We start from the raw sequence: 57,352 nt of genomic DNA, 5'->3' as shown, positions 1-57,352 counted from the left end.
ACGACCGGCAGGCCGGTGAGGCGCCGGGCGGCGACGGCGGGCTCGGCGGCGGTGGCCGAGGCCAGCAGGAACACCGGCGACGCGCCGTACCGGGCGCACAGGCGCCGCAACCGGCGCAGCACCTGGGCGACGTGGGAGCCGAAGACGCCCCGGTAGGTGTGGCACTCGTCGATGACGACGTATTTCAGCGATTTCAGGAAGGAGGACCAGCGGGGGTGGGAGGGGAGGATGCCCCGGTGCAGCATGTCGGGGTTGGTCAGCACGTAGTTGCCGTACTGGCGGATCCACTCGCGTTCCTCGAACGGAGTATCGCCGTCGTACACGGCCGCCCGGACGGAGGTGCCGAGCGGTTGTGAAAGTTCCTTCACCGCGCGGCACTGATCCGCCGCCAGGGCCTTCGTGGGAGCCAGGTACAGGGTGGTCGCGCCGCGGCCGTTGGGGGCCTCGGAGCCGTCCAGGAGGGTGGACAGCACGGGCACGAGGTAGGCCAGTGACTTGCCCGAGGCGGTGCCGGTGGCGACCACGACCGAGTCGCCGTCCAGGGCGTGCTCGGCCGCCCGTGCCTGGTGGGCCCAGGGGTGTTCGATGCCCGCCGCCTGCACGGCCGCCACGACCTCCGAGCGGATCCGGTCCGGCCAGACGGCATGCCGACCCTCGCGCGGGGGCAAGTGCTCCGTATGAGTAATGCGCGAAGCCCTGCTCGGACCGGACGCGAGCCGGTCCAGGACCGCGCCCGGCGCGGGCCGGGAGGCGGGGTCCGTCGGGGTTCGATCGGATCGGTGATTCTTGGCCATCGGCACCGAGTGTGTCACTGGCGTGACGGACAATGGAGCCAAGGCGTCGTGCACGCCTGCCGGTAAGTGATTGAATGCCATCGCGGCTGGCGAAGCGTCCAAGGGCTGAAGCCGAGATGCCCCTAGGGCGACCGCTCGATAGCAAGGTGCTGGAGGATCCGTGGACCTGTCCCTGTCGACCGAGACCATGGGCGATCGCACGATCGTCAGGGTCGGTGGCGAAATCGACGTATATACCGCGCCCAAGCTGCGCGAGCAGTTGGTCGAGCTGGTGAACGACGGCAGTTTCCACCTTGTCGTCGACATGGAGGGCGTGGACTTCCTCGACTCCACCGGGCTCGGCGTTCTGGTCGGCGGCCTGAAGCGCGTGCGTGCCCATGAGGGCTCCCTGCGCCTGGTCTGCAACCAGGAGCGCATTCTGAAGATTTTCCGCATCACCGGCCTCACCAAGGTGTTCCCGATTCACACCTCGGTCGAGGAAGCGGTTGCGGCCACCGACTGACACCGGTCCCGGGCCCCGTGCCCGGGCCGGCCGATGTCCGGCGGAAGTCAAGACCGAGGGGGCCCGGCCTTTCGGCGGCCCGGAGCCCCTCGACAGCACGCCCGAAGTCGCGAGGGGGATGCATGGCCACCGTTGAGCTCCGCTTCAGCGCGCTGCCCGAGCACGTCAGGACCGCCCGGCTGGTGGCGGCAGCGGTGGCGCGCAGGGCCGGAGTGGAGGAGGCCGTCCTCGACGAGGTCAGGCTCGCCGTCGGTGAGGCGTGCACCCGGGCCGTCGGACTGCACCAGATCGGCGGGATCTCGGCACCGGTGAAGGTGCTGCTGATCGAGGAGGAGAAGCAGTTCTCCATCGAGGTCGGCGACGAGGCCCCGCACGCGGTACCGGGCGGGCGCGCATCCGGCGCCGGGGACGGCGAGGCCGACGAGGACGAGATGGGTCTGGCCGTCATCAGCGGACTCGTCGACGACGTTCAGGTCAGCGCGGGAGAGCACGGCGGATCCATCAAGATGACCTGGCCGACGACGCCGCCGCCGACGATCCTGGTGTGATCCGACCGCCGCGCACCCGCGGCCACCCTCGCACACCGTTCTTGACGAAGGGCCCCACCCGTGGGGCCCTTCGTCATGTGCGGGTGTCAGTGATCGCCTTTACAGTGGGTCCTGTGCTGGTCGCCGCGTGAATTGATTCACGATCATTTCACGATCTTTTGCGCGCCGGGCGGCACTTCGAGAATGCTTTCAAGGCATTACCTCGCCCGGCGAATTCCGTTTATCGCACACTGTTTTGATCAGGTTCCGGTACCTACAATCCCGTCCACATCTTGAGCTCAGCCCAAGCGTCAAGGAGGACGAATGGCGGGGCTTTCCATCACACCACAGTCGGGCCATCCCACCGACCTCGCAGCCGCCGTACTGACCGACGGCAACCGTGTGCTCGTCGTGGTCATCGCGGCCGTCGCACTGGCGGCCCTGGTGCTCGCGGGAGTTCTGGTGCGCCAGGTGCTCGCGGCCGGCGAGGGCACCGACAGCATGAAAAAGATCGCGGCAGCGGTCCAGGAAGGCGCGAACGCCTATCTCGCGCGGCAGCTGCGCACCCTCGGCGTATTCGCCGTGGTCGTGTTCTTCCTGCTCATGCTGCTTCCCGCGGACGACTGGAGTCAGCGTGCCGGACGTTCGGTGTTCTTTCTGATCGGAGCGGCGTTCTCGGCGGCCACCGGTTATATCGGCATGTGGCTCGCCGTCCGCAGCAATGTGCGCGTCGCCGCCGCGGCGCGTGAGGCGACACCGGCGGAGGGCGAGCCGGAAAAGGACCTGACCACCGTCTCGCACAAAGCGATGAAGATCGCTTTCCGCACGGGTGGCGTGGTCGGCATGTTCACGGTGGGCCTCGGCCTGCTCGGAGCCTCCTGCGTGGTGCTGGTGTACGCCGCCGACGCGCCCAAGGTGCTGGAGGGCTTCGGGCTCGGGGCCGCGCTGATCGCCATGTTCATGCGGGTCGGCGGCGGCATCTTCACCAAGGCCGCCGACGTCGGCGCCGACCTGGTCGGCAAGGTCGAGCAGGGCATTCCGGAGGACGATCCGCGCAATGCCGCGACCATCGCCGACAACGTGGGCGACAACGTCGGCGACTGCGCGGGCATGGCGGCCGACCTCTTCGAGTCATACGCCGTCACCCTGGTCGCCGCGCTGATCCTCGGCTCGGCGGCGTTCGGCGACGCCGGGCTGGGCTTCCCGCTGCTGGTGCCGGCGATCGGTGTGGTCACGGCGATGATCGGCATCTTCGCGGTGGCGCCCCGGCGGGCGGACCGCAGCGGCATGAGCGCCATCAACCGCGGCTTCTTCATCTCCGCGGTGATCTCGCTCGTGCTGGTGGCGGTGGCCGTGTTCGTCTACCTGCCGGGGAAGTACTCCGAGCTCGACGGCGTGACCGACGCCGCCATCCAGGGCAAGGACGGCGACCCGCGGATCCTCGCCCTGGTCGCGGTGGCCATCGGCATCGTGCTGGCCGCGCTGATCCAGCAGCTGACGGGCTACTTCACGGAGACCACCCGCCGGCCCGTCCGCGACATCGGCAAGACCTCGCTGACCGGCCCGGCCACCGTCGTCCTCGCGGGCATCTCCGTCGGTCTGGAATCGGCCGTCTACACCGCCTTGCTGATCGGACTCGGGGTGTACGGGGCGTTCCTGCTCGGCGGTACGTCGATCATGCTGGCGCTGTTCGCGGTGGCGCTGGCCGGCACCGGCCTGCTCACCACGGTCGGTGTGATCGTCGCGATGGACACCTTCGGGCCGGTCTCCGACAACGCCCAGGGCATCGCCGAGATGTCCGGTGACGTCGAGGGCGCCGGCGCGCAGGTGCTCACCAACCTGGACGCGGTGGGCAACACCACCAAGGCGATCACCAAGGGCATCGCGATCGCCACGGCCGTGCTCGCCGCGGCGGCACTGTTCGGGTCGTACCGCGACGCGATCTTCACCGGGGCGCGGGACGTGGGCGAGAAGCTCAGCGGCGAAGGCGCGCCGATGAGCCTGATGATGGACATCTCGCAGCCCAACAACCTCGTGGGCCTGATCGCGGGGGCGGCGGTCGTCTTCCTCTTCTCGGGGCTGGCGATCAACGCCGTGTCGCGGTCGGCGGGTTCCGTGGTCTTCGAGGTGCGGCGGCAGTTCCGCGAGAAGCCCGGGATCATGGACTACAGCGAGAAACCGGAGTACGGCAAGGTCGTCGACATCTGCACCAAGGACGCCCTGCGCGAGCTCGCCACTCCCGGTCTGCTGGCCGTGATGGCGCCCATCTTCATCGGGTTCACGCTGGGCGTCGGCGCGCTCGGCGCGTTCCTCGCGGGTGCGATCGGCGCGGGCACGCTGATGGCGGTGTTCCTCGCCAACTCCGGTGGCGCGTGGGACAACGCCAAGAAGCTCGTCGAGGACGGCCACCACGGCGGCAAGGGCAGTGAGGCGCACGCGGCCACCGTGATCGGCGACACCGTCGGCGATCCGTTCAAGGACACCGCCGGTCCCGCGATCAACCCGCTGCTGAAGGTCATGAACCTGGTGGCCCTGCTCATCGCGCCCGCGGTGATCAAGTTCTCCTACGGCCCGGACAAGAGCATCGGCGTGCGCATCCTCATCGCGGCCCTGGCGTTCGTCGTCATCGCCGGGGCGGTGTACGTGTCGAAGCGGCGCGGGATCGCCATGGGGGACGGCGACAGTGCCGAGCCCAAGCCCCCGAACCCCAAGTCGGTCGATCCGGCGGTGGTTTCGTAGGGGCGTTCCTGGATATCCGGCTCAAGGTGTGGGCGGGCGGCGCGCGTTGACGCGTCGCCCGCCCGCGCTGTGCACGGCCGTTGCGTGAGCCTTCTCTCGCTTGGTGCAAAAGGTTACAAAACGGTCTTATTAGGCGTTCGGCGTGCGGTTGCCGTGCATGCGGCGTGTATGTTCCGGGGCCGAGAGCCATGGAAGGGACCAAACCGGTGAACAAGAAGCTCGCGGCCGCACTGTCCGGCGGTGCGGTACTGGTACTGGCGCTGTCCGGCTGCGGCGGCGACGACGGCAACGACAAGCTCGACTCCTGGGCCAAGCAGGTCTGCGACGCCGTGCAGCCGCAGGCCAAGAAGATCGAGTCGGCGAACGCCGCGATCCAGAAGGAGACCTCGGACAACAGCGCGCCCGAGGACGTCCAGAAGACCGACGCACAGGCCTTCCAGGACATGTCCGACGCCTACAAGGCGATCGGCAGCGCCGTGAACAAGGCCGGGGCGCCGGACGTCGAGAACGGTGAGAAGAAGCAGCAGGACGCGGTCAAGGAGCTCAACTCGATCTCCGCGTCGTACGCCTCGCTGAAGAAGCAGGTGGACGAGCTCGACACCAAGGACCAGGGCAAGTTCGCCGACGGCCTGAAGGACATCGCCGGCGAGCTGGACAAGCTCAGCCAGAGCGGCAACGACGCCCTGAAGAACCTGGAAGAGGGCGAGGTCGGCCAGGCGATGGCCCGTCAGTCCAGCTGCAAGGCGGCCACGGCCTCGGCGGGCGCGACCCAGAGCTGACCGCCGCCCGGGCCGCCGCGGCAGCCCCCCGGGGCCGTCGAGGCAGGAGACGCCCGGGAGTGCGCGGCTGACGCCGCTCCCCTCGGGACGAGGCGACTGCCGTGCCCGGATGGGAGGGCGACCCCCTGCCCGCACGAAACGAGGCCCTATCCCGCAAGCCTGGACGACGCCCATGCGCGCAAAGCGGGGCGACCCCCTGCGCGCAACGCGGGACAACCCCCCTGCCCGTGCGGCTGCGCCCCTGCCCGCAAGCCGGGACGGCGCCCATGCCGGTGCGGTGACCGCCTGCCACCGAGCCGGGCGTCGCCCGCACCCGCGGCGCAGGACGCCCCCGCCCGGGTGTCCGCGGCACGGGCACGTGCGAACCCGTCCGCGGCGGCCACAATGGGGGCGTGAGTAACGCCAGCCAGTCACCCCTGCCCCAGTCGCCCCTCCCCCCGCTGCCCGCCGCCGACCGGCCCGACGTCGCCGCCCGGCTGCGGGCCGCCCTGCTCGCGGCCTCCTTCACCGCCGACGGACTGCTCGACCTGCTCGGTGCCCCCGCGTACGCGGCGCTGGCCCGCAGCGAGACCGTGCCCGCACTGCGGGCGACCCGCGGGGACACGCCGCTGGAACTGCTCGTCCGGCTGTTCCTGCTCCAGCAGCCCGTGCCGCACGCGCGCGTGGCGGAGGTGCTGCCCGTGGACGCGTGCCTGGACAGCGGCTGGCTGGCCCGCGCGGGCGAGGGCGAACTGGCGGCCACGGTGGACGTCCGGCCCTACGGCGGGCCCGGCGGCGAGGACTGGTTCATCGTCTCGGACCTGGGCTGCGCGGTCGGCGGCGCCGGCGGGATCGGACGCCGGGACGAAGGGGTCGTCCTGGGCGTCGGGGGCGCCTCCACGACCCTCGCCGGCATCACCGTGCGCACGCCCGTCGCCGCCGCGCTCGACCTGGGCACCGGCTCCGGCATCCAGGCGCTGCACGCCGCGCAGCACGCCACGCGCGTGACGGCGACCGACCTCAACCCGCGCGCCCTGCACATCACCGCGCTCACGCTGGCGCTGTCCGGCACCGCGGCCGCCGACCTGCGCGAGGGCTCCCTCTTCACCCCCGTCCGCGACGACGAGACGTACGACCTGATCGTCTCCAACCCCCCGTTCGTGATCTCGCCCGGCGCCCGGCTGACCTACCGCGACGGCGGGATGGGCGGGGACGATCTGTGCCGCACGCTCGTTCAGGAGGCGGGGGAGCGGCTGAACGAGGGCGGGTTCGCGCAGTTCCTCGCCAACTGGCAGCACGTGGAGGGGGAGGACTGGCAGGACCGGCTCAGGTCCTGGGTGCCCCGCGGCTGCGACGCGTGGATCGTGCAGCGCGAGGTGCAGGACGTCAATCAGTACGCCGAGCTGTGGCTGCGGGACGCCGGGGACCACCGGGACGACCCGGCGGAGTACCAGGCGCGGTACGACGCGTGGCTCGACGAGTTCGAGGCGCGCAAGGTGAAGGCCGTCGGCTTCGGCTGGATCACCCTGCGCAGGACGGACGCCGCCGTGCCCTCGGTGACGGTGGAGGAGTGGCCGCACCCGGTCGAGCAGCCGCTCGGCGACACCATCCGCCACCACTTCGACCGGCTCGACTTCCTCCGCCGCCACGACGACGCCGCTCTCCTCACGGCTCACTTCCGGCTGACCGCCGAGGTGGTGCAGGAGCAGGTCGGGCTGCCCGGTGCGGAGGACCCCGAGCACGTCGTGCTGCGCCAGAACCGCGGAATGCGCCGGGCCACCCGGGTGGACACCGTCGGCGCGGGCTTCGCGGGGGTGTGCGACGGCTCGATGAGCGCCGGCGTCATCCTGGACGCGATCGCCCAGCTGGTCGGCGAGGACCCGGTGCTGCTGCGCGACCGCACCCCGGCGCAGATCCGGCTGCTGGTCGAGCAGGGCTTCCTGGAGCCGGCCCGCTGAGGCGCCGCCGCGCGGGACGGCCGGGCCGGACGGAGCCGCAGCCGGTCCGTCCGGGCGGCTCGCCAACAAATTCGAGTCGATTTGAACACCTCGTCCGGCGCCGGCCCCGCCGGACGGACCGCCATGATCACGCAGGCCCGCCGCCCCGGCGTTCACCTCCGGTTCGCCTCCTCGCCGCCCACGCGTGACAGCCTCCCGGGGCTGGACACGGGTGGGTGGGAGAAAAGGGGCGCGGCGGGCCATGGAGAGCGAACCGGCGATCTTCGCGGGAGCGGTGTTCTCCCTGTTCGGGGGCGGGCTGCTGGCGTGGACGGTGGCGTGCGTGTGGCAGGAGCGGCCCGTCGCCGAGGGTGTGAGGCCGGTCGCATCGGCGGCCGTGGCGGGCGTCGTCGCGGTGCTCGCGCTGGCGGCCGGAACCTGGTGCTTCACGCGGCTGTGAAGGGTGCTCCGGCGGGACGTCCGCCGGTGATCCGGGGGGTCGCGCTCCGCTCGGAGCGGGGTCCGGGCCCCGCACTCCGGGCGGCAGGAATGGTGGTAGTCGGGTTACCGTTCGAGTGGCCGTTGCGGGCTTTTCCCGTTTGACACGGGGGCGGGATGTACCGTCACACTCCGCAGCGTCACCACGTACCCAGCCCCGGTAAGCGACTCCGGGGAGGCCCCAGCGTCGACCGGAGAGAAGAGCGAAGTTGTCCCCGACCAGCGAGACCGCGAAGGGCGGCCGCCGACTCGTCATCGTCGAGTCGCCTGCCAAGGCGAAGACGATCAAGGGCTATCTCGGCCCCGGCTACATCGTCGAGGCGAGCGTCGGGCACATCCGCGACCTTCCCAACGGCGCCGCCGAGGTGCCCGAGAAGTACACCGGCGAGGTCCGCCGCCTCGGTGTGGACGTCGACCATGACTTCGCGCCGATCTATGTGGTCAACGCCGACAAGAAGGCGCAGGTCAAGAAGCTCAAGGACCTGCTGAAGGAGTCCGACGAGCTCTTCCTCGCCACCGATGAGGACCGTGAGGGCGAGGCCATCGCCTGGCACCTGCAGGAGGTGCTCAAGCCCAAGGTCCCGGTCAAGCGGATGGTATTCCACGAGATCACCAAGGCCGCGATCCAGGCCGCCGTGGCCAACCCGCGCCAGCTCAACCAGAGGCTCGTCGACGCCCAGGAGACCCGCCGCATCCTCGACCGCCTCTACGGCTACGAGGTCTCGCCGGTCCTGTGGAAGAAGGTCATGCCGCGGCTGTCCGCGGGCCGCGTCCAGTCCGTCGCCACCCGCCTCGTGGTGGAGCGGGAACGCGAGCGCATCGCCTTCCGTTCCGCTGAGTACTGGGACCTGACGGGCACCTTCGCGACCGGCCGCGGCGGAGACCCGTCGGACCCGTCGTCGCTGGTCGCGCGCCTGCAGACCGTCGACGGCAGGCGGGTCGCGCAGGGCCGCGACTTCGACTCCCTGGGACAGCTGAAGAGCGCCGGCACCCTCCACCTCGACGAGGCGAACGCCCGCTCCCTGGCCGCCGCCCTGGAGCAGACGCGGTTCGCCGTGCGCTCCGTGGAGTCCAAGCCCTACCGCCGCTCGCCGTACGCCCCGTTCCGTACGACGACGCTGCAGCAGGAGGCGAGCCGCAAGCTCGGCTTCGGCGCGAAGGCCACCATGCAGGTCGCGCAGAAGCTGTACGAGAACGGCTACATCACCTACATGCGTACGGACTCCACGACGCTGAGCGACACGGCGGTCGCCGCCGCCCGCGCCCAGGTCACGCAGCTGTACGGCGCCGACTACCTGCCGCCGCAGCCGCGGACGTACGCCGGGAAGGTCAAGAACGCGCAGGAGGCCCACGAGGCGATCCGCCCCTCGGGTGACCGTTTCCGCACTCCCGCCGAGACCGGACTGACCGGTGACCAGTTCAAGCTCTACGAGCTGATCTGGAAGCGGACCGTCGCCTCCCAGATGAAGGACGCCACCGGCAACAGCGTCACGGTGAAGATCGGCGGCACCGCCTCCGACGGCCGGGACGTCGAGTTCAGCGCGTCCGGCAAGACGATCACCTTCCACGGCTTCCTGAAGGCCTACGTGGAGGGCGCCGACGACCCGAACGCCGAGCTGGACGACCGCGAGCGCCGGCTGCCGCAGGTCTCCGAGGGCGACGCCCTGACGGCCGAGGAGATCACGGTCGACGGGCACGCCACCAAGCCCCCGGCCCGCTACACCGAGGCCTCCCTGGTCAAGGAGCTGGAAGAGCGCGAGATCGGCCGCCCGTCGACGTACGCGTCGATCATCGGCACCATCCTCGACCGCGGCTACGTGTTCAAGAAGGGCACGGCCCTGGTGCCGTCCTTCCTGTCCTTCGCCGTGGTCAACCTCCTGGAGAAGCACTTCGGGCGGCTCGTCGACTACGACTTCACCGCCAAGATGGAGGACGACCTCGACCGCATCGCCCGCGGTGAGGCGCAGTCCGTGCCGTGGCTGAAGCGTTTCTACTTCGGCGAGACAGCGCCCGACAGCGGCTTCGCCGCGGGGGCCGGCGGCGTCGCCGCCGACGCGGGCAACGGCGACGGGGACCACCTCGGCGGCCTGAAGGAACTGGTCACCGACCTGGGCGCGATCGACGCGCGCGAGGTGTCGTCGTTCCCGGTGGGCAACGACATCGTGCTGCGGGTCGGCCGCTACGGGCCGTACATCGAGCGGGGCGAGAAGGACACCGAGCAGCACCAGCGCGCCGACATCCCCGACGACCTGGCACCCGACGAGCTGACGGTCGAGCTGGCCGAGGAACTGCTCGCCAAGCCGAGCGGCGACTACGAGCTGGGCACCGACCCCGCCACCGGCCACGCGATCGTCGCCAAGGACGGCCGCTACGGCCCGTACGTGACGGAGGTCCTCCCCGAGGGCACCCCGAAGACGGGCAAGAACGCGGTCAAGCCGCGCACGGCGTCCCTGTTCAAGACGATGTCCCTGGACACGGTGACCCTCGACGACGCCCTGCGGCTGATGTCGCTGCCGCGGGTCGTCGGCACCGACGCCGAGGGCCAGGAGATCACCGCGCAGAACGGCCGCTACGGCCCGTACCTGAAGAAGGGGACGGACTCGCGTTCGCTGCAGTCCGAGGAGCAGCTCTTCACCATCACGCTGGAGGAGGCGCTGGCGATCTACGCCCAGCCCAAGCAGCGTGGCCGGGCCGCGGCCAAGCCGCCGCTGAAGGAGCTGGGCACGGACCCGGTGAGCGAGAAGCCGGTCGTGGTCAAGGACGGCCGCTTCGGCCCGTACGTCACCGACGGGGAGACCAACGCGACCCTGCGCTCCGGCGACAGCGTCGAGACGATCACCCCCGAGCGCGGCTACGAGCTGCTCGCCGAGAAGCGCGCCAAGGGGCCGGCGAAGAAGACCGCGAAGAAGACGACGGCCAAGAAGGCCCCGGCGAAGAAGACGACGGCCAAGAAGACCGCGGCGAAGAAGACGACGGCCGCCAAGAAGACGACGGCGAAGAAGACCACCGCCGCCAAGAAGGCGGCCGCCAAGACGGCGACCGCCTCGAACCCGGCGGACGACTGAGGCCGTTGACCTCCTCGTGAAGAGAGTGTGAGAACCCGTCGGAGATCCGGGCACCATGCCCCGGGTCTCCGCCCCGGGTTCGCAGAGCGAACGCCCCGGCAACACTTCGGTGTCGGGGCGTGCGCATGCCATACCGGGCGGCCCGTGGTGTCGGCGGCTCCCGATAGGCTGAACGCATGACGCGAGCCGACGAACCGACGGCCCCTCAGCCGGCCCCCGACGACGCACTGGTCACGGACTCCCGCGAGCGCGCCGTCCGCGCCCTGCTGCGACGGCCGCAGCTGAGGCGGTTGTGGAGCGCCCAGCTCGTGGGTGGTGTGGGTGACACGCTCGCCCTTCTCGTCCTCGTCCTCCTCATGGTCCAGGCCGCTGTCGCCGAGGGCTCGTTCGGCGGCGGGTACCGGGGCGTGGCCTTCGCAGTGGCGATCGTCTTCGGGGTGCGCATCCTCGCGACCCTGCTGTTCGGGGCCGTTCTGCTCGGCCCGCTCACCGCGCTCACCTCGCAGGACGGCCCGCTCGACCGCCGCTGGACCATGGTCGGAGCGGACGGTGTGCGCGCGGCGCTGCTCATCGTCGCCCCCCTGTGGATCGACTGGACGCCCCGCAACGCGCCGGTGCTGCTGCTCGTCACGGTCTTCGTCGCGGGGGTCGCCGAGCGGTTCTGGACGGTGTGCCGCGAAAGCGCGGCCCCCGCCCTGCTGCCCGCCCCGCCCCCCGAGGGCGCCACGGTCCGGCCGCTGCCCGACCACATGGACGCCCTGCGCCGCCTGTCGCTGCGCACCGGCTTCGTGGCGATCCCCCTCGCCGCGCTCGTGCTCGTCGTCGCATCCCTGTTCAACAACGCGCTGGGCGCCGGCATCGACTGGTTCGGCCAGCACCAGGCGGCCCTCGCCTCCTACGTGGCGGCCGGGCTGTTCGCCGCGTCGCTGTCCGTGCTGACCTTCCTGGAGCTGCCGGGCACGCGCACCCCCCGCGCGCGGTCGCCGCTGGAGGGCCTGCGCCGCCCGCGCACCGGCACCGGCGCCGACAAGGGCCGCACCGGCGCGACGCCGCTGCTCGTCCTGGCCTGCGCGGCCGTCGCCGCCGCCGTCTCGGCCGCCGTCGCCGTGGCCGTGCTGCACGCCAGGGACCTGGGCGGCGGACCCGTGCTGTACGGCCTGTTCGTGGGGGTGCTCACCGGCGGTGTCGTCGTCGGCATCCGCACGGCCCCGGCGCTGCTGCCCGCGCTGTCGCGGCGCCGGCTGCTCGCGCTGACCATCGCCTTCACCGGTGTCGCGCTGCTGGCCGCCGGGCTCGTCCCGGACGTCACCACCGTGCTGCTGATCCTGGCGCTGGCCGGGGTCGGCGCGGGCATGTCCGCCAACATCGGGCACACCCTGCTCGACCAGGAGACCGAGGAGTACCGGCGCCCCCGCACGACGGAGCACCTGCACGCGGTGGTCCGCGTCTGCGTGGCGCTCGGCGCGGTCGTCGCCCCGCTGGTGGCGGCGGGGATCGGTCCGCACCGCCTGGAGAGCGGCAAGTTCGTCTTCGCGCACGGCGGCGCGGCCTTCACGCTGATGCTGGCCGGGGCGCTGCTCCTGCCCGTCGCCGCGCTGGTGCTGGCCAAGGTCGACGACCGTTCCGGGGTGCCGCTGCGGCAGGACCTGAAGGACGCCCTGCTCCGCGGCGACGACCCCGACCAGGCACCCGCGGCCACCGGCTTCTTCATCGCCCTGGAGGGCGGCGACGGGGCAGGCAAGTCCACGCAGGCCGAGGCCCTCGCCGAGTGGATCCGCGGCAAGGGCCACGAGGTCGTGCTCACGCGCGAGCCGGGGGCGACGCCCGTGGGCAAGCGGCTGCGCTCGATCCTGCTGGACGTGTCGAGCGCCGGCCTGTCCCACCGCGCGGAGGCCCTGCTGTACGCGGCGGACCGGGCCGAGCACATCGACACCGTCGTACGGCCCGCCCTGGAGCGCGGCGCGGTCGTCATCTCCGACCGGTACATCGACTCCTCGGTGGCGTACCAGGGAGCGGGCCGCGACCTGTCGCCGACCGAGATCGCCCGCATCAACCGCTGGGCGACGAACGGACTGGTGCCGCATCTGACCGTGCTGCTGGACGTCGCGCCGGAGACCGCCCGCGAACGGTTCACGGAGGCGCCCGACCGGCTGGAGTCGGAGCCCGCCGAGTTCCACGCGCGTGTGCGGGCCGGTTTCCTCACCCTGGCCGCCGCGGACGCCGGGCGGTACCTGGTGGTGGACGCCGGGCAGGAGCCCGAGGCCGTCACGACCGTCATCCGGCACCGGCTGGACCAGGTGCTGCCCCTGTCCGAGGCCGAGATCAAGGCCCAGGAGGAGGCACGGCGGAAGGCCGAGGAGGAGGCCCGCCGCAAGGCCGAGGAGGAGGCCGCCCGCAAGGCCGAGGAGGAGCGCCTGGAGCGCGAGCGCCAGGAGCAGCTGGCCAAGCTGCGCGCCGAGGAGGAGGAGCGCAAGCGCCGCGAGCTGGAGGAGGCGCAGCGCCGCGAGGCCGAACGGCAGGCGGAGGAGGCCCGGCGCCGGGCCGAGGAAGCACGCAGGAAGGCCGAGGAGGAGCGGGCACGGCTCCTCGCGGAGGAGAAGGCCCGCGCCGAGGAGGAGGCCCGCCGCAAGGCGGAGGAGGAGCGGCGCCGCAAGCAGGCCGAGGAGGAGGCACGGCTGCGTGCCGAGGCCGAGGCGCTCCGGCTGGAGAAGCAGCGCAAGGCCGAGGAGGCCCTGCTGCGCGCCGAGGAGGCGCGGCGCCTCGCGGAGGCGGCGGCAGCCGCCGCCGAGGCCGGCCCCCGGACCGCCCCGCGCGGGCCCGCCGCCCCGGCGGCCGGCCAGGACGCGGCGACCGTGCCGACGCCCGTGGTGAAGCCGGGCGGCGCGGCGGACGACACGACCGTGCTGCGCCCCGTGCGCGACGAGAGCACCGGCGACCAGGACGCGCGCCGGGCGTCCGGTTCGCCGGCGTCCGGGGCGTCCGGTGTGTCCGAGTCCGAGGTGACGGCCGAGCTGCCGCTGCCGCCGGCTCCGCAGGGCACGGGGGAGGAGACGGAGGTGCTGCCTCCGGTCCGCCCCGGTGCCGCGGACGGCTCCTCCGCGGACGGGCCTTCCGGCGCGGCCGACGAGACGGCCGTCCTGCCTCCGGTCCGCCCGGGGGACGCGGAGGACACGGCCGTCCTCCCGCCCGTCCGGCCGGACGCCGAGGAGACGGCGGTGCTGCCGCCCGTGCGTGGAGGCGGACCGGACGACCGGGTGCCGCCCGGGTACTTCCGCGACGAGGCGGCGCGGCCCGACGGCCGCGAGGACCGCACCCGGGAACTGCCCCAGGTCGACGCCGAGGGCGCGCCGCGGCGCCGCCGCTCCGACTGGGCCGAGGAGACCCCGCTGGACGACCTCCCGTCGCTGGCGGACGAACTCCTCGGACCGCACGAGGACGAGCCGGACGAGGGCCGGGGCCGCCGGGGCAGAGGCGGCCGGGGCCGCTGAGCCCTCCGGGGCAGGAGCGGCCGGGCCCGGAGCAGGGGCGGCTGCGGCCGCTCGGCGCTCCGGCGGGCCAGGAGATGTCCGGTCCGTGCTCGGGCTGACCGGGCCGCCTGCGAATGGGTCGGTTGGTCCGGCTTACGGCTGAGGGGTGGGTCTCCTGGCTGGCCGGCCATCGGGCTTCCGGCTGGGTTGACCGGTCCGGCTGGGCTGGTGGGTGCCGCCGGGCTGGTCGGTCCGCCGAGGAGGCTGGTCCGGTTGGGACGGCCGTACCGCCCGGGCTGGTCGGTCCACCCAGGTGTGCCGTTCGGACAGGTTGGTGACGCGGCCGGCCGGGTCGGTATGCGTCTGGCGGCTCCGGCGGGCCCGGTCGGCACGGTCCCCTCGTGGCTCCACCGGCGCCCCCGGGGAGACGTCCCGCCGCCGCTGTCAGTGGCCGCCCCCACAATGGACCTGGCAACGCGCAACGTGACGGAAGGGCGGCGTGACCCATGACCGTGTGGGACGACCTCGTCGGGCAGGAGAGGGTGAGCGAGCAGCTGGACGCTGCCGCCCGGGACGCCGACGCCCTGGTCACCGCGGCCTCCGCCGACGCCCCGCCGCCGGAGACGTCGAAGATGACGCACGCCTGGCTGTTCACGGGCCCGCCCGGAGCCGGGCGGAACCAGGCGGCGCGTGCCTTCGCGGCGGCCCTGCAGTGCGTCAGCCCCGACCGCGCGCTCGGCGGCTCGCCCGGCTGCGGCTTCTGCGACGGCTGCCACACCGCCCTGATCGGCACGCACGCCGACGTCACCAGCGTCGCCGCGGTCGGCACGCAGATCCTCGCCGACGACATGCGCGACACCGTCCGCAAGTCGTTCACCTCGCCGGCCAACGGACGCTGGCAGATCATCCTCGTCGAGGACGCCGAGCGGCTGAACGAGAAGTCGGCCAACGCCGTCCTCAAGGCCGTGGAGGAGCCCGCCCCCCGCACGGTCTGGCTGCTGTGCGCCCCCTCCATCGAGGACGTCCTCCCGACCATCCGCTCCCGCTGCCGCCACCTGAACCTGAGCACGCCCTCGGTGGACGCCGTCGCCGACATGCTCGTCCGCCGCGAGGGCATCGAACCGCCCGTGGCCGCCGCGGTGGCCCGCGCGACCCAGGGCCACGTCGACCGGGCCCGCCGCCTGGCCACCGACCCGGCGGCCCGCGAGCGGCGCGCCGCCGTGCTGCGCCTGCCGCTGCGCGTCGAGGACGTCGGCGGTGCGCTGAAGGCCGCCCAGGAACTGGTCGACGCGGCCGCCGAGGACGCCAAGCAGCTCGCGGAGGAGACCGACGCCAAGGAGACCGAGGAGCTGAAGACGGCCCTCGGCGCGGCGCAGGGCGGGCGCATGCCGCGCGGCACAGCGGGCGTGATCAAGGACCTGGAGGACAAGCAGAAGCGCCGCAGGACACGTACCCAGCGCGACAGTCTCGACCTCGCGCTGAGCGACCTGACGTCCTTCTACCGCGACGTGCTGGCCCTCCAGCTCGGCTCACGCGTGGCCATCGCCAACGCCGACGCCGAGGACGCCCTGGAGCGGCTCGCCCGCGGCAGCACGCCCGAGTCCACGCTCCGGCGGATCGAGGCCGTCGCCGCATGCCGGGACGCCCTCGACCGCAACGTGGCGCCCCTGCTCGCGGTGGAGGCGATGACCATGGCGCTGAGAGCGGGCTGAGACGGCTCGGCGGGACACGCCTGCGGACGTGCCGGGGGATGCCCCGGCGGGTTGACGGCGTCACTCGTCCGAGGCACACCCTGCACGCAGGGCGTCTGCGGCGTCGCCCAGAGTTACGCTCGCGGGATGTACACAAGGCGTCCCCCACGCACCGCCACTGCCGTCCCCGGCACCACCACCGCCGTCCCGGGCACCGCCACCGCATCCCGCTCCGGCGGCGGCCACCGCAGGGTCCGGAGCCGGGCCAGGACCGCGGCCGGTCTGCTCGCCACGGCCGCGCTGCTGGTCTCCGCCTGCTCCTCCGGCAGCTCGACGTCCACCGCGTCGGCGGCCGGAGGCACCGCCGCCCTGGCCGCCCTGCCGCAGGCCACCCCGGCGGCCCTCGCGTCGTACTACGGGCAGAAGCCGGCCTGGCGCGGCTGCGGCGTCCCCGGCTTCGAGTGCGCCACCGTCAAGGCGCCCCTCGACTACGCGGAGCCCGCCGCCGGCGACGTGAAGCTCGCCGTCGCCCGCAAGAAGGCCACCGGACCGGGCGAACGACTGGGCTCCCTGCTGGTGAACCCCGGCGGGCCGGGCGGCTCGGCGGTCGGCTACGTGCAGCAGTACGCGGGCATCGGCTACCCAGCCGAGGTGCGGGCCCGCTACGACATGGTCGCGGTCGACCCGCGCGGCGTGGCCCGCAGCGAGCCCGTCGAGTGCCTGGACGGTCCGGACATGGACAGGTACACGCAGACCGACTCCACGCCCGACGACGTCAAGGAGACGGACGGGCTGGTCACGGCCTACCGGACGTTCGCCGAAGGGTGCGGGGCGGACGCCCCCCGGCTGCTGCGCCACGTGTCCACCGTCGAGGCGGCCCGGGACATGGACATCGTCCGGGCGGCGCTCGGCGACGAGAAACTGAACTTCGTCGGGGCCTCCTACGGCACCTTCCTCGGGGCGACGTACGCCGGGCTCTTCCCCAAGCGGGCGGGCCGGCTGGTGCTGGACGGCGCGATGGACCCGTCGCTGCCCGCGCGGCGGCTGAACCTGGAGCAGACGGCCGGCTTCGACACGGCGTTCCGCTCCTTCGCCCGGGACTGCGTCCGACGCGCGGACTGCCCGCTGGGCGGTGCGGGCACCGAGCCCGAGCAGGCCGGGAAGAAGCTCAAGGCGTTCTTCACCGGGCTGGACCGGCGGCCCGCCCCCACCGGCGACGCCGACGGACGCCGGCTGACGGAGTCCCTCGCGACGACGGGCGTGATCGCGGCGATGTACGACGAGGGGGCCTGGGAGCAGCTGCGCGAGGTGCTGAACGCGGCGATGAAGGACGACGACGGCTCCGGGCTCCTCGCCCTGTCCGACAGCTACTACGAACGGGACGCCGACGGCGCCTACAGCAACCTGATGTTCGCCAACGCCGCGGTGAACTGCCTGGACCTGCCGGCCGCCTTCGACACCCCCGAGGAGGTGCGCAGGGCGCTGCCCCAGTTCGAGAAGGCGTCGCCCGTGTTCGGTGAGGGCCTGGCGTGGGCCTCGCTGAACTGCGCGTACTGGCCCGTCCGGGCCACGGGCGAGCCGCACCGCATCGAGGCGAGGGGCGCGGCGCCCATCCTGGTGGTCGGCACCACCCGCGACCCCGCGACGCCCTACCGCTGGGCCCGGGCCCTGGCCGGCCAGCTCTCCTCGGCCCGCCTGCTCACCTACGAGGGCGACGGCCACACGGCCTACGGGCGCGGCAGCTCCTGCATCGACCGGACGATCAACGCCTACCTGCTGCGGGGCACCCCGCCGCCGGACGGAAAGCGCTGCTCATAGCCCCTGCTCCCGGCCCCGGAAGCCCTGCCTCCGGGGCTGGTGCGGAGCACCCTCGGAAACTGTGTAGACTTACCGTCGTTGCTGATCGCACCATAGTGCGGACAGCGCGCCGCCTTAGCTCAGATGGCCAGAGCAACGCACTCGTAATGCGTAGGTCTCGGGTTCGAATCCCGAAGGCGGCTCACCTGAAACCCCAGGTCGGATGGACTCCGGCCTGGGGTTTTGTCGTGCGGTGGGGGTGCTCCCGACGGTCCGCGAAAAAAGTTCCGCGGTGGTGTCGAGAACGCGGTCGCTGCTTCGTCCCCGGGGTGAGCGCGGCCACAATGGGCCGCATCCGCATCGAGGAGAGCACCATGGCCAAGTACCTGCTGCTGAAGCACTACCGCGGCGCCCCGGCGGCGGTGAACGACGTGCCGATGGACCAGTGGACGCCGGAGGAGATCTCCGCGCACATGCAGTACATGCAGGACTTCGCGGACCGGCTGGAGAAGAGCGGGGAGTTCGTCGACGGTCAGGCGCTCGCCCCCGAGGGCGCGTGGGTGCGGTACGACGGGGAAGGGCGCCCGCCGGTCACCGACGGCCCGTTCGCGGAGACCAAGGACCTCATCGCCGGGTGGATGGTGATCGACGTCGACACCTACGAGCGGGCCGTCGAACTGGCCGGGGAGCTGTCGGCAGCGCCCGGGAAGGACGGGAAGCCGATCCACGAGTGGCTGGAGGTGCGCCCGTTCTACGGTGTGCAGCCCACCGTCACGGAGTGACCGCATCCATGGCACCCATGGACGACGCCCTGCTGCGCAGCCTCACCCCGAGCGTGCTCGCCGTCCTCGTCCGCCGCGGAGCCGACTTCGCGGCGGCCGAGGACGCCGTCCAGGAAGCGCTGATCGAGGCGGTCCGGGTCTGGCCGGGCGACCCGCCGCGGGACGCGAAGGGCTGGCTGGTCACCGTCGCCTGGCGGAAGTTCCTCGACGCGACCCGGGCGGACGCCGCCCGGCGCCGGCGCGAGGACGTCGTCGACGAGGAGCCGCCGCCCGGACCCGCGTCCGCGGTGGACGACACGCTCCAGCTGTACTTCCTGTGCGCCCACCCGTCGCTGACCCCGTCGTCCGCGGTCGCCCTCACCCTGCGCGCCGTCGGCGGCCTGACCACGCGCCAGATCGCCCGGGCGTACCTCGTGCCCGAGGCCACAATGGCCCAGCGCATCAGCCGGGCCAAGCGCACCGTGGCCGGGGTGCGGTTCGACCGGCCCGGCGATGTCGCCACCGTGCTGCGCGTGCTGTACCTGGTCTTCAACGAGGGCTACTCCGGGGACGTCGACCTCGCGGCCGAGGCCATCCGGCTCACCCGGCAGCTCGCCGCCCGGTACGACCACCCCGAGGTGCGGGGGCTGCTCGCCCTCATGCTGCTCCACCACGCCCGGCGTGCCGCCCGGACCGCGCCGGACGGCGGCCTCGTACCGCTCGCCGAGCAGGACCGCGGGCGCTGGGACACCCGCCTGATCGCCGAGGGCGTCCATGTCCTGCAGGCGGCTCTCGCCCGCGACCGGCTGGGCGAGTTCCAGGCGCAGGCCGCGATCGCCGCCCTGCACGCGGACGCGCGGACCGCCGAGGAGACCGACTGGGTGCAGATCGTCGAATGGTACGACGAGCTCCTGCGGCTGAACGACAGTCCGGTCGTCCGGCTCAACCGCGCGGTCGCCGTCGGGGAGGCCGACGGGCCGCGCGCCGGTCTGGCGGCACTCGCGGAGCTCGACGCCGGGCTCCCGCGGCACAGCGCCGTGGCCGCCTACCTCCACGAGCGCGACGGCGACCCGGTGACGGCGGCCCGGCTGTACACGGAGGCGGCGGGGAAGGCGTCCAGCCTCGCCGAGCGGGACCACCTGACCCGCCAGGCGGCCCGGCTCAACACGCACCGGAGCCGGTGACCGGCTGTCCGGCCGGTGTCGGGCCGGCCGACCGGTAAGGGGTCACCGACCGCTTGTGCGGGAGGAAAAAGGGGGTCCCGGCCGATCACCTCCGCCGGCCGGGACCCGGATCCGGCCACGGCGGCGGCACTCCCCCGAGTTGCGCGTCCATACGCGCGCGCCCCCGGGCCGGATCCAATGAAGTGATCACATCAAACCTTGCCAACCGATCGCTAACATGTGGCCAACGGTTCGCCGTTGCGCCATCGGTCGATTGGCTGGAACTCACCGAACCAGAATCGAGAACGGCCCTGGCAGGGGACCGTTGCGGGGCGGCCACGAGAGCAGAGGTGGCGGAAAGTCGCCGTCCGGGAGCGTGATCGCGTCACGGACACGGGCACGGGGGAGGCAAAGTGGTGATGCGGTTCGGGCTGCTCGGGCCACCGGCGCTGTTCGACGGCGCCCCGGGCGGTGAACCCGGAGAGCCCCGGCTCGTCCCGAGCGCCAAGTCCCGCGCGCTGCTGGGCGCGTTGCTCCTGGACGCCGGACGGGTCGTCTCCGTGGAGTCGCTCATGGACGCGTTGTGGGGCGGCGCCCCGCCCGTGTCCGCCCACGCCTCGCTGCACAACCACGTGTCCCGGCTGCGGCGGCTGCTCGACGACCCCGACCGGCTGCGGACGGTGCCGTCCGGCTATGTGCTGCGGATCGACGAGGGCGAGCTGGACGTCCACGTCTTCGACGCCCGCGTCGCCGCCGCCCGGGCCGCCCACATGTGCCACGAGCGGGAGCGGGTGGTGGGCGAGGTCGAGGCCGCGCTCGCCCTGTGGCGGGGCGCGCCCCTCGCCGGGCTGCCGCCCGAGGTCGGCGGATACGCCCTCACACACCGGCTCCGCGAGGCGCGGCTGCTGCTCCTGGAGTGGCGCTACGACGCCGAACTGGCGCTGGGCGGCCCCCGCCTCGACGAACTGGTGTCGGAGCTGGCGGTGCTGACGGACGAGTACCCGCTGCGCGAGGTGTACCACCGCCAGCTGATGCTCGCCCTGCACCGCACCGGCCGCCGCGCCGAGGCCCTGGCCGTCCACACCGAGCTGCGCTCCCGCCTGGTGGAGCGGCTCGGCATCGAACCGGGGCCGGGGGTGCAGGCGGCGCACGTGGAGGTGCTGCGGGGAGGCGCCGACACCGGCCACCGCCCTGCGACGCCGCCGGGCCGTTCCCTCGACTTCCGCCACCGCCCTGCCGCCGCACCGCCGTGCCCGCCGGCTGACCCTGGGGACCGCCGTGTCGGGCCGGCGCTGCCGTCCGCCGGCCTGAGCCACGGCTCTGCCGCACCGCCGAGCCCGCCCGCCGACCCCGGCGGCCGCCGTGTCGGGCCGTCCGTGCCGTCCGTCGGCACGAGCCACCGTCCTGCCCCACCGCCGGCCCGGACCTCTGGTGTCGGCGGCCCCGCCGTGACGCTCGCAAGGTCATCCGCCGGCATCAGCGACCCGGCTGTCGCGTCCCCAGCCCCATCCGCCGGCACCGGCGATCCCGCCGCAACGCCCTCGGCCTCGTCCACCGGCACCGCCGGGCCTGCCCCTCGGATCAGCGATCCCGCTGTCACGCGGTCGCTCTCGACCGCCGACGCCTCGTCCCCGCCCGCGCAGCTCCCGCCCCCGCCGACCCACCCCTCACCCCCGCCCGCGCAACTGCCGCCCCCACCCGCCCATTTCACCGGGCGCCGCCCCGTCAGTGACGCCCTCCGCCGTACCCTCACCGCTGCCGGGCCGCGTCCCACCGTCGTCCTCAGCGGTATGGCCGGGGTCGGCAAGACCGCACTCGCGCTCGTGGTCGCGCACGATCTGGCGAAACGTTTCCCCGATGGGCAGCTCCATCTCGACCTGCACGGTGCCACCCCGGGCAGGACGCCCCTCACCCCCGGCCAGGCCCTGGCCGCGCTGCTGCGTGACCTCGGCATCGAGCCCTGCCGCGTGCCCGAGTGCCCCGACTCCGCGTCCGCTCTGCTGCGTTCCCTGCTCGCCCGCACCCGCACGCTCCTGGTGCTGGACGGGGCCGCGAGTGCCGCGCAGGTACGGCCCCTGCTGCCGGGCGGCGCCGGATGCGCCGTGGTCGTCACGAGCCGTTCGCCGCTGACCTCCCTCGACGGAGCGGCCCGCTTCCCGCTGGCGCCCCTCTCGGACGAGGACGGTGCCGAACTCCTGCGTGCCGCCTCGGGCCGCGACGGCCTCGGCCGTTCACCGGCCTCCCGGCACCTCGTCGCCCGCACCGGCCGCCTCCCGCTGGCCCTGCGCATCGTCGCCGCCCGGCTCGCCGCGCGCCCGGCCCTCACGCCGGAAGCCCTCGCGGAGCAACTGGCCGACAGAAAAGAGCGCTTGCGGCTTCTCGAGTACGACGACCTGAGCGTCCGGCGCTCCCTCGCGGTGACGTACGAGGCGCTCACCGCGTCCGAGCACACGGTCGACCGGGACGCGGCCCTCGTGCTGCGCCGCATGGGCGCGCTCGACCTGCCCGCCTGCGGTGCCGGGCACCTCGCCCCCCTCACCGGCCTCGACGTGCGCCGCACCGAGGCCGCACTGGACCGCCTCCGCGACGTGGCGCTCCTGGAGGAGACGGCGTACGGCCGCTACACGCCGCACGACCTGGTGCGGGACTTCGCGCGGGAGACGGGCGGGTGAGGAGCGACGGGGCAGCCGGGCACCGCGACGGGTGGCCGGCGCCGCCGGGTCGCTCACCCACCGTCCTCCTGTCTGCGGCGCCCGCCCGTCACTTGGCGTCCGCGTAGCACTCGACCACGGCCGTGGTGAACGGGAACCGCACCGGTGTCTCGCCGAAGGTCAGCCGGCCGGCGAGGGCCGACGCCTCGCGGATCGCCTCCACGACCGCCCCGGTCTCCTCCTCGGGGCAGTGCACGATCACCTCGTCGTGCTGGAAGAAGACCAGCTCGGCGGCCAGGCCGGCGCAGTTCCTGCGGAGCGCGGCGAGCAGCAGCAGTGCCCAGTCCGCCGCGCTGCCCTGGACGACGAAGTTGCGGGCGAAGCGGCCGCGGGCGCGGGCGTTGGTGGAGGCGTATCCGGGCACCCACTGCGTGGAATCCGGCTGTTCCTCGTCGGCCGCCGGGATGCCGGCCTCCTCGGTGCCGTCGTCCGTGCCCCGGGCCGCGGGCGGGCAGGTCCGGCCGAGCCAGGTCCGTACGAGGCGGCCCTCCTCCCCGGCGCGGGCGGCGTCGTCCACGTAGGCCACGGCGCGGGGGAAGCGGCGGCGCAGCGCGGCGAGGTTCTTCAGCCCGTCCCCGGAGGTCTGCCCGTACACCGCGCCGAGCACGGCGATCTTGGCCTGGTCGCGGTTGCCGGAGAAGGCCCGCTCGGAGACGGCCTGGTAGAGGTCGCTCTCCCGCCCGGCGACCTCCATGAGGCCGGGGTCGCGGGAGATGGCGGCGAGGACGCGCGGTTCCATCTGGTCGGCGTCGGCGACGACGAGCCGCCAGCCGGGGTCGGCGACCACCGCCCGGCGGATGATCTTGGGGATCTGCAGGGCGCCCCCGCCGTTGGTCACCCAGCGGCCGGTCACGGTGCCGCCGGCGAGGAACTCGGGCCGGAACCGGCCGTCGCGCACCCAGTCCTGGAGCCACGACCAGCCGTGGGCGACCCAGATGCGGTACAGCTTCTTGTACTCGATGAGCGGCTTCACGGCCGGGTGGTCGACGGACTTGAGCTCCCAGCGGCGGGTCGAGGTGACCTTGACGCCCGCCCGCGCGAAGGCTTTGACGACGTCGGCCGGCAGGTCGGGGCGGACGCGGCGGCCGAACGCGGCGGACACCTCGTCGGCCAGCTCGGCCAGGCGGCGCGGTTCGCCCCCGCCCGCGTACCGCTCGCCCAGCAGGTCGTGCAGGACGGCCCGGTGCACCTCGGCGCTCCAGGGCAGCCCCGCGCGGTTCATCTCGGCGGCCACCAGCATGCCCGCCGACTCGGCCGCCGTCAGCAGCCGCATCCGGTCCGGGTGCTCGGCGCGCGTGTGCCGCCGCTGCTGCTCGGCGTAGACCGCGAGGAGGTCCGCCAGGGGCAGGTGGGCGCCCTGGGGTTCGAACAGCGAGGACTGGGCGCCGGGTGCGGCGGAGCGCTGCGGCGGATCGGGCGGCACGGGCAGGTCCCGCAGCCGGGCCAGGGCGGCCGCGGCCGAACGGGGCTCCCCGTACCGCCCCTCGTGGCCGAGGAGGAGCGTCTCGGCGGCCTCGATGTCGTAGCACCGCTCGACTCGCACCCCCGTGGCGAGCAGACGCGGGTAGACCTCGGCGGTGGACCGCCACACCCACCGCGTGACGCCGGGACGGCTCCGCACGGCCGCGGCGGGATCCGCCTCCCGCCGCACCGGCCCGGCGGGCAGCCCGTCCGGACCGAGGGGGGCGACGTCCACGCCGCCGTCCTCGGCCGGGGCGAGGGCCCACCGGTCGGTCATGCAGCGAGTGTGCCAGGGGGGTCTGACAACGGCCCCCCGGCACCGCCGTCGCAGGTCAGGACTCGTCGAGCACGTTCTCCTGCGCCCGCGCGATCTTCTCCAGCACCTTGACGACGTACTGCTCCGTCCGCTCCTTGCCGATGCCCAGGCCGCTGAGGACGCCCTGGCCGTTCTCGTGCTCCAGGAGGGCGAGCAGGATGTGCTCGGTGCCGATGTAGTTGTGCCCGAGGCGCAGGGCCTCGCGGAAGGTGAGCTCCAGGACCTTCTTGGCGGCCGGGCCATAGGGCACGAGCTCCGGGACGTCGTCGGCGGCCGGCGGGAGCGCCGCCGTGGCCGCCGCGCGGACCTCGTCGAGGGAGACGCCCTGTTCGACGACGGCCTTCGCGGCGAGGGCGTCGGGTTCGGCCAGCAGGCCGAGGACGAGGTGCTCGGGCAGGCCCTCGGTGTTCCGGGCGGCCTTGGACGCGTGGTGCGCGGCCATCACGGCGCTGCGGGCCCGCGGCGTGTACCGGTTGAAGCCCTGGCTCGGGTCGAGGTCGGCCGACTCCTTGGGCACGAACCGCTTCTGCGCGGCCTGCCGGGTGACGCCCATGCTCCTGCCGATGTCGGTCCAGGAGGCGCCGGAGCGCCGGGCCTGGTCGACGAAGTGACCGATCAGGTGGTCGGCCACGTCGCCCAGGTGGTCGGCGGCGATCACCGCGTCCTGCAACTGCTCCAGCGGCTCGTCGTGGACCTTCTTGATCGCGGCGATGAGGTCGTCGAGACGGACGGACGACGTGGGATCGGAGTTCGTCATGTGTCAACCGTAGGTTGCGCCCTCAGAGGTGTCAACCAAAGGTTGACAATTGCTCTCGTGGCACCATCGGCCGGGTGAGCACGTCCACCACCGTCGACCGGGCCTTCGCCGCCTCCCTCTACGAGACCGGCGAGACGGCCCTCGACACCGGAGCGTCCCTGCTGGCCGCCGACCCCGGGGCCGACGCCGAACTCGCCCGCCGCGGTCAGGAGTTCCTGGCGGCGGCCTGGCGCCGCGGCTGGCAGCCCGCCGACGTCGTACGGATCGTGCGGCGGGAGCTGGAGGACACGCACGTACGCCTCGCGGCGGAGCTGATCCGCGCCCAGCACGGCGGCGACCGGCCGCGCGGGCGGCGCTGGAGCGCCCAGCTCGCCGCGCTGCCGGCCGATCCGCCGCCCCGCACCGACCGCTTCTCGCACGCCACGGCCGTGCTGGAGCTGTACCGGCTGCTGCTGCGCCTGCCCCCGCTGGAGGTGCTCGACGAACAGCCCGGGGGAGCGCGCACCGAGTCCCGCATGCTCACCCGCATCCGTGCCCTGCTCGCCAAGGCGGAGGCCACCGGCTTCCCGGAGGAGGCGGAGGCGCTCAGCGCCAAGGCGCAGGAACTGATGGCCCGGCACAGCGTCGACGAGGCGCTGCTCGCCGCGCGGGCACCGTCCCCCGAGACGCCCGGGGCGTGCCGGATCGGGGTGGAGCCGCCGTACGAGGAGGCCAAGGCGGTGCTGCTGGACGCCGTCGCCACGGCCAATCACTGCCGGGCGGTGTGGAACGAGGCGCTGGGCTTCTCCACGGTCGTCGGGTTCGAGACCGACCTGGAGGTGGTCGAGCTCCTGCACACCTCCCTGCTGGTGCAGGCCACGACCGCGATGACCAAGGCGGAGGCCGCTCAGCGGGCGGGTGGGCGCAAGCGCACCAAGACCTTCCGGCAGTCCTTCCTCGCGGCCTACGCCCACCGCATCGGCGTCCGCCTGGCCGCGGCGGCCGAGACGCAGGTCACCGACGACCTGCTGCCGGTCCTGGCCGGCCGCGAGGTGGCCGTCACCGGACGGCTGGACCGGATGTTCCCGGAGACGACCACGACCCGCCTGCGCTCGGTGCGCGACGCGGCGGGCTGGACGGAGGGCGCACAGGCGGCGGACCGGGCCCAGATGCGCCACCGCCCACGACTGGACTGACGAGCGGACGGCCTCCGGCCCCCTGGCGGGTCGACAGCGCCGACCAGCGAACGGCCTTCGACAGCGCCGACCAGCGAACGGCCTTCGCTCACCCCGGCACGTCGACGGTCCCCTGGGGCGCTGATGCCGACTCAGCGCCGCCCCGCCGCCGGGCCCGTCACCGCCGGGGGCCCCTCAGTCTCCCGAGCTCTCGAAGCCGCTCACCGTGGCGTCCACCGTGCCGCCGTCCTCCTGACGGGCCACCGGGCCGTAGGACCACTTCAGCTCGTGCGCGTCCCGGGGCGCGCCCGGCAGCGTGAAGGACGCGGCGTGCACGGCGAGGCTCTTCGCGGGGTCGTCCTCGCCGCGGACGTAGGTGATCGTGAAGGACGTCGTGGCGCCCTTGCCGAGCGTGAGCGGCTGCGCCTGGGCGCCCTCCTCCGGGAGCACGTTCGTCGTGCTGCTGTCGGCCAGCAGGTCCACGGCGGGGAAGCCCTTCAGGGTGCACTGCGCGCCCTGGTTGGTGAGCGTGACGGTGACATTGCCGGTGTCCCCGGCCGCGGGGGCGGCGCCCGCCCCGACCTCGACGTCCATGTCGCGCAGCGCGCAGGCCACCGGGCCGTTCGACGGATCGGTGTTCTTCGTGTCGTCGGCGCCGGTGCCGCCGTCGTCGCAGGCGGTCAGCAGGAGCGTCGCGGACAGAGCGGCGGCCAGGGTGACGGGCAGGGTGCGCATGAGGTCCTCTGGGCGATCAGCAGGAGGGGCTTCGGCTCCCTGGATCATCACGCACCGCGGTGCCGCACGAGCACGCACCCCTGGGGAATCCCCCGAACGCCGGACGGGCCGCGGCGCCCGGAGGCGTACCGCGGCCCGTGTCGGCGTCCGGGGTCCTGCCGCGCGCCGGGGCCTGCTCCTACTGCGCGCCGAGGCTCGCCGTCGGAAGGCCCGTGGGCAGCTTCCCGCCCTCGGCCTTGGTGTAGGTCTCGGTGCCCACGCCGTTCTCCCAGGTGACCTTCATGCTGGTGCCGGTGACCGAGTCGACCGTGCCGGTGGACCGGCCCTTCGAACCGTCCGTGCACTTCAGGCGGATGGTCTTCGTCCCGGACTCCTCGCCCGCGGTGCCGCTGCACACGCCCCCGCCGGTGGCGAACAGCGCGGCCTGCTTGCCGGTGATCACCAGGGCCACGGCCTTGCCGTCGGTCGTGGCGAGCCAGCTGCCGGCCAGGGCGCCGCCCTCCTCCTCGCCGGAACCGGAGCCGGAGCCGGAGTCCGACCCGGACGACCCGGAGCCGGAGTCGCCGCCCGTGTCGGCCGACGCCGAGGCGGACGGGCCGGACGCCGGGTCGTCACCGGATCCGCCGTCGCCGTCGCCGCTGCACGCGGTCAGCGCGAGCGCCCCCACCAGCCCCGCGGCGGCCGCCGCGAGGCGCACGGCGCCGGAGCGGCGCGAGAAGATCACCGAAGTCACTGCAAGCCCCCAAGCTGTAGCCGGTCGGCGGCCGGTCCGGGAGAACCGGCCGGTCCCGTGGCCGGAACGACCGCAGCAAGCTACCAGGGCCCGTCAAGGGGTTCCCGGAAAGCCCGTCACCAGGACGACTTGCGCACACCGGGCAGATACCCCGCGTGCGCCTGCTCCCGCAGCCCGACCCGGGACAGCCCGAACGCCCGGAAGTAGCCGCGCGGCCGCCCGTCCACCTGGTCCCGGTTGCGCACCCGCGTGGCGCTCGCGTCCCGCGGCTGCCTGCGCAACTCGGCCTGGGCGGCGGCTCGTTCGTCCTCGCTCGACGAGGGCCGCCGCACGATCTCCTTCAGCTCGGCGCGCCGGGCGGCGTAGCGCGCGACGGTCTCCTTGCGCCGCTCGTTCTTCGCGATCTTGCTCTTCTTCGCCATCAGACCCTCACTCCCCGGGCCCGGATGCGGGCGACGGCCGCCTCGACGCCGATCGTGTCGACGGTCTTGATCCCCTTGGCGCTCAGCCGGAGCCGCACGTGACGGCCCTCGCTCGGCAGCCAGTAGCGCTTGGACTGGATGTTCGGGTCGAACCGGCGGGACGTGCGCCGGTGGGAGTGCGAGATGCGGTTGCCGAAGCCGGGGCGGGCCCCGGTCAGCATGCAGTGCGCGGACATGGTGGTGACGTACCTCTCGTCTCAGGCGATGTAAATGGAATTCATTTTCAGTAGCATAGCGGCATGGCTCGCAACGAACTCCGGCCGGTCATCAAGCTCCGGTCCACCGCCGGGACCGGCTACACCTACGTGACCCGCAAGAACCGCCGCAACGACCCGGACCGACTGACCCTGCGCAAGTTCGACCCGGTCGCCGGCCGCCACGTCGACTTCCGAGAGGAGCGCTGACCATGCGCGAGGGGATCCACCCGGAGTACGGACCGGTCGTCTTCCGCGACCGTGCCGCGGACTACGCCTTCCTCACCCGCTCCACCATGACCGGCGAGAAGACGATCGAGTGGGAGGACGGCAACACCTACCCCGTCGTCGACGTCGAGATCTCCGACGTCAGCCACCCCTTCTACACCGGCACCGCCCGCGTCCTGGACACCGCCGGCCGCGTCGAGCGCTTCGAGCGCCGGTACGGGAAGAAGGACTGACCCCGTGCCCGAGCTCCCCGTTCCCGAGCCCGCCGCGTCCGGGCTCCCCGTCGTCCTGGTCGGCGGCCTGCACGCCGACGCCCGCCGGGCGGCCGTCGCACGGCTGCTCGCCGACGTGCCCGGCAGCGTCGTCCTCCACCACGACCTGTCGACGGCTGCGGCGGGCACCGTCGTACGCACCATCAGGGACGCGACCGGTGTCCTCGACGCGGGCCGGGCGCCGCTCGTCAACGACTGCGCCTGCTGCGCCCTGCGCGAGGACCTGGTCCCGGAGCTGGAGCGGCTCCGGGACGCCGGCGGCACCCGGCTTGCCGTCGTCGAGCTGTGGGACTCCGTCGAGCCCAAGGCCATGGCCGAGGTCGTGGCCGCCGGCGGGCTCACCGTCACCGGGGTGATCACCGCCGTCGACCCGGCCCTGGTCCTGCCGTACCTGGCCAACGGCGACGACCTGGCCGACGGCGGTCTGGCCGCGGCCGCCACCGACCAGCGCACGGTCGCCGACACCTTCGCGCGCCAGCTGGAGTACGCCCCCGTCCTCGCGGTCGCCGACTCCCCGGAGGCCGACGACGAGGACCGCGAGCTGCTCGCCCAGCTGCACCCCACCGCCCGGCAGGTGCCGCTCGCGCCGGAGGACCCGGCCGAACCGGCCGGTGGTGACCTGACCGTGCCGCCGCCGCGCCTGCGACCGCTGTCCGTGCTGGCCCGGGCCGCCCTGGCCGGGTTCGACATCGAGGCGGCCGCCGCCGCCCAGCACCCCGCCTGCGCGCTGCTGCCCGCCGAGGCCGACGCGCACGGCGTGACCACCCTGGTCTGGAGCAGCCGCCGCCCCTTCCACCCGGAGCGGCTCTACGCCGCGCTGGAGGACCTGACCTGCGCGGCCGCCCGCAGCCGGGGCCGGTTCTGGCTGGCCGACAAGCCCGACACGCTGTTCCACTGGGACGCGGCGGGCGGGGCCCTGTGCGTGGAGAGCGCCGGGCCGTGGCTGGCCTCCCTGCCGGACGCGGCCTGGGAGATGGTCCCGCCGGTGCGCCGGGCCGCCGCCGCGCTGGACTGGCACCCCGAGCACGGCGACCGCTGCCAGCACCTGGTCTTCACCTCGCCCGGCCTCGACCGGGACGGCCTGGAGCGGCTGCTGGAGTCCTGCCTGCTCACCGACGCCGAGTACGCGGCCGGGCGCGAGGCCTGGCAGCACCTGCCGCACGCCTTCGACACCCTCCTGGAGGTCTGAACCGACATGCCCCGCAAAGCCGAACGCACCCCTGCCAGGAACCGGCCCAATCCCCTGGACCAGGCCGGGATCACGTACATCGACTACAAGGACACCGACCTGCTGCGGAAGTTCATCTCCGACCGCGGCAAGATCCGCAGCCGCCGGGTCACCCGGGTCTCGGCCCAGCAGCAGCGGCAGCTGGCCACGGCGATCAAGAACGCGCGGGAGATGGCGCTGCTGCCCTACTCCGCCCGCTGAGCACGTCCCCGCCCGGGTGAGGTTCCCCACGCTCCACGTGTGGGGGACCTCTTGTGCGTGCCGGGGCCGACGCGGCGGCCTTCCGGCGGGCCACCGGGGAAGTGCCGGACGGCCGGTCGCCCGGCTCGGGCGGGGCGTCCGGCGGACACCGGGGAAAGCGCTTGGGCCGGTCCGGCCGGTCCGGTGCGCCGAGCACGGACCGGGCACCGGTCCGAGCCGGGCGTGGCACGGGTGCATGACGGCCGGATCGTGCGCGCGGCGCATCTGTCCCTGCTCAGCCGCGTGCCCGGTGCCTCCGGATCCGGTCCCCGGCCCCGGGTTCCACGCCGTACAGTCACCCACCGGACCGGTCGAGCGGATGCTCCGCCTCCATCGGACCTCCACCGGGCCCGCCCGGTTCCCGCCCGGCCCGAGGGAACGCGACACGAGTCAGCGGCGTCAGACAAGCAAGAGCTTTCGGTAAAGCGGGCACCAAAGCTGTAACCGCGGGACCACCCCGCGTGCACGTGCATCTGCTCCTGCATCTGCACATGAACAGAGCTATGATCCGGGTCAGTTGACCGCTGCATCAATGGCCACACCAGCCAGTGCACCACCGGGGAGCGACCTGTGGACCACGACGTGTACAACGGGATGGCGGCCACCAGGCTGAACGGTGTTGCCTGGCAGAAGAGCCGGCACAGCAACTCGCAGGGTTCCTGCGTGGAGTTCGCGCGGCTGCCGGGCGGTGACGTGGCGGTGCGCAACTCCCGCTTCCCCGACGGTCCCGCGCTGGTCTACACCCGTGCCGAGATCGAGGCGATGCTGCTCGGGGTGAAGGACGGGGAGTTCGACCATCTCGTCGGTGGATGACAGCGATGTCGCCCTGCGGGGCGACCGGTGCGCCGCTGCTGCGCTGTGACGCGCGTAGAACCGCGGCGCGAGGAGGCGCCGCGGTGTCTCATCCGCCGACGGGACCGGCTCCGGTGTGCGGCAGCCGGAACAGCGCCCAGACCACCTTGCCGCTGAGGGCGCCCGCGAGCGGGTGCCAGCCCCAGCTGTCGCTGAAGGAGTCGACGAGGAACAGCCCCCGTCCGGACTCGGCCGAGAAGTCGTCGGTCTCCCGGGCGACCGGGCTGTCGTGACTGGGGTCGCGCACCGCGCACACCAGCCGCTCGGGCCACCGCATCAGGTGCAGGCGCACCGGGGGTTCGTGGCGCGCCGCGCACAGGGCGCCCGCCGGCAGTCCGTGCCGCAGGGCGTTGGTGACGAGTTCCGAGACCACCAGGCAGACGTCGTCGAACCGGTCGCCCAGGTCCCACTGGTCGAGGGTTCTGCGGGTGAACCGGCGTGCCTCGCCCACGGCTTCGAAACGGGCGGGCAGTGCGCAGGAGGCGGCGTGGGACACGGCCGCGGGGTCCAGCGGCGGAAGGCCCTGCCGTAACGGCTCGAGCATGGTCGATCCATTCGTCCCCATGCGAGGCACTCCCGGGTGTTCGCGGTCGGTGCGATGCAGCGGTGGTGCGGGACCATGGTTTCGGATGCGTACAGCAGATGCAAGGGCAGATGCACGTGCAGGTGACCGGAATGCGTCGTCCCGTACCGCTTGTTGGTCAATTTTTCCGTCATCTCGACGTCGCTCTTCGGCCGTTCGCATGCCTCTTTCTTCCGTGCACGCGCGTGCGTCGACTGTCTCGATTCCGTTTCCGTAACCGGACGAGTACTGCTCGAAGTGTTTTAGTGGCAGACTTCGGCCCCTGAAACCGTTGGGGAGGCTGGCGAACGTGAGCGCGGGAGAGCCGGGATCGGTGGTGCGGCGCATGCTGCTCGGATCACAACTCAGGCGACTGCGTGAGGCGCGGGGCATCACGCGCGAGGCGGCGGGCTACTCGATCCGCGCCTCCGAGTCGAAGATCAGCCGGATGGAGCTGGGCCGGGTGAGCTTCAAGACCAGGGACGTCGAGGACCTGCTGACGCTGTACGGCATCACGGACGAGCAGGAGCGCTCGTCCCTGCTGTCGCTGGCCAAGGAGGCCAACGTCGCGGGCTGGTGGCACAGTTACTCCGACGTGCTGCCGAGCTGGTTCCCGACCTACGTCGGCCTGGAGGGCGCCGCCTCGCTGATCCGGGCGTACGAGGTGCAGTTCGTGCACGGCCTGTTGCAGACCGAGGCGTACGCGCACGCGGTGGTCCGCCGGGGCATGCAGGGCGCGAGCGAGGCCGACGTCGAGCGCCGCGTGGCCCTGCGCCTGGAGCGGCAGAAGCACCTGGTGGCCGAGTCGGCCCCCGACTTCCACATCATCCTGGACGAGGCCGCGCTGCGCCGCCCCTACGGCGACCGCGAGGTCATGCGCGGCCAGCTCCAGCACCTGATCGACATCTCGGAGCGGCCCAACGTGCGGCTTCAGGTGGTGCCGTTCAGCCTCGGCGGGCACTCCGGCGAGAGCGGCGCGTTCACGATCCTCAGCTTCCCCGAGTCGGACCTGTCGGACGTGGTGTACCTGGAGCAGCTCACCAGCGCGCTGTACCTGGACAAGCCCGAGGACGTCGCCCAGTACGAGCGGGCGCTCAAGGAGCTGCAGCGCGACAGCCCCGGCCCCTCCGAGAGCCGGGACCTTCTCCGGGGTCTCCTTCAACTCTCCTGAAACACAAGTACGATGACGCGTGATCAGGTCGCGGGGAAGCGGCCGAGGGTCTGAGGGATCGAGGGATCACATGTCGTCGTCCTGCTTCACCGACCTCGCACAGCAGTACATCGACGGTGAGTGGCGTCCGGGCACCGGCTCGTGGGACATCATCGACTTCAACCCGTACGACGACGAGAAGCTGGCGTCGATCACGATAGCCACGGCCGACGAGGTCGACGAGGCGTACCGGGCCGCCGCCCGCGCCCAGGAGCAGTGGGCGGCGACCAACCCCTACGCCCGCCGCGCGGTCTTCGAGAAGGCGCTCCGGCTCGTCGAGGAGCGCGAGGCGGAGATATCCGAGGCCATCGTCGCCGAGCTCGGCGGGACCCGCCTGAAGGCCGCCTTCGAGCTGCACCTGGCCAAGGAGTTCCTGCGCGAGGCGGTCCATCTGGCCCTCGCCCCCGCCGGCCGGATCGTTCCCTCGCCCGTGGACGGCAAGGAGAACCGCGTCTACCGCGTGCCGGTCGGTGTGGTGGGTGTGATCAGCCCCTTCAACTTCCCCTTCCTGCTGTCGATCAAGTCCGTCGCCCCGGCCCTCGCCCTCGGCAACGCCGTGGTGCTCAAGCCGCACCAGAACACGCCGATCGTCGGCGGCTCCCTGGTCGCGAAGCTCTTCGAGGACGCGGGACTGCCCGGCGGCCTGCTGAACGTGGTCATCACCGACATCGCGGAGATCGGCGACGCCTTCATCGAGCACCCGGTCCCGAAGGTCATCTCCTTCACCGGCTCCGACCAGGTCGGCCGGCACGTCGCCACCGTCTGCGCCCGGCAGTTCAAGCGCTCCGTGCTCGAACTGGGCGGCAACAGCGCGCTGGTGGTGCTGGACGACGCCGACCTCGACTACGCCGTCGACGCCGCGGTGTTCAGCCGGTACGTCCACCAGGGCCAGGTCTGCATGGCCGCCAACCGCGTCCTGGTCGACCGGTCGGTGGCCGAGGAGTTCACCGGGAAGTTCGTCGCCAAGGTGAAGAGCCTCAAGACGGGCGACCCGCGCGACCCGGAGACCGTGATCGGCCCGGTCATCAACTCCTCGCAGGCCGAGGCGCTCGCGGGCGTGGTCGAGCAGGCCCTCGCCGAGGGCGCCACCGCCCTGGTGCGCGGCGGGCGGACCGACAACCTCGTCGAGCCGTCCGTGCTGACCGGTCTGCCGGCCGACTCCGCCCTGCTGCGGCAGGAGGTCTTCGGGCCGGTCGTCTTCCTGGTGCCGTTCGACGGCGAGGAGGAGGCCGTGCGCCTCGTCAACGACACGCCGTACGGCCTGAGCGGCGCGGTGCACACCGGGAGCGTCGAGCGGGGCGTGCGGTTCGCCCAGCAGATCGACACCGGCATGTTCCACGTCAACGACGGCACCGTCCACGACGAGCCGATCGTCCCCTTCGGCGGCGAGAAGCACTCGGGCGTCGGCCGCCTCAACGGCGAGACGATGCTGGACGCCTTCACCACCACCAAGTGGATCTCGGTGCAGCACGGGCGCAGCGGCTTCCCGTTCTGACGGCGACGCCGTGCCCGCCGCCGTTGCGGACAGCACCTGACCGCAAGGGTGCGTAGCGTCGTCGGTGTGAGGGGGAGAGGCCCCCGGTCACGACGGAAGGCGGCGGTCATGGTCACTCACGTTCCCGCGGAGGCACCCGGCGACGAGCGCGGAGCGCTGCTGAACTTCATCGCCGAGCAGCGCGGCGGCATCCGCCGGTCGCTGCTGGGTCTGACGCAGGAGCAGGCGACGTCCCGCCCGAGCGCGAGCGAGCTGTCCCTGGCGGGGCTGCTCAAGCACGTGGCGGAGGTCGAGCAGGGCTGGATCGCCCGGGCCAAGGGCGAGCCGCCGGCCGTCCACCGCGACGAGTCGAACTGGGACGAGTGCTTCCGGCTGGTCGGCGACGAGACCGTGGAGTCGCCGCTCGCGTACTACGAGAAGGTGGCCGCCGAGACGGAGGCCTTCATCCGCGCGGTGCCCAGCCTCGACGACACCTTCCTGCTGCCGGCGGCGTCCTGGAACCCGAAGGACGAGCAGCTCTCCCTGCGCTGGCTCTGCCTGCACCTGATCCGCGAGACGGCCCGGCACGCCGGTCACGCCGACATCATCCGCGAGTCGCTGGACGGCGCGACGGCCTTCGAGCTGGTGGCGAAGGAGCAGGGCAGCTCCTGGGGCTGACCTGCCCCGGCCTACGCTGGCCCCATGTCAGCGATCCGTCTCCTCGTGCTCGGCGCGGTCCGCATGCACGGGCGGGCCCACGGCTACCAGGTCCGCAACGACCTGGAGTTCTGGGGCGCCCACGAGTGGTCCAGCGCCAAGCCCGGCTCGATCTACCACGCGCTGAAGCAGATGGCCAAGCAGGGCCTGCTGCACGCGCACGAGGTCGCCCCGTCCACGGCCGGCGGCCCGCCGCGCACGGAGTACGAGGTCACCGGGCGAGGCACCGAGGAGTACTTCCGGCTGCTGCGCGAGGCGCTGGTCACCTACGACCAGCGCGGGGACGTCAAGACGGCCGCCGTCGGCTTCGTGGTGGACCTGCCGCGTGCCGAGGCGGTCGCCCTGCTGAAGGAGCGGACGCTGCGCATCGAGCAGTGGCGGGCCGCCGTCCTGGAGCACTACGTGCCCGAGGAGGGACCCCAGCAGCTCGGTCACATCGGCGAGATCATGAACCTGTGGGTCCACACGGCCGACTCCGAGGCCGAGTGGACCCGAGGGCTGATCGAGCGCATCGAGGGCGGCGCCTACACCTTCGCCGACGAGGGCGACCCCTTCGTGGGGGTCCTGGCCGACGACGAGGAGAACCCGTACGGCACGGGGGAGCGGCACCCCGGGGACGCTCACTAATCAAGTTTGACGAATGGCGCGGGCGGGGATACCTTCATGCGGGTAGTCAAGTTTGACTAGAGAGGGAGGCCCGGTGGCCGACGCGGCGATCACCGTCGAGGGCGTGCACAAGAGGTACGGGGAGAAGAAGGCGCTGGACGGGCTCGGCCTCACGGTCGCGCGCGGCACGGTGCACGGGGTGCTCGGGCCGAACGGCGCGGGCAAGACCACCCTGGTCCGGGTCCTGTCCACGCTGCTGCGGCCGGACGCGGGCCGGGTGGTGGTGGCCGGCCACGACGCGGTCCGCGAGGCGTACGCCGTGCGGCTGCGCATCGGCCTGCTCGGCCAGCACGCCGCGCTCGACGAGGAACTCGGCGGCAGGCAGAACCTGGAGCTGTTCGGCCGGCTGCACCACCTGGGCGCCCGAGGGGCACGCGCGCGGGCCGGCGAGCTCCTGGAGCGGTTCGGCCTCGGCGACACCGGCCGCAAGCCGGTGGGCCAGTACAGCGGGGGCATGCGGCGCAGGCTGGACCTGGCCGCCTCCCTGATCACCGAGCCGGAGGTGCTGTTCCTGGACGAGCCGACCACCGGCCTCGACCCGCGCGGGCGGGCCGAGGTGTGGGACTCCGTCCGCGCCCTGGTCGGCGGCGGGACGACGGTCCTGCTCACCACGCAGTACCTGGAGGAGGCCGACCAGCTCGCCGACCGCATCAGCGTGGTCGACGCCGGGCGGGTGATCGCCGAGGGCACGGCCGGCGAGCTGAAGGCCGAGACCGGCGGCGACCGCATCGACGTCGTCCTGCGGGAGGCGGGGCAGCTCGGCGCGGCCGTCGCCCTGCTGCCCCTCACCGGGGTCACCGTCGACGCCGACCGCCGCCTGCTGAGCGCCCCGGTCGCCGACCGCATGCAGGCCCTGACCGGCGTCGTACGAGCCCTGGCGGAGGCCGGGATCGAGGCGGAGGACGTCGCCCTGCGCCGGCCGACGCTGGACGAGGTGTTCCTGCACCTGACCGGCGACGCCCACCGAGTGAAGGAGGCCGCGTGACCGCGCACGCACTGACCGACTCCTGGACCATGACCCGCCGCGAGCTCGCCCGCTGGCAGCGGCAGCCGGTCCAGCTGGCCGTCAACCTGGTCTTCCCGGTGATGCTGCTGCTCATGTTCGGCTACCTGGTCGGCGGCGGCCGGGGCGTGAGCGGCGAGTACCGCGACTACCTGATCCCCGGCATGCTCGCGCTGACCATGGCCTTCGGTCTGGAAGGCACGATGCTCGCCGTCACCCAGGACCTGAACAAGGGCGTCATCGACCGGTTCCGGTCGATGCCGATGGCCGACGGGGCGGTGCTGGTGGGCCGTTCCGCCGCCGACATGCTCCAGTCGGCGATGGCCCTGCTGGTGCTGATCGGCGTCGGCGCGGCGCTCGGCTGGCGGCCCGGCGGCGGCCCGGCGGCCCTCCTGGCCGCCCTGGGCCTGCTGCTCCTGTTCCGCTTCGCGATGCTGTGGATCGGCATCCACCTCGCCCTGGTGGCCGGCCGGCCGGAAATGGTGCAGGCCGTGCAGATCCTGGTCTGGCCCGTCGGCTTCCTGTCCAACGCCCTGGCCGCGCCCGGCTCCATGCCCGGCTGGCTGGGCACGGTCGTCGAGTGGAACCCGATGTCCCACACGGCCACGGCCGTACGGCACCTCTTCGGTGTCCCCGGCGCGGAGTCCGGGCACGTCTGGGCGGCGGTCGCCTGGCCCCTGGCGCTGCTGGCGGTGTTCTTCCCGCTGGCGGTGCGCAGGTTCGCGCGGCTGAGCCGGTGAGGACCGGCGCCCGGATCGACCCGGGCGCCGGGCCTGAGGGCCTGTTGCCCTAGTGGTGGAAGCTGGTGGCCGCGCCCCTGTCCTCGGTCAGCGGGTGCGGCTGCCGGCGCAGTTCCGGCAGCAGCCGTTCCAGGTCCTGCGCGAGCAGGTCCGCGAGGTCGGCGGAGAAGCCGTTGCGGCACACCACCCGCAGCACGGACAGGTCCTGACGGTTCTCCGGGAAGGTGTACGCGGGCACCAGCCAGCCGTGCTCGCGCAGCCGCCGCGACACGTCGAACACGTCGTACGCCGTCACGTCCGGCGCGGTCGTGAAGGCGAACACCGGCAGCTGGTCGCCCCGGGTCAGCAGCCGGAAGTCGCCGAGCGCCTCGATCCGCGCGGCCAGCCCCGTGGCCACGTCCCGCGCGGCCTGCTGCACGGCCCGGTAGCCGTCCCGGCCCAGCCTGAGGAACGTGTAGTACTGCGCCACGACCTGCGCCCCCGGCCGGGAGAAGTTGAGCGCGAACGTCGGCATGTCACCGCCCAGGTAGTTCACCCGGAACACCAGCTCCTCCGGCAGCGCGTGGGCGTCCCGCCACAGCGCCCAGCCGACACCCGGGTAGACCAGGCCGTACTTGTGGCCCGAGGTGTTGATCGACGTCACCCGCGGCAGCCGGAAGTCCCACACCAGGTCCTCGTCGAGGAAGGGCGCGACCATCGCGCCGGACGCCCCGTCGACGTGCACCGGGATGTCGAGCCCGGTGCGCTCCTGCAGCGCGTCCAGCGCGGCGCACAGGTCGGCGACCGGCTCGTAGGAGCCGTCGAAGGTGGAGCCCAGGATGCCGACGACCCCGATGGTGTTCTCGTCGCACAGCTCGACCGCGGCCTGCGGGTCCAGGTGGTAGCGCTCGCCCTCCATGGGGACCAGCCGCGCCTCCACCTCCCAGAAGTTGCAGAACTTCTCCCAGCAGACCTGCACGTTCACGCCCATCACCAGGTTGGGCCTGGCCCCCGGGTACCGGTCGGCGTTGCGCTGGGCCCAGCGCCGCTTGAGGGCCATGCCGGCGAGCATGCAGGCCTCGCTCGACCCGGTCGTGGAGCAGCCCACGGCTGCGGCCGGGTCGGGCGCGTTCCACAGGTCGGCGAGCATCGCCACGCAGCGCCGCTCCAGCTCGGCGGTGCGCGGGTACTCGTCCTTGTCGATCATGTTCTTGTCCCGGCACTCCGCCATCAGCAGCCCGGCCTCGGGCTCCATCCAGGTGGTGACGAAGGTGGCGAGGTTCAGCCGCGCGTTGCCGTCCAGCATCAGCTCGTCGCGCACCAGCTGGTGGGCGGTCGCCGGGGCCATCGGCTGGTCCGGGAGCCGGTGGGTCGGCGGGGCCTCGGCCATGTCGCCGACGGGGTTGGCGGGTCCGTAGAACGGGTTGACGGAGATGCGGTGCTCGCCGGAGCGGCGGGGGCCTTCGTGGAGCGGCACGGGTGCCTCCAGGGGATGTGTTCCGACAGGGGGTGGATGGGTCGGGGGCGTCAGCGGACCGATGTGCCGTCCTCGCGCAGCTGCATCTGCGGCCGGCCGGTCACCAGCAGCCAGGCGGGCAGGGAGGCGACGCACAGCAGGACGAGGATCGACGGGGAGGCGACCAGCACCGCGGCGACGAAGAGGCTCACCCAGCCCTGCCGGGTGATCGCCAGCAGTACGCCGAGCACCGCGGCGGCCACCCCGACCGAGGGGTGCACCCCGTCGACGAGGGCGTGGGCGCCCAGGCCGAGGGCGGTGCCGACGAACACGGCCGGGAAGATGCGCCCGCCGCGGAAGCCGCAGGAGGCCGCGACGAGCAGCGCGGCCAGCTTCACCACCGTCAGCACGGCGTACTCGCCGGCACCGCGGGCCTGCGGGTCCTGCGCCAGCACGGCGATCTCGTCGAGCCCCTTGAACAGCGTCAGGTGGCCGCCCAGCGCCGCCAGGGCGCCCAGCACGGCACCGCCCACCGGGAGCATCAGCAGGGGGTGCCGCAGCCGGCGGAAGGCCGCGTGGACGTGGGGGAAGGCGTACACCGCGCACAGGGTGAGCAGCGCGCCGACCGAGGCGACCACGACGGCCGCCGCCAGATCGGCCCAGCCGGGACGCCCGAAGGGCGGCAGGCCCAGGTCGAAGCTCGGGCGGTCGACGAGGGAGACCGTCAGCGAGCCAGCCGCGGCGGCGGTCAGCGGCGCGAAGAGGTTGTCCCAGAGCAGGCCCCGCGTCTTCTGCCCGGCCAGCACCTCGGAGATCGCCAGGGCGGCCGCCACGGGCGTGCCGAACAGCGCGCCGATGGTGGCCGCCTCGGCCAGCACCGGCCAGATCCGGCCCGGTGCCCGCGGGACGGCCCGGCCGCCCAGCCACACCGCCAGGCCGACGTTGACGGCGATGATCGGGTTCTCCGGACCGAGGCTGGGACCGCCCGCCAGCATCAGCGCGGTCGCCAGCACCAGACCCGGCAGCACCACGGGCGGCAGGACCGGGGCGTCCAGCCCCACGGTGGCCGGATCGGGGCCCGCGTGCCCGGGCATCCGCCACACCACGAGCCCGACGGCGATCCCGGTCGCCACGAGCATCACGAACATCCACGCCACCGAGTACCGGCCGATGCCCAGCGCGTCCGGCAGGGGCCCCCAGAGCACGTCCTGGAGGTGCTCGGCGGCGACCTCGACGCCCACCAGCACCAGGCTGGACAGGACACCGACGGCCACGGCGGGCACGATCGACGGCAGCAGGGCGCGAGCGGGGGTCGCCGGGGTGACGGAAGGCGCCTGCGACTCGGTGTCCTGGACCACGGGCACACGATAAACGGATCAAAGCGGACAAACAGGAAACACGCTTGCACCTCACGCGGCGTGAGGCCCGACCGTGGACCGCGGAAGAGGAAGGGAGCGGAAGTGAGCTACTCCGTGGGACAGGTCTCGGGCTTCGCCGGCGTCACGGTGCGCACGCTGCACCACTACGACGACATCGGCCTGCTCGTCCCGAGCGAACGCAGCCGCGCGGGCCACCGGCGCTACAGCGACGCCGACCTCGACCGGCTGCAGCAGATCCTGTTCTACCGGGAGCTCGGCTTCCCGCTCGACGAGGTCGCCGCCCTGCTCGACGACCCGGACGCGGACCCGCGCGCACACCTGCGCCGGCAGCACGACCTGCTGACCGCCCGGATCGAGAAGCTGCGCAAGATGGCGGCGGCCGTGGAGCACGCCATGGAGGCACGCACGATGGGAATCGATCTCACACCCGAGGAGAAGTTCGAGGTCTTCGGCGACCAGGACCCCGAGCAGTACGACGAGGAGGTGCGCGAACGCTGGGGCGGCACGGCCGAGTACGCCGAGTCGCAGCGCCGGGCCGCCCGCTACACCAAGGACGACTGGCTGCGCATCCAGGCCGAGGCCGCCGACTGGGGCCGGCGCTACGCCGCCCTGATCGAGGCCGGCGAGCCCCCCACCGGCGAGGCGGCCGGGGCCCTCGCGGAGGAGCACCGGCAGCACATCTGCACCTGGTTCTACCCGTGCTCCTACGAGCTGCACCGCTGCCTGGGCGAGATGTACGTCGCCGACGAGCGCTTCACGGCGTTCTACGACGCGATCCGCCCCGGCCTCGCCGGGCACCTCAAGGACGCCATCGCCGCGAACGCGGACCGGCACGCCTCCTGATCCCCGGCCCGGGGGTGACTCACTCCCGGGCCAGGACCACGGCCGTGCCGTAGGCGCACACCTCCGTGCCCACGTCCGCCGCCTCCGTCACGTCGAAGCGGAACGCGAGCACGCCGTTGGCTCCTCGCGCGCGTGCCTGCTCCACGAGCCGTTCCATGGCCTGGTTGCGGGTCTGCACGAGCGTCTTGGTCAGGCCGCGCAGCTCACCGCCGACCATCGACTTCAGCCCGGCGCCGATCTGGCTGCCGATGTGCCGGGAGCGCACGGTGAGGCCGAACACCTCCCCGAGCACCTCCTGCACGCGGTAGCCGGGTACGTCGTTCGTGGTGACGACGAGGACGTCGGGCTGGGGCCCCTGTCCACCGCCGTATTCGTCGATGCCCATGTCCACAGCTTTGCCCGGGACGGGCCACAGTGCATCCTGATAACCCCCATGGAACCTGGGTCATGACGGCTGCGTTGATACTTTGAGGCAGTCAGCCCCAGCCCGTATCCCACAGCAGCAGGAGCCACATCCCCGTGACCACGCTTGCGCTCGGCCCCGAGTGGCTCAGCCCGGAGCATCTGATCTCCACGTTCAGCCTGCCCGGCATCCTGCTCATCGTCTTCGCGGAGTCCGGCCTCTTCGCGTTCCTGCCGGGTGACTCCCTGCTGTTCACGGCGGGTCTCTTCGTCGCCGAGGGCACGTACATCAGCCAGCCGCTGTGGCTGGTCTGCACGCTGATCGTGCTCGCCGCCGTCCTCGGCGACCAAGTGGGCTACATGATCGGCAAGTTCCTCGGCCCGAAGCTGTTCAGCCGGCCCAACTCCAAGCTCTTCAAGCAGGAGAACCTGGACAAGGCCCACGAGTTCATGGAGAAGTACGGGCCCAAGGCGATCGTCCTGGCCCGCTTCGTGCCCATCGTGCGCACCTTCGCGCCCATCGTCGCCGGCGCCGGCCGCATGAAGTACCGCACGTTCCTGACGTACAACGTCGTCGGCGGCATCGCCTGGGGCACCGGCGTCACCGTCGCGGGCTACTGGCTCGGCCAGATCGACTTCATCAACAAGAACGTCGAGGCGATCCTCGTCCTGATCGTCCTGCTCTCGGTCGTGCCGATCATCATCGAGTACCTCCGCGAGCGCGCGAAGAACAAGCGCGCGGCCGCCCAGGCCCCCGAGGAGGGGCGCCACCAGCAGCCCCCGGCCATGGACGACGCGACGACGCAGCTGCGCCGCATCACCCCGGACGACCGGCCGCCCCACGGCCACCCGCAGCAGCAGTCCCCCTACGGCGACGGGAACGGCCGGCAGGGACGACAGGGTCACCCGGGCCGGCAGGACCAGCAGTACCACGGGCAGTACCCGCAGAGCCCGGAGCCGGGCTACGGCCAGCAGCAGCCCTACGGCCAGCCGCAGGCGCCGCAGCAGCCGTACGGCCGGCAGCAGCCCTACGGCCGGCCGCACGCGCCGCAGCAGCCCTACGGCGAGCAGCCCCAGCAGCCCCAGCAGCCCTACGGTCAGCCGCAGGCGCCGCAGCAGCCGTACGGCAGCCGGCAGGGCGGCGGCGGGCAGGACCCCTACGGGAACGGTTACTGAGCGGCCCGCGCGGCACGAGGGGGGACGGCCCGGGCGGCCGCTCCCCCCGGCCGGTGCAGGGCCTAGAAGCCCCTGGTGCGCTTCGCCGCGCGGCGCTTCTCCGCCGAGCCGATCCGCAGGAACATCCGCGAGATCTCGGACCCCAGGTTCACACCGATGGCGATGGCCATGGCCAGTGCCACCGCCTTAGACAGCGACACCAGCCCCGCGTCGACCTCGCTCTGCGCGATGGCCAGCAGACCGAAGTACGTGGCGGAACCGGGCAGCAGGGGCCCGATCGCGGCGGTCGTGTACGGCAGGGCCGAGGCGAACCGGTAGCGGGAGAGCAACTGCCCGAACAGTCCCACCAGCCCCGCGGCCGCCGCCGTGGACGCCACCGGAGAGATGTCCCCGACGTAGTGCATCGCGCCGTACACGACCCAGGCGACACCGCCGTTGAGCGTCACCCAGACCACGGTGGCGCGCTCCTGCTGGAGCAGCACCGCGAACGACAGCGACAGCAGCATCGACGCGGCGATCATCATGACCGGGTCGTCGGAGGCGCCGAGCGCCTGGTCGGGGTTGAGCCGCGCGCCCAGCTGCACACCGAAGTACAGCACCAGCAGCACCCCGGCGACGATGCCCACGAAGAAGTACAGGACCTCCAGCAGACGGGCGGAGGCCGTGATGTAGAAGCCGGTCAGGCCGTCCTGCACGCCCGCCACCAACGCCCGCCCGGGCAGCAGCGCGAACAGCCCACCGGTGATCACCGCGGAGGCCTTCACGTCGACATGACCGAGCGTCAGCGCCACCCCGATCGCGGCCGGCGGCATCGCCGCCACCGTGAACTGGTAGAACTCCGGCAGCCCGCGCCCCGCGCACAGCCACGCCAGCCGGTCGCCCAGCATCGCGCCCAGCGCCGCCGCGACGAACACCACCACGTCACCGCCCACCAGGACGGAGGCCGCGCCCGCCAGCAGGCCGCTCGCCCCGGTCAGGGCCCAGCCCGGGTAGGGGTGCCGGTTGCGGCGGATCTCCGCGAGCCGCCGGTAGGCCTCCTCCAGGGAGACCGCCGTCTCGTCGTCGCTGAGGTCGTCCACCAGCTGGTACACGGCCGCCAGCCGCGTGTAGTCGGTGCCCCGGCGGCGCACGGTCCGCGACGCCGTGACCGGGTCGTCGACCAGGGACGGCTGGTAGGAGATCGCCAGCAGCGTGAACGTCACGTTGGGCTCGCAGCGGTCCAGCCCGTAGGACCGGCAGACGGCGAACATCGCCGCCTCCACGTCCTCGGCGCCCTCACCGCCCGCGAGCAGCAACTCGCCGATCCGCAGCGTCAGGTCGAGCACGCGCGGCACCGCCGGCCCGCTCTCGTCGCCCCCGCGGTGCGCCGTCTCCGGCGCGGGCCGCTCCGCCACCGGCATGCGCAGCATCGTGCGCATCCGGTCCTGCCACGGCACGTCCTTGGTCAGACTGACCTGGCGCATGCCGTCGGGCGGCGTGAAGGCCGCGGGCGCGTGCTGGGAGCTGTAGGTGCTCGGCGTGGTGAACGCCGACCCCTCCTGCTCGGCCGGGTGCGCCGGATGCACCTCCAGCCCGTCCGGCACGGCGAACTCGGACGTGGTCTCGGACTCGGAGACCGTCGCTCTCGGAACGGCCAGCCCGTCGGGGATCGCGAACTCCGACGTCGTCGACATGTCCCCGTCGACGACCGTCTGGGCCGGAGGCTGGAAGGCACTCCGCGCCTCGTCCGACTTCGGCTTGCGGTCCTCCGCGTCCGTCACTGCCTGGCGCTCCCTGTACGACACGTCAGCCTCAGTACCCCCTGGCCTCAGTATGCGCACATCCAGGCCGACGGGCCGCACGCGCAGGCGTACGGCCCGTGAGCATCGTGCGGGGGGTCAGTGACCGCCCGACTCCTTGAAGCGCTTGTAGGACCGCTCGATCTCCGCCTCGGCGTCCGTACGGCCCACCCAGTTGGCGCCCTCGACCGACTTGCCCGGCTCCAGGTCCTTGTAGACCTCGAAGAAGTGCTGGATCTCCAGGCGGTCGAACTCCGACACGTGGTGGATGTCGCGCAGGTGCTCCACACGCGGGTCGTGCGCCGGGACGCACAGCAGCTTGTCGTCGCCGCCGGCCTCGTCGGTCATGCGGAACATGCCGATCGCGCGGCACTGGATCAGGCAGCCGGGGAACGTCGGCTCGTCCAGGATGACCAGCGCGTCCAGCGGGTCGCCGTCCTCGCCGAGGGTGTTCTCGACGAAGCCGTAGTCGGCCGGGTAGCTGGTCGAGGTGAAGAGTCGGCGGTCCAGGCGGATACGACCGGTCTCGTGGTCCACCTCGTACTTGTTCCGCGAACCCTTCGGAATCTCGATCGTGACGTCGAACTCCACCGGTGGCTCCTCCATGATCAACACATAGTTCTGGTGGTTAAGTGTCCCTCACGCAGGTGTGTGATCGCGAAAGGGGCTGGTGGTCGTGCCAGAGCTGAGGCCTTGGCGGGCCGCGAGACCGCACGTCGTGCGGATCGCGGGCGCCGTACGACCACGCCTGGCCCGGGCCGCGGCGACCGTGCGACCAGGACTCGCCCGGCTCCGGGGAGACGAAAAACCGCAGGTCGCGCGGCCGAAGACCTGGGGGTACACCGCGGGGGCAGCCACCGCCGGGCTCGCCCTGGCGGCCGGAGTGGTGACCGCGGCCGGCCCCTGGGACTCCTCGGGCCAGCGTACGGCCGAGCGGGACCGCGCCGTGGCCCTGTCCCGCCCGGGTGGCACAGATCACGGCAGCGCCGCCGGTGCGCCCGGCCGCCCGCGGCCCGCCCCCAGCGCCGGGCCCGTGCTGACCGGTCTCGGCGGCGTCAGCACCGTGCGGTCCGGGCCGGACGGCAAGGCGCTCGCGGACGCCCTCACACCCCTGCTGAAGGACCCGGCGCTCGGCCCCCGGCCCGCCGCGGCCGTCGTCGACGTCACCACCGGCAGGCGCCTGTTCGGCAAGAGCCCGGACGCCGCGTCCACCCCCGCCTCCACGACGAAGATCGCCACCGCCGTCGCCGCCCTGTCCGCGATGGGCCCCGACCACCGGCTCACCACCCGGGCCGCGCTGGAACCCGACACGAAAGAAGTAGTCCTCGTCGGCGGGGGAGATCCCACCCTCACCGCCCGCGAGAAGGCCGACGGCCAGGCCAGCCTGCGCGACCTCGCCGCCGGCACGGCCGCCGCCCTCGCCGACCGCGGCATCCGCGAGGTCACCCTGTCCTACGACACGACCCTCTACGCCGGCTCCGACAGGCACCCGATCGGCGAGAACGACAACCTCGCCCGGGTCACCCCCCTGATGGCCGACGAGGGGCGCACCGACGACTCCACCAGCGGGCCCGCCGCGCGCGTGCCGGACCCGGCCGCGGACGCGGCCCGCCGGTTCGGCGACTTCCTGAAGGGCCACGGCATCAAGGCCGGCGCCCCGGGGCTGTCCAAGGCCACGACCCGGGCGAAGACCCTCGCCAAGGTCTCCTCGCCGCCCCTGTCGGCCCTCGTCGAGCGCATGCTCACCCAGAGCGACAACGACCTCGCCGAGTCCCTGGCCCGCCAGACCGCGATCGCCACGGGCCACCCGGCCGACTTCGCCGGTGCCGACAAGGCCGTCGGCGCCCGGCTGCGCGCACTGGGCCTGCCGGTGAAGGGCGCCGCCTTCAAGGACGGCAGCGGGCTCGACCGGGCCGACCGCCTGACGCCCGGCCTCCTCACGGCGCTGCTCGCCAAGGCGGCCGACCCGTCCCACCCCGAGCTCCGGCCGGCCCTCACCGGTCTGCCCGTCGCCGGCTTCACCGGCACCCTGACCAGCCGTTACACGGACGGGGCGGCCGGCGTGGTCCGCGCCAAGACCGGCACCCTGCACGGCGTCAACGCCCTCGCGGGCACCCTGGTCGACGAACAGGGCCGCCTGCTGGCCTTCGCCTTCATGACCACCGGCACGGAGGGCGTCGCACCGACGGCGACCCAGAAGGCCCTCGACCGGGTGGCCAGCGCCCTGGCGGCCTGCGGCTGCGGCTGACGAAGGGCCTCCCGGACGCCGGGCCGGCAAGGGCCCGGCCGGGGTGCCGGTGGCCGCGGGGCCGGGTGTCCGGAAGCGGGCCCCGGGGAGAGCCGCTCCTCGCCGCCCTGCCCCACCGGGCGGCGCTCACGTACGGTTGACGCATGACGAGCATCGGTGGTGCTTCAACCGGCATGGTCGACTGGAATCTCGCGGTGGCGACCGCGACCCGGCTCGTACGGCCGGGCCCCGAGGTGAGCCGCGACGAGGCCAGGGCCGTCGTCGCGGAACTGCGCCGGCACGCCAAGGCCTCGGAGGAACACGTCCGCGGCTTCACCCGGCTCGGCACCGAGGAGGGGCACGACACCCCCGTCCTCGTCGTCGACCGGCCGGGCTGGGTGCGCGCGAACGTCGCCGGGTTCCGGGAGATCCTCAGGCCCTTGCTGGACAAGATGCAGGAGCGGCGCGGCAGCAGCGCCGGCAGCGCGGTCATGGGCGCCGTCGGCGGCAAGGTCACCGGCGTCGAACTCGGCATGCTGCTGTCCTTCCTGGCCTCCCGCGTCCTCGGCCAGTACGAGACCTTCGCCCCGGCGACCCGCGAACTCCCCGGCGGCAGCGGCGGCGGCCGGCTCCTGCTCGTCGCCCCCAACATCGTCCACGTCGAGCGCGAACTCGACGTCGACCCGCACGACTTCCGGCTCTGGGTGTGCCTGCACGAGGAGACGCACCGCACCCAGTTCACCGCCGTGCCCTGGCTCCGCGACCACCTGGAGGGCGAGGTCCAGGCGTTCCTCGCGGAGACCGACGTCGACCCCATGACCGTCCTGGAACGGGTCCGCGAGGCCGCGCAGAGCCTCGCCGGAGGCCGCCCCGAGGCCGAGGAGGACGACGGCGGCCGCTCCCTCGTCGAGATCGTGCAGACCCCCGCCCAGCGCGAGATCCTCGGCCGCCTCACGGCCGTGATGTCCCTGCTGGAGGGGCACGCCGACTTCGTGATGGACGGCGTCGGCCCGTCCGTGGTCCCCTCCGTCGGCGAGATCCGGGAGAAGTTCCAGCAGCGCCGCGCCAAGGGCGCCTCCCGCCTCGACCTCGCCCTGCGCAAGCTGCTCGGCCTGGACGCCAAGCTCCGCCAGTACCGCGACGGCGAACGGTTCGTGCGGGCCGTCGTCGACGAGGTCGGCATGGACGGCTTCAACCGCGTGTGGACCTCGCCCAACACCCTCCCCACCAAGGCGGAGATCGCCAAACCGGCGGACTGGGTCACGCGGGTGCACCGCAAGGCCGAGTAGCGCAGGGGACGTTCAGGTCGTGAAGAGGAACCCGCCCACGGCAGGCGAACGCCCCACCAATCACCCGTCCGAGGGACCGTGAGCCAGGGGTAGGCGTGCAATGCTCGGGGAACGGCCCGCTTCTGTCACCATCTACACACTCTGCGTGACCGACACGCGGGCTCACCCCCCGAAAACTTCATGAAGGGAACCGGACATGGGTCCCCATCCTGCGGTCGCGGCGATACGCCTGGCGGTCCGCCGCGTCCTCCACGACCTCCTCACCGAACTGCACCACGCCCCCGCCACGGTCGCGCACGCCCTCCCGCACGACCGGCCGCCCCGGCCGCTCGTGCTCGTGGCGTGCTCCGGCGGCGCCGACTCCATGGCCCTCGCCTCCGCCCTCGCCTTCGAGTCCCCCAAGCTCGGCATCAGGGCCGGCGGCATCACCGTCGACCACGGCCTGCAGACCGGCTCCGACGTGCGCGCCGCGGAAGTCGTCCAGCGCATGCGCGAACTCGGCCTCGACCCCGTGGACTCCGTCGCCGTGCGCGTCGGCCGCGCCGGCGGGCCCGAAGCCGCCGCCCGTGACGCCCGCTACGCCGCCCTGGACACCGCGGCCGAACGCCACGGCGCCGCCGCCGTCCTGCTCGGGCACACCCGCGACGACCAGGCCGAGACCGTCCTCCTCGGCCTCGCCCGGGGCTCCGGCACGCGCTCCCTGTCCGGCATGGCCGCGGTCTCGGGGGCCGGCGGCCGCTACCGGCGCCCCTTCCTGGAGCTCGACCGGCAGACCGCCCGCAAAGCCTGCATGGTCCAGTCCCTGCCCGTCTGGGACGACCCCCACAACGCCGACCCGGCCTACACCCGCTCCCGGCTGCGCCACGAGGGCCTGCCCGCCCTGGAGAAGGCCCTCGGCAAGGGCGTCGTCGAGGCACTCGCCCGTACGGCCCAGCTCTCCCGTGACGACGCCGACGCCCTCGACACGTGGGCCTCGCAGGCCGAGGCCACCGTCCGCGACGCCACCGGACAGCTGGAGTGCGCCAAGCTCTACGCCCTGCCGCCCGCCGTGCGCCGCCGCGTCCTGCGCCGCGCCGCCGTCGCGGCCGGGGCACCGGCCGGATCGCTGTTCGCCCGCCACCTCGAGGAAGTCGACCGCCTGATCACCGGCTGGCGCGGTCAGGGAGCCATCAACCTCCCCGGCAAGGTCGTGGCCCGGCGGCAGGGTGGCAGACTGGTGATTCGGCAAGGCTGAAGCACCACCCCTCCGCAGCCGCGGGGGAAGGGCCGCTCAGCCGGTGGGACGACCGAAAGTGATGCGGGTGGACGCGAAAGACATGGGTGCCGACCTCGAGAAGGTGCTCATCACCAAGGAACAGATCGACGCCAAGCTGGCCGAGCTGGCCGAGAAGATCGACGCGGAGTACGCGGGCAAGGACCTGCTGATCGTCGGCGTCCTCAAGGGCGCGGTGATGGTCATGGCCGACCTCGCGCGGGCGCTGTCCACCCCCGTCACCATGGACTGGATGGCCGTATCCTCGTACGGGGCGGGCACCCAGTCCTCCGGTGTGGTGCGGATCCTCAAGGACCTCGACACCGACATCAAGGGCAAGCACGTCCTCATCGTCGAGGACATCATCGACTCCGGCCTGACCCTGTCGTGGCTCCTGTCCAACCTCGGCTCGCGCGAGCCCGCCTCCCTCAAGGTGTGCACGCTGCTGCGCAAGCCCGAGGCCGCGAAGGTCGCCATCGACGTGGAATGGGTCGGGTTCGACATCCCCAACGAGTTCGTCGTGGGCTACGGCCTCGACTACGCCGAGAAGTACCGCAACCTCCCGTTCGTCGGTACGCTCGCGCCCCACGTGTACGGCGGCTGATGCACCCGGCCGGGGTGACATGACGGTGATCGGGAACCCCGGCGGGGTTCCCGCCGTTGGAGCAGGCGTGGACGGGTCGCCAGCCGCACCGCGCAGCTTCAGGTGACAATGCTGGGGTACCGTCCGAAGAACAGTCTTTGTCAAACTCACTATGGCAGGAGGGACGGGGCGGCACCGCTCCGTATGGATGGACGTGAAGCGATACTTCCGTGGGCCGGTCATGTGGATCGTGCTGGCCGTCCTCGCCGTGGTCGTGTTGATGCAGGTCGTCGGCTCGTCCGGCGGCTACAAGACGGTGGACACCGGCGAGGTCGTCCAGGCGATCAACCAGAACAAGGTGGAGTCGGCCAAGCTGACCACCGGTGACGAGCAGATCATCAAGGTCTCGCTCAAGGACGGCGTAAAGGTCGACGGCAGCTCGAAGATCCAGGCGAGCTACATCGGCGACCAGGGCGTGGACATCGCCAACACGCTGCAGAACAAGTACCAGGACAAGCAGATCCCGGACGGCTACACGGTCTCGCCGTCCAAGCAGAACCCGATCGTCGGGATCCTGCTCTCGCTCCTGCCCTTCGTCCTCATCGTGGTCGTCTTCCTGTTCCTGATGAACCAGATGCAGGGCGGCGGCTCCCGCGTCATGAACTTCGGGAAGTCCAAGGCGAAGCTCATCACCAAGGACACCCCCAAGACGACCTTCGCCGACGTCGCCGGATCCGACGAGGCCGTCGAGGAGCTCCACGAGATCAAGGAGTTCCTCCAGGAGCCGGCCAAGTTCCAGGCCGTCGGCGCCAAGATCCCCAAGGGCGTCCTGCTCTACGGGCCTCCCGGCACCGGCAAGACCCTGCTCGCGCGTGCCGTCGCGGGCGAGGCCGGCGTGCCGTTCTACTCGATCTCCGGTTCCGACTTCGTCGAGATGTTCGTCGGTGTCGGTGCCTCCCGGGTGCGCGACCTCTTCGAGCAGGCCAAGGCGAACGCCCCGGCCATCGTCTTCGTCGACGAGATCGACGCGGTCGGCCGCCACCGCGGCGCCGGCCTCGGCGGCGGTCACGACGAGCGCGAGCAGACCCTGAACCAGCTCCTCGTCGAGATGGACGGCTTCGACGTCAAGGGCGGCGTGATCCTCATCGCCGCGACGAACCGGCCCGACATCCTCGACCCGGCGCTGCTGCGCCCCGGCCGCTTCGACCGGCAGATCGCCGTCGACCGCCCGGACATGCAGGGCCGTCTGGAGATCCTCAAGGTCCACCAGAAGGGCAAGCCGGTCGCGCCGGACGTCGACCTGTCGGCCGTCGCCCGCCGCACGCCCGGCATGACGGGTGCCGATCTGGCCAACGTGCTGAACGAGGCCGCCCTGCTGACGGCCCGCAGCGACCAGAAGCTGATCGACAACCACATGCTCGACGAGGCGATCGACCGTGTGGTCGCGGGCCCGCAGAAGCGGACCCGAATCATGTCGGACAAGGAGAAGAAGATCACCGCGTACCACGAGGGCGGACACGCCCTGGTCGCGGCGGCCTCCCCGAACTCCGACCCGGTCCACAAGATCACGATCCTGTCCCGCGGCCGGGCCCTCGGCTACACGATGGTCCTCCCGGACGAGGACAAGTACTCGACCACGCGCAACGAGATGCTCGACCAGCTCGCCTACATGCTGGGCGGCCGCGCGGCCGAGGAGCTCGTCTTCCACGACCCGACCACGGGTGCCGCCAACGACATCGAGAAGGCCACCGGCCTGGCCCGCGCGATGGTCACGCAGTACGGCATGACCGAGCGCCTGGGTGCGATCAAGTTCGGCGGGGACAACACCGAGCCGTTCCTCGGCCGTGAGATGTCCCACCAGCGCGACTACTCGGAAGAGGTCGCCGCGCTCGTGGACGAAGAGGTCAAGAAGCTCATCGAGACGGCGCACAACGAGGCCTGGGAGATCCTGGTCGAGAACCGCGACGTGCTCGACAACCTCGTCCTGCAGCTGCTGGAGAAGGAGACGCTGGGCAAGGAGGAGATCGCCGAGATCTTCGCCCCCATCGTCAAGCGTCCGCCCCGGCCCGCCTGGACCGGTTCCTCCCGCCGCACGCCGTCGACCCGTCCGCCGGTCCTCTCCCCCAAGGAGCTGGCCCTGACGAACGGCGCGAACGGCGCGACGCCGGCGATCAGCACCGCCAAGAGCACCACGGCGGAGCCCGCCCCGGCGCCGGAGCGCACCCCGGAGGACCGCCCGGAGAGCTGACCGGAGCCCTCCCGGCGCCCCCCGGCCCCGGAATGAAAGCCGCGCCCCCCAGGTTTTAGCCTGGGGGGCGCGGCTTTCCGCCATTGGGACACAGGAACGAGGCACCAGATGACCGACCCCGTGACGCTGGACGGCGACGGCCGGATCGGCGAGTTCGACGAGAAGCGCGCCGAGAACGCCGTACGCGAACTGCTGATCGCGGTCGGCGAGGACCCCGACCGCGAGGGCCTGAGGGAGACACCGGCGCGGGTGGCGCGGGCGTACCGCGAGCTGCTGGCCGGCCTCCGTCAGGAGCCCGAGGACGTGCTGACGACGACGTTCGACCTGGGCCACGACGAGATGGTGCTGGTCAAGGACATCGAGATCGTCAGCCTCTGTGAGCACCACCTGCTGCCGTTCCACGGTGTGGCCCACGTCGGGTACATCCCGGCGGAGACCGGCAAGATCACCGGACTGTCGAAGCTTGCCCGTCTGGTCGAGGTGTTCGCCCGGCGCCCGCAGGTGCAGGAACGACTCACCACACAGATCGCCGACTCGTTGATGAAGATCCTCGAGGCGCGGGGTGCCATCGTCGTGATCGAGGCGGAGCACATGTGCATGTCCGTGCGCGGCATTCGCAAGCCGGGTGCCAAGACCACGACGTCGGCGGTTCGCGGACAACTGCGGGATTCCACCACGCGGGCCGAGGCGATGAGCCTGATACTGGCTCGCTGACCCGGTTGTCGGTGGGGCCCGATACGGTCCTGGTCAGCGGTGGGTGATCGCTGACCAGGGGGATTGCGGTGCCGTACGGGCTGCCCAGCAAGCAGGTGGTCAACACCGTCGGTGGTCGGTCGCAGGCGAGGAGCGTCCGAGTGGGCGATCGACTGTGGTCTCTTGACGGGGACCGCACCGTCCCGACGACCGTCACAGAAGTCGCCGGCGTCCGCTCGCGTGAGGTGGTGGACGTGATGACCGATCATCTGACGTTCACAGTGGCTCCGGACCAGTTGCTCGGCACGCCGGACGGGTGGGTCCACGCGCGGGACGCCGAAGGAACCGTCCTGGCCTGGACACCTGCGCGGAAGCTGTGCCGGGTGCGGCTGACCATCGAGCCGGGGCGGGACCTCGGTTACTTCCTGGGGGCCACGTGCTCCGACGGGACGGTCGGCCGCAACTACGTGTCCCTGGTGGTGAACGACGAGCACTTCGCCGCGCGGTACGCGGCGTCCCTGACCGCGGCCACCGGTTTGCCCGCACGACTGGAGGCCGTGACACGGCCGTCTGGGTACCTCCGGCGGGACGTTCCCGGTTTCCGCGTGCGGGTCGTCTCTTCGTATCTCGCGGACCTTCTCCGGCAGTACCTGGGCGGTGACGCCCATCATCTGCGCCAGCGCTTCCCCCGGGTCGTACTCAGGGACCTGGAGACGTTCGAGGGCTTTCTCGACGGCTATGGCGACGGCGACGGCTACCGGTCCACGTCATGGTCGGGCCGCTTGCTGGTCAGTGCGAACGTACCGTTCCTCACCGAGCTGGCCCGGGTGGTCGGCGCACGGTTCACGCCTCGTCCCGGCAGGCCCGCCTCGCAGCTGGTCGTGGCCGACAGCTGGAGCACCCGAGGAACCTTCCAGCCGGAGCGTCACCCTCTCCAGCTCCGGGAGACCGCGTGGGTCCAGGTGCACGAGGTCCGTCGGCGGGAGACGACGAACAAGCCCTACACCCTGTACACCTACCGGCTGCATCCCCACCCCGGGTTCCTGGTCAACGGGCATCTCGCCCGTGAGCCGTGGTGAGCCCCGGGCCCGTCACACCGTGGGGGCCGTGCCCGTGCCGTCGTGTTCTTCGTCGTCGGGGAGTTTGCAGACGCGCTCCAGGAAGATCGCGGCCGCTATGACGCCGATGCCCGCGAGGACCGAGAGGCCGGCGTAGATGGCCTGGTCGCGGCGGGCCGGGACGTCGAGGGACTCCAGGAGGAAGACGCCCGTGCCGCCGTACATGCCGGCGACCAGGGCGGCGACCAGGGCGCTGGCGTGGCCGAAGACGACCGCGCGGGCGGCCATCATCGGGTCGACGCCCTTCGCGTCGGGCCGCCGCTCGCGCTGGGCCTTCAGCCGGGCGCGCAGCGAGAGCGCCGTGGCCAGCAGGACCACGGCGATCAGGGCCAGGACGATGGGGGCGGCCAGGGGGACGCTGGGGAGCGTGCCGATCGAGTTCCACAGGCGGGCGCCCGCCCAGGACAGGACTCCGGCCACGACGAACACGCCGGCCAGCAACCTGATGCGCAGCTCTTTCACGGTGTCCCTTCGCAATCCCCCGGTTCGGCCCGGTTCCCGGCCGTCTCGACCTTAACGGCTACTCGGGCAGCCGGAGTTCCAGGTCCTCGCGCGGCGTCACGCCCTCCCGGGTGACGGCGTCCAGCAGCCCGGCGATCGGCCCGTGGCCGGGGAGCTGCGCCTCGGGGTCGAGGTCGTGCCAGGGGGCCAGGACGAAGGCGCGTTCGTGGGCCCGGGGGTGGGGGAGGGTGAGCCGCGGGTCGTCGGAGACGACATCGGCGTAGGAGACGATGTCGACGTCGAGGGTGCGCGGGCCCCAGCGCTCGTCGCGGACGCGGTGGAAGGCCTCCTCGACGGCCTGGGCGCGCTCCAGCAGCGAGGAGGGCGGCAGGGTGGTCTTGAGGACCACGACGGCGTTGAAGTAGGCGGGCTGGCTGCCCGGCTCCACGCCCCAGGGCTCGGTCTCGTAGACGGGGGAGACGCCCTTGACGCGGACGCCGGGTGTGTCCTCCAGGGCGTCGACGGCTCCCTGGAGGGTCTCCAGGCGGTTGCCGAGGTTGGAGCCGAGGGCGACCACGGCCCGTTTGGGGTTGGACAGGGTCGTGTCGGCGGCGTCGACCCGGTCGACGACGGAGGCGGGTACCGGCTGGACGGTCGGGTCGCTGGGACCCTTGATGAAGGGCGCGGTCATGCTCGGCTCCGGGTGATGGTGACGGTCACGTCGTCGAAGGGGACCGTGATCGGGGCGTCGGGCTTGTGGACGCAGACCTCGACCTCCTCGACCGCCTCGTGCCGCAGGCAGACCTGGGCGATGCGCTCGGCGAGGGTCTCGACGAGGTCGACGGGTTCGCCCTGGACGACGGCCACGACCTCCTCCGCCACGATGCCGTAGTGCACGGTCTTGGTCAGGTCGTCGTCGGCCGCGGCCGGCCGGGTGTCCAGGCCGAGGACGAGGTCCACGACGAAGGTCTGGCCCTCCTCGCGCTCCTCGGGGAACACGCCGTGGTGCCCGCGGGCCCTCAGGCCGCGCAGCGCGACACGATCCACGCGAATCACTCCTGCTGTCGTCGGTGCCGGCCGGTCGGTGCCGTGTGCGGGCGGCACACCGGCCTCGGTCGAATCTACCTGCGTGTCCGGGCGGGACCGGGCCGCAGGGGGTGCGGGTCCGGGCCGGTGTCGGCGGGACGCACCGGGTGTTCTGCCTGGGCAGACCGGTGGCGCGCGGGCCGGGGGCCGCCCCGCGGCCGCCGGGCGGTGATTCCCGCCACGTCCTCGCAGGTACCCGCTCAGGCGGGGGTGTCGTCGGGTTCGTCGTCGTCGTTCTCGGCGAGGACGGGGGAAGCGTGGTGCGCCCAGAGCTTCCACCCCTGGGGCGTGCGCCGGTACACGTTGGTGGCGACCACGAGCTGCCCGACGAGGGGGCCGAGCTCCTCGTCGCCCTCGGGGGCGGGGCCGCCGCTGAGGATGTTCTCGGTGCAGGTCACCAGGGCGGTGTCGCCGGTGACCGAGACGTGCACGTCGGTGAGGAAGAACTGGATGTAGTCGGTGTTCGCCATGATCAGGGCGTAGGAGCGCAGGACCTCGCCGCGGCCGGTGAGCACGGGCCAGCCGGGGTGCACGCAGGAGACCACGCCGGCGTCGGCGGGGTCGTGGTAGGTCTCGTCCACGCCCAGGTCGGAGGGGGTCAGCCAGAGGGAGGCGAGCTCCTCGAAGTCGCCGCGCTCCAGTGCCTCGTAGAAGGCCGTGTTGGCGGCCTCGACCTGCTCGACGTCGGTGTGCGGGGCGCTCACCGCTCGCCTTCCGCGCCGGTGCGGGCTCCCTCGATGGCGCGGGCGACCCGTACGGCGTCCGCCGTGGCGCGGACCTCGTGCACGCGCACGGCCCAGGCGCCGGCCTGCGCGGCGAGGGCGGAGACGGCGGCGGTGGCGGCGTCGCGCTCGCGGGCGGGCGGGGGCGCCGCGTCGGGGCCGGCCAGGACGCGGCCGAGGAAGCGTTTGCGGCTGGCGGCGACGAGTACCGGGTGGCCGAGGCCGAGGACCCGGTCGAGGCGGGCGAGCAGGGCGAGGTCGTGCTCGGCGTCCTTGGAAAAGCCGAGGCCGGGGTCGACGATGACGCGGTCGGCCCCGATGCCGCCGGCCAGGACGGCCTCCACGCGGGCACGCAGTTCGTCGACGACCTCGGTGACGACGTCGGCGTAGGTGCCGCGGACGTTGCCGCCCTCCAGGAAGCCGCGCCAGTGCATGACGACGAAGGGGGCGCCGGCGTCGGCCACGGCCGGGATCATGCGCGGGTCGGCCAGGCCGCCGCTGACGTCGTTGACGAGGGCGGCGCCGGCGGCGAGGGCGCGGGCGGCGACGGAGGCGCGCATGGTGTCGACGGAGACGGTGACGCCCTCGGAGGCCAGGCCGCGGACCACGGGGATCACGCGGCGCAGTTCCTCGTCCTCGTCCACGCGGGTGGCGCCGGGGCGGGTCGACTCGCCGCCGACGTCGACCAGGTCGGCGCCCTCGGCGACCAGTTCCAGGCCGTGCTTGACGGCGGCCGTGGTGTCGAAGAAGCGGCCGCCGTCGGAGAAGGAGTCGGGGGTGACGTTCACGACTCCCATGACCGCGCAGCGGTCCTTGTCCGGTAGGCCCGCCACGCGCCCGCGTCCGCTCTGGTTGCTCATATGTTCAGCGTAGGCCCAGGCGGGGGCGGGCCGGTGCCGCGGTCGGGTGCGGCGGCCCCCGGGCGGGCTTCCCGGGGTCCTGGGCGGGGCCGCGGGCTCAGGCCGCGCGGACGTGGTGGTCGGTCCGGGCGCCGTGGGCGCAGGGGCGGGGGGCCGCCGGGCGGCGGCGCAGGAAGCGCGGCAGCGGCAGGGCGAGGCTGACGAAGCCCTCGGCCTGCAGGGCGGCCAGGCCGATGCGGGGGAGGTCGGCGGAGGCCCGGTAGACGACGAAGCGGGGTTCCCAGCGCGGCTGGAACTTGGCGTTGAACTTGTACAGGGACTCGATCTGGAACCAGCGGGAGAGGAAGACCAGCAGTCCGCGCCAGGCGCGCAGGACCGGCCCGGCG

General features: G+C 72.8%; 52 protein-coding genes, 1 tRNA gene and 1 pseudogene (2 of these 54 running past the window's edge). 35 read left to right on the top strand and 19 right to left on the bottom strand.

All coding sequences use genetic code 11. From position 1 onward, the window contains the following. Positions 1–875, bottom strand: the beginning of a protein-coding gene (locus ACFYWG_RS24795; protein WP_389203645.1) for a DEAD/DEAH box helicase. The gene continues 1,648 nt to the left of window position 1, outside the view; the window shows 875 of its 2,523 coding nt (coding positions 1–875); it begins with the start codon at positions 873–875; the stop codon falls past the left edge of the window. A gap of 79 nt (positions 876–954) precedes the next feature. On the opposite strand from ACFYWG_RS24795, the gene bldG reads away from it, so the two are divergent. The 14 genes and pseudogenes from bldG to ACFYWG_RS24725 form a co-directional block, all read left to right on the top strand. Continuing rightward, positions 955–1,296: an anti-sigma factor antagonist BldG gene (gene bldG / locus ACFYWG_RS24790; RefSeq protein WP_003991900.1), complete on the top strand. Its 342-nt coding sequence runs from the start codon at positions 955–957 to the stop codon at positions 1,294–1,296. A 122-nt stretch (positions 1,297–1,418) separates the two neighbouring features. After that, a complete protein-coding gene (locus ACFYWG_RS24785; RefSeq protein WP_383503346.1) occupies positions 1,419–1,844 on the top strand; it encodes an ATP-binding protein in 426 nt (141 codons plus the stop codon). A 303-nt stretch (positions 1,845–2,147) separates the two neighbouring features. After that, entirely contained in the window at positions 2,148–4,562 is a 2,415-nt protein-coding gene (locus tag ACFYWG_RS24780) for a sodium-translocating pyrophosphatase (RefSeq protein ID WP_383503344.1), read from the top strand. A 188-nt stretch (positions 4,563–4,750) separates the two neighbouring features. Next, complete coding sequence (locus ACFYWG_RS24775; RefSeq protein WP_383503342.1) at positions 4,751–5,341, top strand: small secreted protein; 591 nt, start codon at positions 4,751–4,753, stop codon at positions 5,339–5,341. A gap of 416 nt (positions 5,342–5,757) precedes the next feature. Then, entirely contained in the window at positions 5,758–7,278 is a 1,521-nt protein-coding gene (locus ACFYWG_RS24770; RefSeq protein ID WP_389203981.1) for a methyltransferase, read from the top strand. 241 nt (positions 7,279–7,519) lie between these two features. After that, the gene (locus ACFYWG_RS24765) at positions 7,520–7,717 is read left to right on the top strand and encodes a hypothetical protein (RefSeq protein ID WP_376328089.1); all 198 of its coding nucleotides are present in this window, start codon (positions 7,520–7,522) and stop codon (positions 7,715–7,717) included. Positions 7,718–7,964: 247 nt separating this feature from the next. After that, positions 7,965–10,820, top strand: a complete 2,856-nt coding sequence (gene topA, locus ACFYWG_RS24760) for a type I DNA topoisomerase (RefSeq protein ID WP_389203641.1) — start codon at positions 7,965–7,967, stop codon at positions 10,818–10,820. Positions 10,821–10,996: 176 nt separating this feature from the next. Then, positions 10,997–14,308 carry a dTMP kinase gene (tmk, locus tag ACFYWG_RS24755; RefSeq protein ID WP_389203639.1) on the top strand — a complete coding sequence of 1,104 codons (3,312 nt, stop codon included), beginning with the start codon at positions 10,997–10,999 and terminating at the stop codon, positions 14,306–14,308. 485 nt (positions 14,309–14,793) lie between these two features. Continuing rightward, positions 14,794–15,999, top strand: coding sequence for a DNA polymerase III subunit delta' (locus tag ACFYWG_RS24750; protein ID WP_389203637.1), 1,206 nt, complete (start codon positions 14,794–14,796; stop codon positions 15,997–15,999). A 126-nt stretch (positions 16,000–16,125) separates the two neighbouring features. Next, positions 16,126–17,796 carry an alpha/beta hydrolase gene (locus ACFYWG_RS24745; RefSeq protein ID WP_389203635.1) on the top strand — a complete coding sequence of 557 codons (1,671 nt, stop codon included), beginning with the start codon at positions 16,126–16,128 and terminating at the stop codon, positions 17,794–17,796. A 108-nt stretch (positions 17,797–17,904) separates the two neighbouring features. Further along, positions 17,905–17,978, top strand: a tRNA-Thr gene (locus tag ACFYWG_RS24740). A gap of 171 nt (positions 17,979–18,149) precedes the next feature. Then, positions 18,150–18,557, top strand: coding sequence for a YciI family protein (locus tag ACFYWG_RS24735; protein ID WP_333932325.1), 408 nt, complete (start codon positions 18,150–18,152; stop codon positions 18,555–18,557). A gap of 17 nt (positions 18,558–18,574) precedes the next feature. Continuing rightward, entirely contained in the window at positions 18,575–19,720 is a 1,146-nt protein-coding gene (locus tag ACFYWG_RS24730; RefSeq protein ID WP_389203980.1) for an RNA polymerase sigma factor, read from the top strand. A gap of 398 nt (positions 19,721–20,118) precedes the next feature. Beyond that, positions 20,119–22,368, top strand: a pseudogene (locus ACFYWG_RS24725) (BTAD domain-containing putative transcriptional regulator); the annotation flags it as partial. A 91-nt stretch (positions 22,369–22,459) separates the two neighbouring features. On the opposite strand, the gene ACFYWG_RS24720 reads toward ACFYWG_RS24725, so the two are convergent. Together ACFYWG_RS24720 and ACFYWG_RS24715 are read right to left on the bottom strand one after the other, a co-directional pair. Next, positions 22,460–24,148 (bottom strand): bifunctional 3'-5' exonuclease/DNA polymerase, encoded by a 1,689-nt coding sequence (locus ACFYWG_RS24720; protein ID WP_389203633.1) that lies wholly within the window; start codon positions 24,146–24,148, stop codon positions 22,460–22,462. Positions 24,149–24,203: 55 nt separating this feature from the next. Beyond that, positions 24,204–24,944: a Clp protease N-terminal domain-containing protein gene (locus ACFYWG_RS24715; protein WP_385421676.1), complete on the bottom strand. Its 741-nt coding sequence runs from the start codon at positions 24,942–24,944 to the stop codon at positions 24,204–24,206. A 74-nt stretch (positions 24,945–25,018) separates the two neighbouring features. Between ACFYWG_RS24715 and ACFYWG_RS24710 the strand changes: the two genes are divergently transcribed. Next, complete coding sequence (locus tag ACFYWG_RS24710) at positions 25,019–26,119, top strand: DUF2786 domain-containing protein (RefSeq protein WP_383503326.1); 1,101 nt, start codon at positions 25,019–25,021, stop codon at positions 26,117–26,119. A gap of 174 nt (positions 26,120–26,293) precedes the next feature. Here ACFYWG_RS24710 and ACFYWG_RS24705 read toward each other — a convergent pair whose 3' ends face one another. From ACFYWG_RS24705 to rpmB, 4 genes are all read right to left on the bottom strand, one after another. Continuing rightward, positions 26,294–26,833: a DUF4232 domain-containing protein gene (locus tag ACFYWG_RS24705; RefSeq protein ID WP_389203630.1), complete on the bottom strand. Its 540-nt coding sequence runs from the start codon at positions 26,831–26,833 to the stop codon at positions 26,294–26,296. A 178-nt stretch (positions 26,834–27,011) separates the two neighbouring features. Continuing rightward, a complete protein-coding gene (locus tag ACFYWG_RS24700; protein ID WP_383503321.1) occupies positions 27,012–27,557 on the bottom strand; it encodes a hypothetical protein in 546 nt (181 codons plus the stop codon). A gap of 125 nt (positions 27,558–27,682) precedes the next feature. Continuing rightward, positions 27,683–27,988 (bottom strand): 30S ribosomal protein S14, encoded by a 306-nt coding sequence (rpsN, locus tag ACFYWG_RS24695; protein WP_389203627.1) that lies wholly within the window; start codon positions 27,986–27,988, stop codon positions 27,683–27,685. Continuing rightward, positions 27,988–28,224, bottom strand: coding sequence for a 50S ribosomal protein L28 (rpmB, locus tag ACFYWG_RS24690; RefSeq protein ID WP_333932255.1), 237 nt, complete (start codon positions 28,222–28,224; stop codon positions 27,988–27,990). Before rpmB ends, rpsN begins: the two co-directional genes overlap by 1 nt. Positions 28,225–28,287: 63 nt before the next feature. Between rpmB and rpmG the strand changes: the two genes are divergently transcribed. The 5 genes from rpmG (at position 28,288) to ACFYWG_RS24665 (ending at position 31,023) form a co-directional block, all read left to right on the top strand. Next, positions 28,288–28,452, top strand: a complete 165-nt coding sequence (gene rpmG, locus ACFYWG_RS24685; RefSeq protein ID WP_333932256.1) for a 50S ribosomal protein L33 — start codon at positions 28,288–28,290, stop codon at positions 28,450–28,452. Positions 28,453–28,454: 2 nt separating this feature from the next. Next, positions 28,455–28,703: a type B 50S ribosomal protein L31 gene (locus ACFYWG_RS24680; RefSeq protein WP_376328065.1), complete on the top strand. Its 249-nt coding sequence runs from the start codon at positions 28,455–28,457 to the stop codon at positions 28,701–28,703. Between the two features lie 4 nt (positions 28,704–28,707). After that, positions 28,708–29,931, top strand: coding sequence for a CobW family GTP-binding protein (locus ACFYWG_RS24675; RefSeq protein ID WP_389203623.1), 1,224 nt, complete (start codon positions 28,708–28,710; stop codon positions 29,929–29,931). A 6-nt stretch (positions 29,932–29,937) separates the two neighbouring features. Continuing rightward, positions 29,938–30,171, top strand: a complete 234-nt coding sequence (rpsR, locus tag ACFYWG_RS24670; protein ID WP_383503314.1) for a 30S ribosomal protein S18 — start codon at positions 29,938–29,940, stop codon at positions 30,169–30,171. Between the two features lie 633 nt (positions 30,172–30,804). Next, positions 30,805–31,023 (top strand): DUF397 domain-containing protein, encoded by a 219-nt coding sequence (locus ACFYWG_RS24665; protein WP_376328177.1) that lies wholly within the window; start codon positions 30,805–30,807, stop codon positions 31,021–31,023. Between the two features lie 88 nt (positions 31,024–31,111). On the opposite strand, the gene ACFYWG_RS24660 is transcribed toward ACFYWG_RS24665, so the two are convergent. Further along, entirely contained in the window at positions 31,112–31,627 is a 516-nt protein-coding gene (locus ACFYWG_RS24660) for an ATP-binding protein (protein WP_383503312.1), read from the bottom strand. 343 nt (positions 31,628–31,970) lie between these two features. Between ACFYWG_RS24660 and ACFYWG_RS24655 the strand changes: the two genes are divergently transcribed. The 6 genes from ACFYWG_RS24655 (at position 31,971) to ACFYWG_RS24630 (ending at position 37,434) form a co-directional block, all read left to right on the top strand. Continuing rightward, entirely contained in the window at positions 31,971–32,795 is an 825-nt protein-coding gene (locus ACFYWG_RS24655) for a helix-turn-helix domain-containing protein (RefSeq protein WP_376328175.1), read from the top strand. A gap of 70 nt (positions 32,796–32,865) precedes the next feature. Further along, a complete protein-coding gene (locus tag ACFYWG_RS24650) occupies positions 32,866–34,329 on the top strand; it encodes an aldehyde dehydrogenase family protein (protein ID WP_389203619.1) in 1,464 nt (487 codons plus the stop codon). A 108-nt stretch (positions 34,330–34,437) separates the two neighbouring features. Beyond that, complete coding sequence (locus ACFYWG_RS24645) at positions 34,438–34,986, top strand: DinB family protein (RefSeq protein WP_389203617.1); 549 nt, start codon at positions 34,438–34,440, stop codon at positions 34,984–34,986. A 24-nt stretch (positions 34,987–35,010) separates the two neighbouring features. Continuing rightward, positions 35,011–35,652, top strand: coding sequence for a PadR family transcriptional regulator (locus ACFYWG_RS24640; RefSeq protein ID WP_383503309.1), 642 nt, complete (start codon positions 35,011–35,013; stop codon positions 35,650–35,652). Positions 35,653–35,725: 73 nt separating this feature from the next. Continuing rightward, positions 35,726–36,676: an ATP-binding cassette domain-containing protein gene (locus ACFYWG_RS24635; RefSeq protein ID WP_385421667.1), complete on the top strand. Its 951-nt coding sequence runs from the start codon at positions 35,726–35,728 to the stop codon at positions 36,674–36,676. Then, positions 36,673–37,434 (top strand): ABC transporter permease, encoded by a 762-nt coding sequence (locus ACFYWG_RS24630; RefSeq protein ID WP_383503305.1) that lies wholly within the window; start codon positions 36,673–36,675, stop codon positions 37,432–37,434. The genes ACFYWG_RS24635 and ACFYWG_RS24630 overlap by 4 nt, the downstream gene beginning before the upstream one ends. 49 nt (positions 37,435–37,483) lie before the next feature. Here ACFYWG_RS24630 and ACFYWG_RS24625 read toward each other — a convergent pair whose 3' ends face one another. Both ACFYWG_RS24625 and ACFYWG_RS24620 read right to left on the bottom strand, forming a co-directional pair. Next, a complete protein-coding gene (locus ACFYWG_RS24625) occupies positions 37,484–38,890 on the bottom strand; it encodes a glutamate decarboxylase (protein ID WP_376328050.1) in 1,407 nt (468 codons plus the stop codon). 50 nt (positions 38,891–38,940) lie between these two features. Then, positions 38,941–40,227, bottom strand: coding sequence for an ion channel protein (locus ACFYWG_RS24620; RefSeq protein WP_389203613.1), 1,287 nt, complete (start codon positions 40,225–40,227; stop codon positions 38,941–38,943). Positions 40,228–40,329: 102 nt separating this feature from the next. Here ACFYWG_RS24620 and ACFYWG_RS24615 point away from each other — a divergent pair, with 102 nt between their 5' ends. Next, on the top strand, positions 40,330–41,091 hold the full coding sequence (locus ACFYWG_RS24615) for a MerR family transcriptional regulator (RefSeq protein ID WP_383503301.1): 762 nt from the start codon (positions 40,330–40,332) through the stop codon (positions 41,089–41,091). A 19-nt stretch (positions 41,092–41,110) separates the two neighbouring features. On the opposite strand, the gene ACFYWG_RS24610 is transcribed toward ACFYWG_RS24615, so the two are convergent. Continuing rightward, the gene (locus tag ACFYWG_RS24610) at positions 41,111–41,476 is read right to left on the bottom strand and encodes a YbjQ family protein (RefSeq protein WP_383503299.1); all 366 of its coding nucleotides are present in this window, start codon (positions 41,474–41,476) and stop codon (positions 41,111–41,113) included. 134 nt (positions 41,477–41,610) lie between these two features. Between ACFYWG_RS24610 and ACFYWG_RS24605 the strand changes: the two genes are divergently transcribed. Continuing rightward, positions 41,611–42,669 (top strand): DedA family protein, encoded by a 1,059-nt coding sequence (locus tag ACFYWG_RS24605; protein WP_389203610.1) that lies wholly within the window; start codon positions 41,611–41,613, stop codon positions 42,667–42,669. Between the two features lie 62 nt (positions 42,670–42,731). Here ACFYWG_RS24605 and ACFYWG_RS24600 read toward each other — a convergent pair whose 3' ends face one another. Both ACFYWG_RS24600 and ACFYWG_RS24595 read right to left on the bottom strand, forming a co-directional pair. Beyond that, positions 42,732–44,429, bottom strand: a complete 1,698-nt coding sequence (locus ACFYWG_RS24600) for a threonine/serine exporter ThrE family protein (protein ID WP_383503295.1) — start codon at positions 44,427–44,429, stop codon at positions 42,732–42,734. Between the two features lie 117 nt (positions 44,430–44,546). Then, positions 44,547–45,038 (bottom strand): inorganic diphosphatase, encoded by a 492-nt coding sequence (locus tag ACFYWG_RS24595; RefSeq protein WP_369198837.1) that lies wholly within the window; start codon positions 45,036–45,038, stop codon positions 44,547–44,549. Positions 45,039–45,117: 79 nt separating this feature from the next. Between ACFYWG_RS24595 and dacB the strand changes: the two genes are divergently transcribed. The 7 genes from dacB (at position 45,118) to ACFYWG_RS24560 (ending at position 53,818) form a co-directional block, all read left to right on the top strand. After that, positions 45,118–46,695, top strand: a complete 1,578-nt coding sequence (dacB, locus tag ACFYWG_RS24590) for a D-alanyl-D-alanine carboxypeptidase/D-alanyl-D-alanine-endopeptidase (RefSeq protein WP_389203607.1) — start codon at positions 45,118–45,120, stop codon at positions 46,693–46,695. Between the two features lie 143 nt (positions 46,696–46,838). Continuing rightward, positions 46,839–47,963 carry a zinc-dependent metalloprotease gene (locus ACFYWG_RS24585; RefSeq protein WP_383503291.1) on the top strand — a complete coding sequence of 375 codons (1,125 nt, stop codon included), beginning with the start codon at positions 46,839–46,841 and terminating at the stop codon, positions 47,961–47,963. A 196-nt stretch (positions 47,964–48,159) separates the two neighbouring features. Next, complete coding sequence (tilS, locus tag ACFYWG_RS24580) at positions 48,160–49,197, top strand: tRNA lysidine(34) synthetase TilS (protein WP_389203604.1); 1,038 nt, start codon at positions 48,160–48,162, stop codon at positions 49,195–49,197. Between the two features lie 61 nt (positions 49,198–49,258). Beyond that, positions 49,259–49,819 carry a hypoxanthine phosphoribosyltransferase gene (gene hpt / locus ACFYWG_RS24575; RefSeq protein WP_333932331.1) on the top strand — a complete coding sequence of 187 codons (561 nt, stop codon included), beginning with the start codon at positions 49,259–49,261 and terminating at the stop codon, positions 49,817–49,819. A 187-nt stretch (positions 49,820–50,006) separates the two neighbouring features. Further along, positions 50,007–52,046: an ATP-dependent zinc metalloprotease FtsH gene (ftsH, locus tag ACFYWG_RS24570; protein WP_376328034.1), complete on the top strand. Its 2,040-nt coding sequence runs from the start codon at positions 50,007–50,009 to the stop codon at positions 52,044–52,046. A gap of 108 nt (positions 52,047–52,154) precedes the next feature. Then, entirely contained in the window at positions 52,155–52,760 is a 606-nt protein-coding gene (gene folE / locus ACFYWG_RS24565; protein ID WP_383507666.1) for a GTP cyclohydrolase I FolE, read from the top strand. A gap of 236 nt (positions 52,761–52,996) precedes the next feature. Continuing rightward, a complete protein-coding gene (locus tag ACFYWG_RS24560) occupies positions 52,997–53,818 on the top strand; it encodes a hypothetical protein (protein ID WP_389203601.1) in 822 nt (273 codons plus the stop codon). Between the two features lie 12 nt (positions 53,819–53,830). Here the strand turns inward: ACFYWG_RS24560 and ACFYWG_RS24555 are convergent, their stop codons facing one another. The 6 genes from ACFYWG_RS24555 to ACFYWG_RS24530 all read right to left on the bottom strand — a co-directional run. Continuing rightward, on the bottom strand, positions 53,831–54,319 hold the full coding sequence (locus ACFYWG_RS24555; RefSeq protein ID WP_376328031.1) for a DUF3180 domain-containing protein: 489 nt from the start codon (positions 54,317–54,319) through the stop codon (positions 53,831–53,833). 58 nt (positions 54,320–54,377) lie between these two features. Continuing rightward, positions 54,378–54,989: a 2-amino-4-hydroxy-6-hydroxymethyldihydropteridine diphosphokinase gene (gene folK / locus ACFYWG_RS24550; protein WP_383507661.1), complete on the bottom strand. Its 612-nt coding sequence runs from the start codon at positions 54,987–54,989 to the stop codon at positions 54,378–54,380. Next, positions 54,986–55,345, bottom strand: a complete 360-nt coding sequence (folB, locus tag ACFYWG_RS24545) for a dihydroneopterin aldolase (protein WP_376328028.1) — start codon at positions 55,343–55,345, stop codon at positions 54,986–54,988. The genes folK and folB overlap by 4 nt, the downstream gene beginning before the upstream one ends. Positions 55,346–55,584: 239 nt before the next feature. Continuing rightward, complete coding sequence (locus ACFYWG_RS24540; RefSeq protein ID WP_376328026.1) at positions 55,585–56,088, bottom strand: nuclear transport factor 2 family protein; 504 nt, start codon at positions 56,086–56,088, stop codon at positions 55,585–55,587. Continuing rightward, the gene (folP, locus tag ACFYWG_RS24535) at positions 56,085–56,966 is read right to left on the bottom strand and encodes a dihydropteroate synthase (protein ID WP_376328024.1); all 882 of its coding nucleotides are present in this window, start codon (positions 56,964–56,966) and stop codon (positions 56,085–56,087) included. Before folP ends, ACFYWG_RS24540 begins: the two co-directional genes overlap by 4 nt. 97 nt (positions 56,967–57,063) lie before the next feature. Next, positions 57,064–57,352, bottom strand: partial view of a phosphatidylglycerol lysyltransferase domain-containing protein gene (locus tag ACFYWG_RS24530; protein ID WP_376328023.1) — the 3' end only. Its footprint extends 1,544 nt past the window's final position; the window shows 289 of its 1,833 coding nt (coding positions 1,545–1,833); the start codon falls outside the window, past its right edge; it ends in the stop codon at positions 57,064–57,066.

The sequence above is a fragment of the Streptomyces sp. NPDC003456 genome, from assembly GCF_042878735.1.
Classification (GTDB): Bacteria; Actinomycetota; Actinomycetes; order Streptomycetales; family Streptomycetaceae; genus Streptomyces.
Note: the sequence above shows the minus strand (reverse complement) of the source record. Positions and strands in the feature narration are given on the sequence as shown.

Coding starts and splice junctions, on each gene's coding strand:
- ACFYWG_RS24785 (WP_383503346.1), top strand. CDS start 1,419: ATGGCCACCGTTGAGCTCCGCTTCAGCGCGCTGCCCGAGCACGTCAGG.
- ACFYWG_RS24780 (WP_383503344.1), top strand. CDS start 2,148: ATGGCGGGGCTTTCCATCACACCACAGTCGGGCCATCCCACCGACCTC.
- ACFYWG_RS24775 (WP_383503342.1), top strand. CDS start 4,751: ATGGAAGGGACCAAACCGGTGAACAAGAAGCTCGCGGCCGCACTGTCC.
- ACFYWG_RS24765 (WP_376328089.1), top strand. CDS start 7,520: ATGGAGAGCGAACCGGCGATCTTCGCGGGAGCGGTGTTCTCCCTGTTC.
- tmk (WP_389203639.1), top strand. CDS start 10,997: ATGACGCGAGCCGACGAACCGACGGCCCCTCAGCCGGCCCCCGACGAC.
- ACFYWG_RS24750 (WP_389203637.1), top strand. CDS start 14,794: ATGACCGTGTGGGACGACCTCGTCGGGCAGGAGAGGGTGAGCGAGCAG.
- ACFYWG_RS24745 (WP_389203635.1), top strand. CDS start 16,126: ATGTACACAAGGCGTCCCCCACGCACCGCCACTGCCGTCCCCGGCACC.
- ACFYWG_RS24735 (WP_333932325.1), top strand. CDS start 18,150: ATGGCCAAGTACCTGCTGCTGAAGCACTACCGCGGCGCCCCGGCGGCG.
- ACFYWG_RS24730 (WP_389203980.1), top strand. CDS start 18,575: ATGGACGACGCCCTGCTGCGCAGCCTCACCCCGAGCGTGCTCGCCGTC.
- ACFYWG_RS24720 (WP_389203633.1), bottom strand. CDS start 24,148: ATGACCGACCGGTGGGCCCTCGCCCCGGCCGAGGACGGCGGCGTGGAC.
- ACFYWG_RS24715 (WP_385421676.1), bottom strand. CDS start 24,944: ATGACGAACTCCGATCCCACGTCGTCCGTCCGTCTCGACGACCTCATC.
- ACFYWG_RS24705 (WP_389203630.1), bottom strand. CDS start 26,833: ATGCGCACCCTGCCCGTCACCCTGGCCGCCGCTCTGTCCGCGACGCTC.
- rpsN (WP_389203627.1), bottom strand. CDS start 27,988: ATGGCGAAGAAGAGCAAGATCGCGAAGAACGAGCGGCGCAAGGAGACC.
- rpmB (WP_333932255.1), bottom strand. CDS start 28,224: ATGTCCGCGCACTGCATGCTGACCGGGGCCCGCCCCGGCTTCGGCAAC.
- rpmG (WP_333932256.1), top strand. CDS start 28,288: ATGGCTCGCAACGAACTCCGGCCGGTCATCAAGCTCCGGTCCACCGCC.
- ACFYWG_RS24680 (WP_376328065.1), top strand. CDS start 28,455: ATGCGCGAGGGGATCCACCCGGAGTACGGACCGGTCGTCTTCCGCGAC.
- rpsR (WP_383503314.1), top strand. CDS start 29,938: ATGCCCCGCAAAGCCGAACGCACCCCTGCCAGGAACCGGCCCAATCCC.
- ACFYWG_RS24665 (WP_376328177.1), top strand. CDS start 30,805: ATGGCGGCCACCAGGCTGAACGGTGTTGCCTGGCAGAAGAGCCGGCAC.
- ACFYWG_RS24660 (WP_383503312.1), bottom strand. CDS start 31,627: ATGGGGACGAATGGATCGACCATGCTCGAGCCGTTACGGCAGGGCCTT.
- ACFYWG_RS24655 (WP_376328175.1), top strand. CDS start 31,971: ATGCTGCTCGGATCACAACTCAGGCGACTGCGTGAGGCGCGGGGCATC.
- ACFYWG_RS24650 (WP_389203619.1), top strand. CDS start 32,866: ATGTCGTCGTCCTGCTTCACCGACCTCGCACAGCAGTACATCGACGGT.
- ACFYWG_RS24645 (WP_389203617.1), top strand. CDS start 34,438: ATGGTCACTCACGTTCCCGCGGAGGCACCCGGCGACGAGCGCGGAGCG.
- ACFYWG_RS24640 (WP_383503309.1), top strand. CDS start 35,011: ATGTCAGCGATCCGTCTCCTCGTGCTCGGCGCGGTCCGCATGCACGGG.
- ACFYWG_RS24610 (WP_383503299.1), bottom strand. CDS start 41,476: ATGGGCATCGACGAATACGGCGGTGGACAGGGGCCCCAGCCCGACGTC.
- ACFYWG_RS24585 (WP_383503291.1), top strand. CDS start 46,839: ATGACGAGCATCGGTGGTGCTTCAACCGGCATGGTCGACTGGAATCTC.
- tilS (WP_389203604.1), top strand. CDS start 48,160: ATGGGTCCCCATCCTGCGGTCGCGGCGATACGCCTGGCGGTCCGCCGC.
- hpt (WP_333932331.1), top strand. CDS start 49,259: ATGCGGGTGGACGCGAAAGACATGGGTGCCGACCTCGAGAAGGTGCTC.
- ftsH (WP_376328034.1), top strand. CDS start 50,007: ATGGACGTGAAGCGATACTTCCGTGGGCCGGTCATGTGGATCGTGCTG.
- folE (WP_383507666.1), top strand. CDS start 52,155: ATGACCGACCCCGTGACGCTGGACGGCGACGGCCGGATCGGCGAGTTC.
- ACFYWG_RS24560 (WP_389203601.1), top strand. CDS start 52,997: ATGACCGATCATCTGACGTTCACAGTGGCTCCGGACCAGTTGCTCGGC.
- folK (WP_383507661.1), bottom strand. CDS start 54,989: ATGACCGCGCCCTTCATCAAGGGTCCCAGCGACCCGACCGTCCAGCCG.
- folP (WP_376328024.1), bottom strand. CDS start 56,966: ATGAGCAACCAGAGCGGACGCGGGCGCGTGGCGGGCCTACCGGACAAG.